The 40,911-nt window shown below is 75.1% G+C and carries 33 protein-coding genes (1 of these 33 running past the window's edge); 16 read left to right on the top strand and 17 right to left on the bottom strand.

The window, feature by feature from the left end; all coding sequences use genetic code 11:
- Positions 1-130 precede the first annotated feature (130 nt).
- The 7 genes from ACIQBJ_RS01310 to ACIQBJ_RS01280 form a co-directional block, all read right to left on the bottom strand.
- On the bottom strand, positions 131-331 hold the full coding sequence (locus ACIQBJ_RS01310; protein ID WP_400701474.1) for a CsbD family protein: 201 nt from the start codon (positions 329-331) through the stop codon (positions 131-133).
- Positions 332-452: 121 nt separating this feature from the next.
- Entirely contained in the window at positions 453-2,003 is a 1,551-nt protein-coding gene (locus ACIQBJ_RS01305) for a SpoIIE family protein phosphatase (RefSeq protein WP_400701472.1), read from the bottom strand.
- Between the two features lie 79 nt (positions 2,004-2,082).
- Positions 2,083-3,393 (bottom strand): MFS transporter, encoded by a 1,311-nt coding sequence (locus ACIQBJ_RS01300; RefSeq protein WP_400701470.1) that lies wholly within the window; start codon positions 3,391-3,393, stop codon positions 2,083-2,085.
- A 54-nt stretch (positions 3,394-3,447) separates the two neighbouring features.
- Complete coding sequence (locus ACIQBJ_RS01295; protein WP_400701467.1) at positions 3,448-4,344, bottom strand: YihY/virulence factor BrkB family protein; 897 nt, start codon at positions 4,342-4,344, stop codon at positions 3,448-3,450.
- A gap of 75 nt (positions 4,345-4,419) precedes the next feature.
- Positions 4,420-5,112 carry a pyridoxamine 5'-phosphate oxidase family protein gene (locus ACIQBJ_RS01290; RefSeq protein WP_400701464.1) on the bottom strand — a complete coding sequence of 231 codons (693 nt, stop codon included), beginning with the start codon at positions 5,110-5,112 and terminating at the stop codon, positions 4,420-4,422.
- Positions 5,113-5,155: 43 nt separating this feature from the next.
- The gene (locus tag ACIQBJ_RS01285; protein ID WP_400701461.1) at positions 5,156-5,752 is read right to left on the bottom strand and encodes a hypothetical protein; all 597 of its coding nucleotides are present in this window, start codon (positions 5,750-5,752) and stop codon (positions 5,156-5,158) included.
- A gap of 164 nt (positions 5,753-5,916) precedes the next feature.
- Positions 5,917-6,843: a cation diffusion facilitator family transporter gene (locus ACIQBJ_RS01280; protein ID WP_400701458.1), complete on the bottom strand. Its 927-nt coding sequence runs from the start codon at positions 6,841-6,843 to the stop codon at positions 5,917-5,919.
- Positions 6,844-7,066: 223 nt separating this feature from the next.
- Between ACIQBJ_RS01280 and ACIQBJ_RS01275 the strand changes: the two genes are divergently transcribed.
- Genes ACIQBJ_RS01275 through ACIQBJ_RS01260 form a run of 4 tightly spaced genes read left to right on the top strand, consistent with a single transcriptional unit; the run spans position 7,067 to position 11,822 of the window.
- Entirely contained in the window at positions 7,067-7,789 is a 723-nt protein-coding gene (locus ACIQBJ_RS01275; RefSeq protein ID WP_400701455.1) for a molybdopterin-dependent oxidoreductase, read from the top strand.
- Positions 7,773-8,414 carry a cytochrome b/b6 domain-containing protein gene (locus ACIQBJ_RS01270; protein ID WP_400701452.1) on the top strand — a complete coding sequence of 214 codons (642 nt, stop codon included), beginning with the start codon at positions 7,773-7,775 and terminating at the stop codon, positions 8,412-8,414. Before ACIQBJ_RS01275 ends, ACIQBJ_RS01270 begins: the two co-directional genes overlap by 17 nt.
- A gap of 46 nt (positions 8,415-8,460) precedes the next feature.
- Positions 8,461-10,038 (top strand): FMN-binding glutamate synthase family protein, encoded by a 1,578-nt coding sequence (locus ACIQBJ_RS01265; RefSeq protein ID WP_400703433.1) that lies wholly within the window; start codon positions 8,461-8,463, stop codon positions 10,036-10,038.
- A 56-nt stretch (positions 10,039-10,094) separates the two neighbouring features.
- Positions 10,095-11,822 carry a thiamine pyrophosphate-dependent enzyme gene (locus ACIQBJ_RS01260; RefSeq protein ID WP_400701449.1) on the top strand — a complete coding sequence of 576 codons (1,728 nt, stop codon included), beginning with the start codon at positions 10,095-10,097 and terminating at the stop codon, positions 11,820-11,822.
- Positions 11,823-11,863: 41 nt separating this feature from the next.
- On the opposite strand, the gene ACIQBJ_RS01255 is transcribed toward ACIQBJ_RS01260, so the two are convergent.
- Positions 11,864-12,388 (bottom strand): AAA family ATPase, encoded by a 525-nt coding sequence (locus tag ACIQBJ_RS01255; RefSeq protein WP_400701446.1) that lies wholly within the window; start codon positions 12,386-12,388, stop codon positions 11,864-11,866.
- Positions 12,389-12,491: 103 nt separating this feature from the next.
- Between ACIQBJ_RS01255 and ACIQBJ_RS01250 the strand changes: the two genes are divergently transcribed.
- Together ACIQBJ_RS01250 and ACIQBJ_RS01245 are read left to right on the top strand one after the other, a co-directional pair.
- Positions 12,492-13,076 carry a hemerythrin domain-containing protein gene (locus ACIQBJ_RS01250; protein WP_400701443.1) on the top strand — a complete coding sequence of 195 codons (585 nt, stop codon included), beginning with the start codon at positions 12,492-12,494 and terminating at the stop codon, positions 13,074-13,076.
- 64 nt (positions 13,077-13,140) lie between these two features.
- The gene (locus ACIQBJ_RS01245; protein ID WP_400701440.1) at positions 13,141-14,247 is read left to right on the top strand and encodes a glutamate--cysteine ligase; all 1,107 of its coding nucleotides are present in this window, start codon (positions 13,141-13,143) and stop codon (positions 14,245-14,247) included.
- A gap of 7 nt (positions 14,248-14,254) precedes the next feature.
- On the opposite strand, the gene ACIQBJ_RS01240 is transcribed toward ACIQBJ_RS01245, so the two are convergent.
- Positions 14,255-17,110 carry an AfsR/SARP family transcriptional regulator gene (locus ACIQBJ_RS01240; protein WP_400701437.1) on the bottom strand — a complete coding sequence of 952 codons (2,856 nt, stop codon included), beginning with the start codon at positions 17,108-17,110 and terminating at the stop codon, positions 14,255-14,257.
- Positions 17,111-17,258: 148 nt separating this feature from the next.
- Positions 17,259-17,843, bottom strand: coding sequence for a TetR/AcrR family transcriptional regulator (locus ACIQBJ_RS01235; RefSeq protein WP_400701434.1), 585 nt, complete (start codon positions 17,841-17,843; stop codon positions 17,259-17,261).
- Positions 17,844-17,962: 119 nt separating this feature from the next.
- Here ACIQBJ_RS01235 and ACIQBJ_RS01230 point away from each other — a divergent pair, with 119 nt between their 5' ends.
- A complete protein-coding gene (locus tag ACIQBJ_RS01230; RefSeq protein ID WP_400701431.1) occupies positions 17,963-18,613 on the top strand; it encodes a peroxiredoxin-like family protein in 651 nt (216 codons plus the stop codon).
- Positions 18,614-18,964: 351 nt separating this feature from the next.
- Here ACIQBJ_RS01230 and ACIQBJ_RS01225 read toward each other — a convergent pair whose 3' ends face one another.
- Positions 18,965-19,684: a helix-turn-helix transcriptional regulator gene (locus ACIQBJ_RS01225; protein WP_400701428.1), complete on the bottom strand. Its 720-nt coding sequence runs from the start codon at positions 19,682-19,684 to the stop codon at positions 18,965-18,967.
- 398 nt (positions 19,685-20,082) lie between these two features.
- On the opposite strand from ACIQBJ_RS01225, the gene ACIQBJ_RS01220 reads away from it, so the two are divergent.
- From ACIQBJ_RS01220 to ACIQBJ_RS01205, 4 genes are all read left to right on the top strand, one after another.
- Positions 20,083-20,880, top strand: coding sequence for a TIGR03084 family metal-binding protein (locus tag ACIQBJ_RS01220; RefSeq protein WP_400701425.1), 798 nt, complete (start codon positions 20,083-20,085; stop codon positions 20,878-20,880).
- Positions 20,881-20,953: 73 nt separating this feature from the next.
- A complete protein-coding gene (locus ACIQBJ_RS01215) occupies positions 20,954-22,243 on the top strand; it encodes an ABC1 kinase family protein (RefSeq protein WP_400701422.1) in 1,290 nt (429 codons plus the stop codon).
- Positions 22,240-23,277, top strand: coding sequence for an SDR family NAD(P)-dependent oxidoreductase (locus ACIQBJ_RS01210; protein WP_400701419.1), 1,038 nt, complete (start codon positions 22,240-22,242; stop codon positions 23,275-23,277). The genes ACIQBJ_RS01215 and ACIQBJ_RS01210 overlap by 4 nt, the downstream gene beginning before the upstream one ends.
- Before the next feature lie 89 nt (positions 23,278-23,366).
- A complete protein-coding gene (locus tag ACIQBJ_RS01205) occupies positions 23,367-24,101 on the top strand; it encodes a maleylpyruvate isomerase family mycothiol-dependent enzyme (protein ID WP_400701416.1) in 735 nt (244 codons plus the stop codon).
- 70 nt (positions 24,102-24,171) lie between these two features.
- Here the strand turns inward: ACIQBJ_RS01205 and ACIQBJ_RS01200 are convergent, their stop codons facing one another.
- The 5 genes from ACIQBJ_RS01200 to ACIQBJ_RS01180 form a co-directional block, all read right to left on the bottom strand.
- Entirely contained in the window at positions 24,172-24,921 is a 750-nt protein-coding gene (locus ACIQBJ_RS01200) for a helix-turn-helix transcriptional regulator (protein ID WP_400701413.1), read from the bottom strand.
- A gap of 262 nt (positions 24,922-25,183) precedes the next feature.
- On the bottom strand, positions 25,184-26,218 hold the full coding sequence (locus ACIQBJ_RS01195) for a carboxymuconolactone decarboxylase (RefSeq protein ID WP_400701410.1): 1,035 nt from the start codon (positions 26,216-26,218) through the stop codon (positions 25,184-25,186).
- A gap of 242 nt (positions 26,219-26,460) precedes the next feature.
- The gene (locus ACIQBJ_RS01190) at positions 26,461-27,339 is read right to left on the bottom strand and encodes an SDR family NAD(P)-dependent oxidoreductase (RefSeq protein ID WP_400701407.1); all 879 of its coding nucleotides are present in this window, start codon (positions 27,337-27,339) and stop codon (positions 26,461-26,463) included.
- Entirely contained in the window at positions 27,336-27,971 is a 636-nt protein-coding gene (locus ACIQBJ_RS01185; protein WP_400701404.1) for a carboxymuconolactone decarboxylase family protein, read from the bottom strand. Before ACIQBJ_RS01185 ends, ACIQBJ_RS01190 begins: the two co-directional genes overlap by 4 nt.
- A 286-nt stretch (positions 27,972-28,257) precedes the next feature.
- Positions 28,258-29,802: a GMC family oxidoreductase gene (locus ACIQBJ_RS01180; protein ID WP_400701401.1), complete on the bottom strand. Its 1,545-nt coding sequence runs from the start codon at positions 29,800-29,802 to the stop codon at positions 28,258-28,260.
- 286 nt (positions 29,803-30,088) lie between these two features.
- Here ACIQBJ_RS01180 and ACIQBJ_RS01175 point away from each other — a divergent pair, with 286 nt between their 5' ends.
- The 5 genes from ACIQBJ_RS01175 to ACIQBJ_RS01155 are packed head-to-tail and all read left to right on the top strand — an operon-like array spanning position 30,089 to position 40,056.
- Complete coding sequence (locus ACIQBJ_RS01175) at positions 30,089-32,095, top strand: FG-GAP-like repeat-containing protein (RefSeq protein WP_400701398.1); 2,007 nt, start codon at positions 30,089-30,091, stop codon at positions 32,093-32,095.
- Entirely contained in the window at positions 32,092-33,111 is a 1,020-nt protein-coding gene (locus tag ACIQBJ_RS01170; protein ID WP_400701395.1) for an enediyne biosynthesis protein, read from the top strand. Before ACIQBJ_RS01175 ends, ACIQBJ_RS01170 begins: the two co-directional genes overlap by 4 nt.
- Complete coding sequence (locus tag ACIQBJ_RS01165) at positions 33,108-39,008, top strand: SDR family NAD(P)-dependent oxidoreductase (protein WP_400701392.1); 5,901 nt, start codon at positions 33,108-33,110, stop codon at positions 39,006-39,008. Before ACIQBJ_RS01170 ends, ACIQBJ_RS01165 begins: the two co-directional genes overlap by 4 nt.
- The gene (locus ACIQBJ_RS01160; RefSeq protein WP_400701389.1) at positions 39,005-39,481 is read left to right on the top strand and encodes an acyl-CoA thioesterase; all 477 of its coding nucleotides are present in this window, start codon (positions 39,005-39,007) and stop codon (positions 39,479-39,481) included. The genes ACIQBJ_RS01165 and ACIQBJ_RS01160 overlap by 4 nt, the downstream gene beginning before the upstream one ends.
- Positions 39,482-39,486: 5 nt before the next feature.
- On the top strand, positions 39,487-40,056 hold the full coding sequence (locus ACIQBJ_RS01155) for a flavin reductase family protein (RefSeq protein WP_400701386.1): 570 nt from the start codon (positions 39,487-39,489) through the stop codon (positions 40,054-40,056).
- Positions 40,057-40,279: 223 nt separating this feature from the next.
- Here the strand turns inward: ACIQBJ_RS01155 and ACIQBJ_RS01150 are convergent, their stop codons facing one another.
- A protein-coding gene (locus tag ACIQBJ_RS01150) for a cytochrome P450 (protein WP_400703430.1) crosses the window boundary here: on the bottom strand, positions 40,280-40,911 show its 3' portion. 661 nt of this gene lie beyond the right edge of the window; only the last 632 of its 1,293 coding nucleotides appear in the window; the start codon falls outside the window, past its right edge — the gene reads right to left on this strand; its stop codon occupies positions 40,280-40,282.

The raw sequence follows: 40,911 nt of genomic DNA, 5'->3' as shown, positions 1-40,911 counted from the left end.
GCGGCCCGCGCGGGGGTGGGCCTCGCCCCCGCCGGGCAGGGGGCGGGGGCGGGCGACGCTTAGCTGTACCCCCCGTTTGGTGTGAGTGGCCCGGCCGTCGGAACGGCCGGGCCACTCACACGTACCGGGGTCAGTCGCGCTTGAGGGCGCCCTTCACCCGGTCGGCGACGTCCTGCGCCGCGTCCTTGACGCTGTCGGCGGCCTGCTTGAGCTTCGACTCGGCCTGGTCGCGCTGCCCCTCGCCCTTCAGCTCCTCGTTGCCGGTCACCTCGCCGGCCTTCTCCTTGGCCTGGCCCGCCAGGTCCTGCGCCTTGTTCGAGAGGTCACCCACGGTCGTTCTCCGTTCCGGTACCGACGGCCCGGTGGCCGCCGTCCTCCGGCCACCTTCCCCCGCCCCCGGCCGCCCGGGGCGGACCCGCCCGGCCGGGGGCGGGCGGATTCCCCCGGACGGGTCACCGGGGCGCCGGGGTGAACGGCAGGCTGAACCAGGTGGTCTTGCCGGACTCGGTCGGACGCACGCCCCAGCGCTGGGCGAGGATCTCGACCAGGGCGAGCCCGCGGCCCGACTCGTCGTCCGGCTCGGCGGAGCGCGGGCGGGGCAGCCGGGGACTGCGGTCGGTGATCTCGACCGCCAGCTCCGTCGCCAGCAGGCGCAGGCCCAGCCGGACCGGACCTGCGCCGTGCCGGATCGCGTTGGTGACGATCTCGGAGACCAGCAGGGCGGTGTCGTCGAGCAGCCCGGCGGCGTCCCAGTCGTGCAGCACCTTCGCCACGAACGCCCGGGCCTCGGCGGCGGACTGCGGCAGGACCGGCAGCACCAGCGAGGCGGACCGGCGCGGTCCCGCCGGGGTCCGGGCCAGCAGCAGGGTGACGTCGTCGTACCCGCCCGCGTCCGGCAGCAGCGCGGCCAGCAGGTGGTCGGCGAGCCGTTCCAGGTCCCGCCGGTCCGGCGCGCCGCCGAGCGCGCCGACCAGGTCGTCCAGGCGCTCCTCGATGTCGCAGCCCGGCGTCTCGATCAGGCCGTCGGTGTACAGGGCGAGCAGGGTGTCCGGCGGGAGCGGCACGGTGGTCTGCCGGTGCGGCACCCCGCCCACCCCCAGCGGGGCGCTGACCGGGACGGGCAGCGGACGGACGCTCCCGTCGGGGGCCACCGTCAGCACCGGCAGGTGGCCCGCCGAGCAGAGCACGACCTCCGCGGAGTCCGGGTCCATCACCAGGTAGCAGCAGGTCACCAGGTGCTCCGGCGCGCCGAGGTCCGCCACCACCGTCTCCAGCGCCTGCATCAGGGCGCGCGGCTCCAGCCCGGTGACGGCCAGCGCGTGGGCGGCCGAACGCAGCTGCCCCATCACCGCGGCCGCCTCCAGCCCCCGGCCCATCACGTCGCCGACCAGGATGCCCACCCGGCCGGCCCCGAGCGGCACCAGGTCGAACCAGTCGCCGCCGACCCCGGCGCCCTGGGTGGCCGGCAGGTAGCGGTGGGCCGCCGCCAGGCCCGGGATGGCGGGCGGGGTGCCCATCAGGCTGCGCTGGAGCGTGAGCGCGATGTGCCGCTGCTGCTCGTACAGCCGGGTCAGCTCCGCCTCCGCCGCCCGGCGGTCGCTGACGTCCCGGACGGCGGCGGAGAAGACCAGGCCGTCGGCCGTCTCCAGCGGGCTGAGGCTGATCTCGACCGGGAACTCGGTGCCGTCCCGGCGCCGCCCGTGCAGGTCGAGCCCCGCGCCCATCGGCCGGGCCTGCCGGTTCGCGGCGTAGTCGTCCCGGTGCCGGACGTGGTGCGCCCGGAACCGGGCCGGGACGAGCAACTCGACCGGGCGGCCCAGCAGTTCCCGGCGCGGATAGCCGAACAGCGCCTCGGTCTGTGCGTTGACCAGGGTGATCGTGCCCGCCGCGTCCACGATCACCATGGCGTCGGGGGCCGCCTCCAGCAGGGTGCGGAAGCGCTCCTCCGCGGCGGGGAGCCCGGCTCCCACCGGTGCGGTCGGTCCCTCGGTCGCTGTGCGCATGTCTCGTCCCCTGCCCGGTCGCTCCGTTGAACAGGGGGCCATCCCATCCCACCCCGGCGGCGCGGCGCCCCGCTTGTCGTCAACCGGCCTCTCCCGACAGGGCCGTGCCGGACTCCGACCGGAAACGACCGGCCCCGGACCCCTGTCGCCCGCGGCCGCGCCGGACGGCCAGGGCGAACCCGCCCGCGGCGGCGGTCAGCACCATCGCACCCCCGCTGCCGACCAGCAGCGCCCGCGCGCCGGTCCGGGCCAGCAGCACGGTGCCCAGGGCGGTCCCGAGCGGGGAGGCGAGGACGAGCAGCGCGCTGCGGGCCGCCAGGACGCCGGTCAGCGCCCGGGCGGGGGAGCGGTCCTGGACGATCGTCAGGGACAGCGCCGAGTACGGCCCGTAGGCGACGCCCGCCAGCGCGAAGCCGAGCAGGGACGGCACCGGGCCGGCCGTCAGCGCGAACGGCAGCATGGCGAGGCCGTGCGCGGCGACGATGCCGAGCAGCGCGGGCCACAGCGGCAGCCGCCGGGCCAGGCCGGTGCCGAGCGCGCCGAGCACCGCCCCCGCGCCGAACGCGGCCCAGTACCCGCCGAGCAGCGCCGGGCCGCCGCCGAGGCCGTGCGCGACGAAGGCCGGGAGCGCCGCCTCGACCGGCCCGTAGGCCAGGTTGAACGCCCAGGTGACGGCCAGCAGGCCGAGCAGCTCCGGGGAGCCGAACAGGACCCGCGCCGCGCCGCCCCGGTCCGCGACCGCCGCCGGACCGGCCGGGGCCGCCGGTTCGGCCGGGGCCGCCGGGAGCCGGAGGGTGCGCGCGGCCAGGGCGGCGAAGGTGAGCGCGTCCAGGCCGATGACCCAGGCCGCCGGGACGGCCCGCACCAGCAGCCCGGCCAGCGCCGGGCCGAGCACGGTGGCGCCCCAGACGCCGGTGCTGACCGCGCTGTTGGCGGCGAGCCGGAGGTCCCCGGTGAGGACGGGGGCGAACACCGCGTGCTTCCCGGCCCGGCCCCAGGCGTGCAGCAGCGAGGAGGCCCCGAGCAGCAGCAGGTAGCGGACCGGGGTGAGCAGCCCGGCGGCGTGCAGCAGCGGGACCGCGCCCAGCAGGACGGCCCGCAGCAGCGCGTCGGCGGCCAGCAGGCGGGCGGCGGGCAGGCGGCGCAGCAGCCGCCCGAGCAGCGGCGCGGCGACCGCGCCCGGCAGGGTGTACGCGACGAGCGCGGCCCCGGCCAGGGTGCCGTCGCCGCCCGGGGCGAGGTCGAGGGCGAGCCAGGCGACGGCCACCGTCGAGAGTCCGTCGCCGAGGTCGGAGAGCAGGAACAGCGGCATCAGCCGGCGGAACAGCGGCACGGTGAGCAGGGCGCGGTAGGGGCCGGCCGGTCGGCGGCCCGCGGAGGCGGAGGGCATGCGGGCCACCGTGCCGTTTCAAGTCCGCTTGAAGTCAAGCGGGCCCGGGCGGGCTCAGCCCGGACCGTCCGCCGCCGGGCGGCGGGTGCGGGCGAGTTCGGCGTCGACCTGCAGGCCGAGCAGGATCGCCAGGTTGGACAGCCAGAGCCAGACCAGGAAGACGATCACCCCGGCCAGGGTGCCGTAGACCCGGTTGTAGGAGCCGACGTGGGTGACGACGACGGCGAAGCCGACCGACAGCGCCAGCCAGAGCAGGACGGCGAGCACACTGCCGGGGGAGACCCAGCGCAGGCCGCGGCGGCGCACGTCCGGGGCGGCCCAGTAGAGCAGCGCGATCATGAACGAGACCAGCAGGAGCAGCACCGGCCACTTGGCGACCGCCCAGGCCCGGACCGCGGTCGGGCCGACGCCCAGCAGGGTGCCGGCCCGCTCGGCGACCGGGCCGGTGAAGACCACGATCACCGCGCTGGCCAGCAGCATCGCCATCATCACCAGGGTGAGGCCGAGTTGCAGCGGGGTGAGCTTCCACACCGGGCGGCCCTCGCGGACGCCGTGCACGGCGTTCGAGGCCCGGATGAACGCCCCGATGTAGCCGGACGCCGACCACAGGGCGCCGAGCAGACCGGCCGCGGCGAGCCAGCCGCCGCTGCCGCCACCGGCCCGCAGCTGCTGCACCGAGGCGCGCAGGACCTCCCGGGCCGGTCCGGGCGCCAGCAGTTGCAGGTTCTCCAGCACGGAGTCGGTGAGCCCGCTGCCGAACACGCCGAGCAGCGCGACCAGCAGCAGCAGCGCCGGGAACACCGCGAGCACCCCGTAGTACGTCAAGGTGGCGGCGCGGTCCGGCAGTTCGTCGTTCAGCACCTGGACGGCGCACCGGCGCAGCACCGCCCACCAGCGGTGCCGCCGGCGCGGCGGCGGGCCGGCGGCGGGGTGCCCGGGCGGGGTTCTCATGCCCGCCGGATGCCCGCCGGGCACGCGGTCATTCCTGCGGGTCGTTCCTGCGGGTCGTTCCCGCGGGTCCGCGGGTCATTCCTCCGGGTCGGCCGGGCGGTCCTCCGGGCGCGCCGCCAGGTGGGCGGGCAGGGGGACGCCCGGGCGCAGGGCCGGGTCCGGGACGGGGGCGCCGAGGGTGGTGCGGATCGGCAGGACGCCCGCCCAGACGGGGAGTTCGCCGTCCGGGCCGGCGCCGTCCTCGGGGAACCCGGTGGCGATCTTCACCGACGCCTCGTCCAGCGGCAGCGCCAGCAGGACCGTGGCGGCCAGCTCCTTGCGGCTGGGCGGCCGGGCGTAGTCCCACTGCCCGGGGGCGGCCTGCTCGGTCAGCACCCGCAGGCCCGCCAGTTTCTCGGCGGGGTCGGTCACCGCGCGCGGGACGCCGTAGACCATCGCGCTGCGGTAGTTGACGCCGTGCTCGAACACGGAGCGGGCCAGGACCAGGCCGTCGACGTGCGTGACGGTCACGCACACCTGCGCGCCCGGGGAGTCCCGCAGGCTGCGGCTGGCCACCGAGCCGTGGAAGTACAGGGTGTCGGCCGTCGCGCCGTACACGGTGGGCAGCACCACGGGCACCCCGTCCACCAGCACGCCGAGGTGGCAGACGAACCCGGCGCGCAGGACGGCGTCCAGTTCGGCGCGGTCGGTGCGGCCGTTCCCGCGCAGCCGGCGGTGCTCGGTGCGCGGGGTGGCGGACAGGGGCGGGAGCGGGGAGGTGCCGGTCATGCGCACCAGGCTACGGCGGCCGGCCGGCGGGCCTCCCGGCGCCTCAGGGCGTCTTGAGCAGGTACGCGGTGGCGGTGTCGCCCGGCAGGCTGCCGTAGCTGCAGTCGTGGGTGGCCGCGGTGGCGGAGTAGCTCCAGCCGGCCGGGACCTTGCAGACCCACCGGCCGACCGCGGGGGTGCGCAGCCGGTACGAGTAGCCCGTGCTGCCGGGGGCCGGGCTGCAGGCGGCGATGCTGCGGACCAGGTCGTAGGTGAAGCCGCTCGCGGCGCTGGTGCACGAGGTCAGCAGGTCGGCCGGGACGCGCAGCCGGTACGAGGGGTTGGTGCTGCCGGAGGACATGCTGCAGTTGCGCGTCATGGCCGTGCTGTCGTGGACGAAGCCGGTGGCGGTGACGCAGGAGGTCAGACCGTCGACGGGCGTGCGCAGGTGGTACCGGGGGAGCGTGCCGCACGAGGACGAGGCGGTGATCTGGTCGTAGACGTACCCGGCGGGCACCGAACAGGACCAGGTGTTGTCCAGGCCGGTGGTGCCGGTGGTGCCGGCGGAGGCGGTCGGGGCGGCGAGCAGGACGAGGGCGAGCGCGCTCGCGGCGGCGGCGGGGCGGCGGACGGTCCGGGCGAGGGGCGGTAGGGACGACACGGCGGGGCTCCTGCGGTCGGCGGCGGACGGCGCCGCCGGGCCGGGTTCCGTCCCGCCCCGTCCGACCGTCCACTCCCCGTCCAGCGCCCCCTGCGCATCCGATGGCCTGTCAACTGTGCTGTTCGGAAAGGGAGTTGGCCCGCAGAGGAGGAGGCTCCGGGGCGTCAGCCCTCGGCGGCGCGCTGCCGTTCCACGGCCTCCCGCAGGTCCCGCCGCCGCCGCGCCGCGCGGTCGCGCTCCTGCTCGTCGGCGGCGGTGATGTCCAGGAAGACCTGGTCGAACTCCGGGAGCTCGGACCTGATCCGGCGCTTGGCCGCCACGCACAGCTCCTCCACCCCGGCGCTGTCCAGGCCGTCCGCCAGGTCGACCCGGGCCGCCAGCAGGGCCGAGTCCGGGCCCAGCCGCATGGTCAGCAGGCGGGTCACGGTGTCGATCCCGGGCCGGTCGGTCAGCAGGTCCAGCGCCCGCTGCTGGAGCGCCGGGTCGACGGCCTCGCCGATCAGCCGGTCCTTGGCGTCCCGGCCCAGCCGGTGGGCGACGTACATCAGCAGCACCCCGATGGCCAGCGCCGCGGCCGCCTCCCAGGCCGGGTGCCCGGTGGCCCGGTGCAGTCCCGCGCCGGCCAGGGCCAGCAGCACGCCCAGTACCGCCGCCGCGTCCTCCGCGAACACCGTCCGCACCGTCGGGTCGCTCCCGTGCCGCAGCTGCGCCGCCAGGCCGCGCCCGGCCCGGCGGGCCTGCCCGCGGATCTCCAGCGTCGCCTTCAGCAGCGAACCGCCCTCCGCCAGCAGCGACACCACCAGCACCAGGTACACCACCAGGTAGCCGCCGGTCTCCTCGCCCTCCGGGTGCAGCAGCGTGTGCAGCCCCTGGTAGAACGAGAAGCAGCCGCCGGTGACGAAGATGCCGACCGCCGCCAGCATCGACCAGAAGAACCGCTCCTTGCCGTAGCCGAACGGGTGCCGGGCGTCCGGGCGCCGCCGGCTGCGGCGCAGCGAGGCCAGCAGGAACACCTCGTTCAGGCTGTCCGCCACCGAGTGCGCCGCCTCCGCCAGCAGCGCGGGCGAGGCCGCCACCAGGCCGCCCGCCACCTTCGCCAGCGCGATCAGGCAGGTTGGCCGCCAGGGCCACCACCACCGCGCCCCTGGTCCCGCTGTCGTCCGGGCCCCCGTCGTGCTCCGCGTCCTTCGTCACCCCGCCCGTGTGCCCCGGTCCGACCCGGCCAATCACGGCGGGCGGCCGGAGGCATGACGGAAGTCTGACGTCCGGCCCCCACCCCTGGGCAACGGCGGTCCGGCCTGGTCGAATCGTTGCGTGGACGAGGACGACGAGGGCATCGACGACGGACGGCGCGGGACGCCGGTGGGCCGACGGGTGGTGCTGGGACTGCTGGGGCTCGGCGCGGCCGGGGTGGCGGCCGGGCCGTGGCTGCAGCGGGCGCAGGAGACGGTGGCGCGCAACGACCCGACGGGGCTGAGCGGGCTGCTGCCCGGCGGGGGCTTCCGCTACTACTCGGTGACCTCCTCGGTCCCCGAGCGCGGTGAGGCCGACTACACCCTGACCGTGGACGGCCTGGTGGAGCGGCCCACCACCCTGCGGCTGGCCGACCTGCGGGCCCTGCCGCAGCGCCGGACCGTCCACGACGTCCAGTGCGTCACCGGGTGGCGCGTCCCGGCGACCCCGTTCGAGGGCGTGGCGCTGGCCGACCTGCTGGACGCCGCCGGGGTCCGGCCGGAGGGCCGGGCGGTCAGCTTCGGCTGCTTCGACGGCGCCTACACCGAGAGCCTGACGCTCGACCAGGCCCGGCGCCCCGACGTCCTGGTGGCGCTGCGGATGCAGGACAACCCGATCGGGCACGCGCACGGCGGCCCGGTGCGGCTGTACGTCGCCCCGATGTACTTCTACAAGTCCGCCAAGTGGCTGTCCTCGATCACCGTCACCGACACCGTCCGCCCCGGCTACTGGGAACGGCTCGGCTACGACGTGGACGCCTGGGTCGGCCGATCGAACGGACGCGACGATGCGCCGACCGCCTGAGCCCCGCCCGCACGGCCCCCGTCCGGACGGGCGCCGCCCCCGCTTCACCGCCGCCCAGCGCCGGACCCACCGGAGCACCGCCGCGCTGATGCTCGCCTGCCTGGCCACCGCCGCCTGCCTCTACCTGCCGCCGCTGGCCCAACTGGTCGGCCGGCGGCGGCTGGTGGCCGGGGTGCACGAGTGGTGCGGGCTGCTGCTGCCCGTCCCGTACCTGCTCTCGCTGGCCTCCCGGGCGATGCGCCGCGACAGCCGCCGGCTCGGCCGCTTCACCGCCGCCGACCGGGCCTGGCTGCGCTCCGTCCGGCGGCGCGGCGCGCACCGCCCCGCCGGGAAGTTCAACGCCGGGCAGAAGCTGTACGCCCAGTGGACCCTCGGCGCGGTGCTCGTGATGCTCGGCACCGGCCTGCTGATGTGGTGCACCGGCCTGGCCCCCGTCGGGTGGCGCACCGGCGCGACCTTCGTCCACGACTGGTTCGCGCTCGCCGTCGCCGCCGTGACGACCGGTCACCTCCGGATGGCGTACCAGGACCCCGAGGCCCGCCTCGGCATGCGCACCGGCACCGTCGACCCGGCCTGGGCCGCCCGCGAGCACCCCGACTGGACGGAGGAACCCGCGGGCCGCTGAACCGCCGGGTTCGGACCCGGCGATCCGGGTTAGACGCGGGCCCGTGCTGAGATTCCTGTGGGTGGCCCTGCTCTGGGCGGTGGCGGCGGCGGCCGTCGTGGTGGCGGCGCTGTCGCCGTGGTGGTGGTTCCTGGCCGGCCCGCTGCTGGCCCCGGCCGTGCTGGCGGCGGCCGACCTGGCGCAACGGCGGCACTCGGTGCTGCGCAACTACCCGGTCCTCGGCCACCTGCGGTTCCTGCTGGAGGCGATCCGGCCGGAGGTCCAGCAGTACTTCGTCGAACGCAACGTGGACGGCCGACCGTTCGACCGGGACACCCGAAGCATCGTCTACCAGCGGGCCAAGGGCACCGACGCCGAGGAGCCGTTCGGCACCGAGCTCGACCTGTACGAGCCCGGCCGCGAGTTCCTGGTGCCCTCGCTCGCCCCGGTCGCCGTCCCCGACACCGCCCCCCGGGTGCGGATCGGCGGGCCCGACTGCGCGCAGCCCTACGACATGGCGCTGCTGAACGTCTCCGCGATGAGCTTCGGCTCGCTCTCCGCCAACGCCGTGCTCGCCCTCAACACCGGTGCCGAGCGCGGCGGCTTCGCCCACGACACCGGCGAGGGCGGCCTCTCCGCGTACCACCTGCGGCCCGGCGGCGACCTGGTCTGGGAGATCGGCACCGGCTACTTCGGCTGCCGCACCCCCGACGGCGGCTTCGACCCCGAGCAGTTCGCCGCGAAGGCCGCGCACCCGAACGTCAAGTGCGTGTCGCTGAAGCTCGGCCAGGGCGCCAAGCCCGGCATCGGCGGCGTGCTGCCCGGCGCCAAGGTGAACGCCGAGATCGCCGAGGTGCGCGGCGTCCCGCAGGGCGAGACGGTGATCTCGCCGCCCTACCACCGGGTCTTCCGCACGCCCCGCGAACTGGTCCGCTTCCTGGCCCGGATGCGCGAACTGGCCGGCGGCAAGCCGGTCGGCGCCAAGCTCTGCGTCGGCTCCCGCCGCCAGTTCCTCGCCGTGTGCAAGGCGATGGTCGAGGAGGGCGTCACCCCCGACTTCCTGGTCGTCGACGGCGCCGAGGGCGGCACCGGCGCCGCGCCGATGGAGTTCGCCGACCACATGGGCCTGCCGCTCACCGAGGGCCTGATCACCGTGCACAACGCGCTGGTCGGCACCGGCCTGCGGGACCGGATCAAGGTCGGGGCCAGCGGCAAGGTCGCCACCGGCAGCGACCTGGTCAAACGCCTGGTCCAGGGCGCCGACTACACCAACGCGGCCCGCGCCATGATGTTCGCGCTCGGCTGCATCCAGGCCCAGCGCTGCCACACCAACACCTGCCCCGTCGGCGTCGCCACCCAGGACCCGCGCCGGGCCCGCGCCCTGCACGTCCCCGACAAGGCCGAACGCGTCCGCCGCTACCAGGAGGCCACCGTCCGCAGCGCCCTGCAGCTGATGGCCGCGATGGGCGTCGACGACCCCGCCGACCTGCACCCGCACCTGCTGAACCGCCGGATCGACCCGCAGACCGTCCGCTCCTACGCGGACCTGCACCAGTGGCTGACGCCCGGTCAACTCCTCGACCGGGCGCCCGAGGAGTGGGCCCGGGACTGGGACGAGGCCGACCCCGACCGTTTCACCGTCTGACGCCGCGCCCCCCGGGGCCGGACCAACCCTCGCAGAGACCAACGAAGGAGCCTTCCGTGGCACGCACCGTCGCCCGGGTCATCGTCGACGCCCTCCAGGAGCTGGGCGTCCGCCAGGTCTTCGGCGTCGTCGGCGACGCCCTCAACCCGCTCACCGACGCCATCCGCACCACCGACGGGGTCGACTGGATCGGCTGCCGGCACGAGGAGGCGGCGGCCTTCGCCGCCGGGGCGCAGTCCCAGCTCTCCGACCGGCTCGGCGTCTGCATGGGCACCGTCGGCCCCGGCTCGGTGCACCTGCTCAACGGCCTCTACGACGCCGCGAAGTCCCGCACCCCCGTGCTGGCGATCGCCGGACAGGTCCCCTCGGCGGAGATCGGCGGCGACTACTTCCAGGAGGTCGACAACGACCTGCTGTTCCGCGACGTCGCCGTCTACCGGGCCACCGTCACCGCCCCCGAGCAGCTGCCCCGGCTGCTGGAGGCCGCCGTCCGGGCCGCGCTCGCCGAACGCGGCGTCGCCGTGCTGACCGTCCCCGGCGACCTCGGCGACCGCGAGGTCCCCGACGACCGCCCCGCCCGCTTCCCGCGCGCCCGCGCCGTCACCCGGCCCGACGACGAGGGCCTGCGGGCCGCCGCCGAACTGCTCAACGCGGGGGAGCGGGTCACCCTGCTGGTCGGCCGCGGCGCCCGGCACGCCCGCGCCGAGGTGCTCGAACTCGCCGGACGGCTCGCCGCGCCCATGGTGCTCACCCTCAAGGCCAAGGAGGGCTTCGAGCACGACAACCCGCACCAGGTCGGCCAGACCGGCCTGATCGGCAACCCCGCCGCCGCGCACGCCCTGGACGCCTGCGACACCCTGCTGCTGCTCGGCACCGACTTCCCCTACCGCGACTGGTACCCCGAGGGCCGCCGCACCGTCCAGATCGACCTGGACGAACGCCACCTCGGCCGCCGCACCCCCGTCGACGTCGGCCTGGCCGGCGACACCGCAGCCACCCTGCGCGCCCTGCTGCCGCACCTGGACGCCGTCACCGACCGCGGCCACCTCGACCGGGCCCGCGAGCTGTTCGACGAGTGGCAGCACGGGCAGCGCCGGCTCGCCGACCCCCGGCACGACCACCGGCTGCTCGGCCGGCTCCGCAGCGCCCTCGACAACCGCGACCACGACGTCCGCCCCGAGGCACTCGCCGCCGCCGTCGACGCCTGCGCCGCCGACGACGCGGTCTTCACCTCCGACACCGGCATGGCCACCGTCTGGCTGTCCCGCTTCGTCACCATGCGCGGCACCCGCCGCCTGCTCGGCTCCTACAACCTCGGCTCGATGGCCAACGCCATGCCGCAGGCCCTCGGCGCCCAACTCCTGCACCCCGAACGGCAGGTGGTGGCGTTCTGCGGCGACGGCGGGCTCAGCATGCTGCTCGGCGACCTGATGACGATCAAGACCCACCGGCTGCCGGTCAAACTGGTGGTCTTCGACAACCGCCGCCTCGGCATGGTCAAGCTCGAACAGGAGCAGTCCGGCCTCCCCGAGTTCGGCACCGCACTCGACAACCCCGACTTCGCCGCCGTCGCCGAGGCCCTCGGCCTCACCGGCATCCGGGTCACCGAGCCCGCCGGGCTCCGGGACGCCGTCCGCCGGGCCTTCGACACCCCCGGCCCGGTCCTGCTGGACGTCCTCACCAACCCCCAGGAGATCGCCGTCCCCGCCGAGCCCACCGTCGAACAGGGCTGGGGCTTCGCCATCGCCAAGCTCAAGGAGACCCTGCACAGCCACGACGGATGACCCCGCGCCCGGCACACCCTCCGGGCCCGGCCGACGGCGGCTCAGGGACCGGTGCTCCGGCGGCGGGCGAGGAACTCCAGCGCCGTGCCGACGTTCCGGGACAGGTCGGCGGCGCTGTCCAGCCGCAGGCGCTCGTCGGTCCACGGGGCGAAGGCGGAACGGAGCCCCTGCACCGCCTCCCAGGTGGGTTCGGGGAAGCCCGAGAGGCCCCGGGAGCGCCGCTCCAGCCGTGCGCGGTGCAGGGCCGGGTCCGAGCAGAGCACCTCGACGAACACCAGGGGGACGCCGCGCCGGACGGCGAGCGCCCGCCACTGGGCGCGGGCCTCCGCCACCGCGTTGACCGCGTCGACGACCACGTCCTGACCCAGCGTCAGCACGTCGTCCGCCACCGCCTCCGCCACCGCGTACGCGGCCAGGCCGGTCGGCTGGTCCCGCCCCACCCCGGCCCGCCACATCGCGGCCTCCACCGGGTCCACCGACACCACCGGGGCGGGCAGCTCCCGCCCCAGGGCCCCGGCGACCGTGCTCTTCCCCGCACCGGGCAGCCCCGCCATCACGATCAGCACCGGCCCAGCCTGGCACACCCTCCGGGCCCGGGGCGGCGGTTTGGCCGGGCGCGGGCGGGTGAGACGGGTTCGTACAGCGACCGCCAGTGAGAGGAGCCGGACCATGAGCGACACGACCACCGGCAGGGCCACCGGGACGGGCAGCGCGCCGCGGGAGGACGTCGTCGACGTCCTGCTGGTGCAGCACGAGCGGATCCGGTGGCTGTTCGGGCAGGTGCGCACCGCGCACGGCGCGGAGCGGAAGGAGGCCTTCGACCGCCTGCGGATGCTGCTCGCCGTGCACGAGACCGGTGAGGAGCTGGTGGTGCGGCCCGCCGCGAAGAAGGCCGCCGGGGAGCCCGAGGCGGCCGCCCGCAACGCCGAGGAGGCCGAGGCGAACCGGGCCCTGCTGGAGCTGGAGCGGCTGGACGTCGACAGCCCCGAGTTCGACGCCCGGCTGGTCGCCTTCCAGCAGGCCGTCGAGGAGCACGCCCGGCACGAGGAGACCGAGGAGTTCCCCGCCCTGCGCGCCGCCTACGACACCGACCGCCGCCGCGCCATGGGCCGCCGCCTGCTCGCCGCGGAGCGCCTCGCCCCCACCCACCCGCACCCCGGCACGGCCGGCAAACCGGCCCTCCAGTGGGCGGTCGGCCCGTTCGCGTCCCTGCTCGACCGCGCCAAGGACGCCTACGCCGCGCACCGCGACTGACCGCGTCCGCCCGTCCCCGTTCCCGGCCGTGCTTGGGGCGGACCTTCCGGGGTAGTCGCCGCCCATGGTGACCGTGGGAGTGGAAGAGGAGTACCTGCTGCTGGACGCCGCCACCGGAGTTCCGGTGGCCCGGGCCGCGCAGGTGCGGCGGACGGCGCAGCAGCACCCGGCGATCGACCGGGCCGAGGTGCAGCACGAACTCCTCCAGGCCCAGCTGGAGATCGCCACCCCGGTCTGCCGGACCCTGGAGGAGGCCGCCGCCCACCTGGAACGGCTGCGGCACGCCCTCGCCGCGGCCGCCGCCGAGCACGGCTGCCGACTCGCGCCCGTCGGCGCCGCGCCGTTCACCGACCGCCTTCCGGTCCCCGTCAGCGACGAACCCCGGTACCGGGCGATCCGCGCCCGCGCCCCGCAGCTGACGGACGAGCAGCTGATCAACGGCATGCACGTGCACGTCGGCGTGCCCGACCGCGCCGCCGGCGTCGCCGTCCTCAACGGCCTGCGCCCCTGGCTGCCGCTGCTGGTCGCGCTGTCCGCCGACTCGCCGCTGTGGCACGGCGTCGACACCGGCTTCGCGAGCTGGCGCACGGTCGTCTTCGGCCGCTGGCCGGTCGGCGGCGTCCCGCCCGAGTTCGACGGCGCCGCCGACTACGACCGCCGCATCCGGGCCCTCGTCGACGGCGGGCTGATCGGCGACCTGGGCCAGCTCTACTGGCAGGCCAGGCTCTCCGAGCGCTACCCCACCGTGGAGGTCCGGGCGATGGACGTCCAGCTCCGCGCCGAGGAGGCGGTGATGCTGGCCGGCCTGGTCCGGGCGGTCGTCGCCACCCTCCTCGCCGACCCCGACCGCGCCACCGGGGCCGCCCAGCACCCCGAACAGCTGTCCGCCGCGGTCTGGTACGCCGCCCGCCACGGCGCTGCCGAACAGCTGTACGACCCGCTGACCGCCGGGATCGGCCCCGCGGCCGAGGTCCTCGACCACATCCTGGACGTCCTCGCCCCCGCGCTCCGCGGGGCCGGCGACACCCCCTGGGTCGAACCCGCCCTCGCCCGGCTGCGCACCGACGGCAACGGCGCCGTCCGGCAGCGCCGCGCCCTGCGCCGCGGCGGCCGGGCCGGGCTCGTCGACCTGGTGGCCCCGGCCCCGGAGCCGGACGGCACCGCCCCGTGAACCCCCGCTACGGGGCGAGCTGGGCCAGGCCCTGCTCGCTCCGGCGGGCGAAGTGGTCCAGGCCGTGCCGGCGGGCCAGTTCGATCGACTCCGACCAGTGCAGGCGGGCCGGCTCGTACTCGCCCCGGTCGTAGTGGACCCGGGCCAGGTTGTGCAGGGTGTCGACCAGGTTGCCGGCGCTGCCCAGGCTGCGCCGGATCGCCAGGGACTCCCGCAGCACCTCCAGGGCCTCGTCGGTCCGGCCCAGCACCCGCAGGGTGTCGCCCAGGTTGGAGAGCGCGAGGGAGAGCTGCGACCGGGAACCCAGCTCGCGCCACTGGACGGCCGCCTCGCGGTAGGCGGCCTCCGCCCCCTCGAAGTCCCCCTGGTAGTAGCGGAGGTCACCGAGCGGTGCCAGATTGGAGGCGTTCAGCTCCTGGGCGAGCTGCCGCTCCAGCTCCAGCGCCCGGTTGCCCCACTCGGCCGCCTCCTCCAGGGCACCCGCCTGGTTGTAGGCGCTGCCCAGGTTGGACATCGCGATCCGCAGCGCGGGCAGGTCCTCCACGGCGTTCAGGTACTCGTACGAGCGGTGCATGTGCGCGATGGCCTCGTGGTTCTCCTCCGCCAACCCGTACGCCACCCCCAGCCGGCCGTGCAGCCAGCCCTGGCCGCGCCGGTCGTCCGCGTCCTCGGCGATGGCCAGCGCCTCGCGCAGGCAGCGCATCCACTCGCCGTTCCACCAGTACGTCAGGCCGTAGCCGAACAGCGCCGCCGCCGTCCGCCAGGCCAGGTCGGGCCGCCCCAGCGCGCCGGCCCGGCGGACCGCCTCGCGGATCGCCGCCAGCTCCTCGCCGCACCACTCCAGCGCCGCGTCCTCGTCGGCGTGCTCGGGCAGGACGAACCGGTCCCAGCGCGGCCCCGTCCCCTCCACCGGCGGGATCGGCAGCGACAGCGGGGCGATCGCCGCGTTGGCCGTCGACACGGCCGCCGCGTACCAGGCCAGCAGCCGCAGCAGCGACTCCTCCCGCTCCTGCTCCGACTCCTCCTCCCGGACCCGCTCGGCCGCGAACTCGCCCAGCAGGTCGTGGAAGCGGTACCGGCCGGGCGACGGGACGTCCAGCAGGTGCGCGTCGACCAGCACGTCCAGCACGTCCAGCGCCTCGCCCGCCCCCGTGCCGAGCAGCGCCGCCACCGACTCCGCCGAGTGCGGGTGGGACGGCCACAGGCCGAGCAGCCGGAACGCCCGGGCCGCCGTCCGCTCCAGCGGGCGGCCGCCGGTCAGCAGCGAGGCGTAGCTGAACGAGAACGCCTCCCGGACCGCCAGGTGGTCCACCGCCAGCGCCTCCAGCCGCTCCGTCCGGCCGAGCCGCCGGGCCAGCTCGGAGAGCCGCCAGGCCGGGCGGTGCGCCAGCCGGCTGCCCGCGATCCGCAGCGCCAGCGGCAGGCCGCCGCAGGCCGCCATCACCTGCGCGGCCGCCGTCGGCTCCGCCTCGACCCGCTCCGGGCCGCAGATCGCGGCCAGCAGCTCGCGCTGCTCCCGGGCGTTCAGCGGCTCCAGCGGGATGCGGGTCGAGCAGGTCACCCCCGCGAGCCGGTGCCGGCTGGTCGCCACCACGGCGGAGCGGCCGCTGCCCGGCAGCAGCGGGGTGAGCTGGCGGCCGTCCCGGGCGTTGTCCAGCACCACCAGCACCCGCCGCTCGGCGAGCAGCGACCGGTACAGCGCGGACCGGTCGTCGATGTCGGCGGGCACGGCCTGCCCCGGCACGCCCAGGTCGGTCAGGAACCGGCCCAGCAGCTCGTGCGGCACCCGGGCCTCGGACAGGCCGAAGCCCCGCAGGTCGGCGTAGAGCAGGCCGTCCGGGAAGTCCTCCCGGACGGCGCGCGCGCCGTGCACCACCAGCGAGGTCTTGCCGACCCCGCCCATCCCGGTGACCAGCACCACCCGGGCCGGGCCGCCCGGCTCGCCGGGGCGCAGGTACAGCGCCAGCGCGTCCAGTTCGCTCTGGCGCCCCGTGAAGTCGCCCGGGGCGGCGGGCAGTTGGTCGGGCGTCCGGGGCAACGGCCAGGCCGGGGGCGGTTCGGGTGCGACGACGGGGGCGGGGGCGGGGGCCGGGGCGGGCGCGGGGGGCGCGGGTTCGGCGTGGCGCGGCTCGTCGGCCAGGATGCGCTGGTGGACCTGCTGGACGGCGGTGTCCGGCTCCAGCCCGAACTCCTCGACCAGGGCGGTGCGCAGCGCCCGGTAGACGGCGAGCGCGTCGGCCCGCCGGCCGCCGTGCCACAGCGCCAGCATCAGCTGCCGATGGAAGGACTCCCGGAGCGGGAACTCGGCCACCAGCAGGGTCAGTTCGGCGGCCAGGCCGGAGTGCCGCCCGAGCGCGAGTTCGGCGTCGAAGCGCCACTCCAGGGCCTGCAGCCGCAGTTCGGCCAGCCGGGTCGCCTCGGCCGGGTCGACCGCCGTCGAGTCGGCGGGCGGGCCGCCGCGCCACAGCGCCAGGGCGGCGCTCGTCGTCCCGCCGACGGTGGGCCAGTCCTGCTCGCCCCGCGCCGTCCTGGCCCGGGCCAGGTGCCCGGTGAAGGCGTCCAGGTCCGACTCCCCGGCCTCCACCCGCAGCAGGTACCCGGCACCGGCCGAGGCCAGCCGGTCCTCCAGCCGGGGGCCGAGGGCGCGGCGCAGCCGGGCGACGTGGTTGTGCAGCGAGGCGAGCGCGGTCCGCGGCGGCCGCTCGCCCCAGAGGGCGGCGATCAGCGCGTCCACGCCCACCGGGCGGTTCGGGTCGAGCAGCAGGCGGGTGAGGAGCAGCCGGTGGGTGGGGCTGGTGATCGGGCGCGGCTCCGTGCCGTCGTGGACGGTCAGCGGACCGAGGACTCCGAACGCGACGGGCATGGTCTCCCCAGCTCAGGACGGACTGTTGACGGCATAGTAGTTCGCCGCCCCGACCTCCCGGCAGGCCGGTCCCACCCGCGTTCCACGAGGTGGGGGGCGGGGAGGGTGGCAGGGGTGGGGCGGGGACGGGCGGCCGGGGTGCCCGGGGTCAGGTGGGGCGGGGGGCCAGGGCGGTGATCGCGGCGGTGGTGACGGCCCGGAGGTGGGCGGGGTCCGCTCCGGCGCGGGAGCGGAGGTTGATGCCGTGGGCCAGCAGGGCGAGGATCTCGGCGGCGGTGTCCGGGTCGGTGCCCGGGGCGAGCGGGTGGTGCCGCAGGGCGGTGCGCAGGGCGGTGCGCAGGCGTTCGTGCTGGCGGTCGAGGAGGGTCCGGACGGCGGGGTCGGCGGGGGCGGCGTCCGCGTGGGTGTTGGAGACCAGGCAGCCCCAGCCCGCGAACGCGCCGGTGCAGCGGGTGTCGATCAGCCGGGCGAAGAACTCCTCGACGGCGGGCAGGCCGCGGCCGTCCGCGGCCAGGCGGTCGAGCGGCGGGCGGGAGCGGTCCTCGGCGTAGCGTTCGAGGGCGGCGAGCTGGAGTTCCCGCTTGCCGCCGAAGGTCGCGTAGAGGCTGGAGCGGCTGAGCCCGGTGGCGGCCAGGACGTCCCGGATGCCGGTGTCGGCGGTGCCGCGCCGCCAGAACAGCAGCACCACGGTGTCCAGCACGGTGTCCGGATCGAAGTGCTTGGTATCGGCCATGTGCCACCTCCCTGTCCTGAAACGGCAGTTCCACGATATCCGGCGCCTCCTTGACCGGGGGAGGGGTGCTGCCACAATCTTGGAACGACCGTTCCAGGACGATCCGCGGGAGGACCCACATGAGCGTCAACGCCGAGCTGCGCGCCTTCTACGACCTGCGCCGGCCGCAGATCCCCGAGCAGGCCCGGGCGGTGATGGAGCGCGCGGCCCGGGAGCTGGCCGAGTCCGGGCAGGTCGGCCGGGCGCTGGCCGTCGGCGACCGGGCGCCCGGCTTCACGCTGCCCTCGGCCGCCGGCGGCAGCGTGGAGCTGGCCGCGCTGCTCGCGGACGGCCCGGTGGTGCTGACCTTCTACCGGGGCGCCTGGTGCCCGTACTGCAACATCGCGCTGCGCTCCCTGCAGCAGCACCACGCCGCGATCCTCGACCGGGGCGCCCGGCTGGTCGCCGTCTCGCCGCAGCTGCCGGACGGGTCGCTGACGCTGGCCGAGAAGAACGAGCTGTCCTTCCCGGTGCTGAGCGACCCGGGCTGCGCGGTCGCCGAGCAGTACGGCCTGGCCTTCGACCTGCCGGAGGACCTCGCCGCCGTCTACGCCGCCTCCGGCATCGACCTGGCGCGTTCCAACGGCGGCCGGCCGCGGACGCTGCCGCTCCCGGCGACCTACGTGGTCGACCGGGCGGGGACGGTCCGCTGGGCCTTCGTCGACACCGACCACACCGTGCGCGCCGAGCCGGCCGACGTCCTCGCCGCGCTCGACCGGCTCGACCGGTAGCCCGGGGCGGCGGACCGGCGGACCTGCCGCCGACCGGCCGCCGACCGGCGGGGTGTGCGGTCGGCGGCAGGTCCGGACGCGGGCGGGGCGGGGGCAGGGGCAGGGCATGGTCGGGGCGGGGACGGGGCGGGGACGGGGCGGAGTCGGGGGCGCACCGTCCACGATCGACGGGTTCTCCGAACCGGTCGGGGGAAATCCGTTCGACCCCCGGCCGGGCCGGTCGAACGGAGGGTGTCCGCGGCATTCCGGAGGGAGGTGGAAATGGGGGGCGGGTATTCCGCTCGGGTCCGGCGGGTGGACCGGCCGGCGGAGGTGCGGTGTGGAGGTATTCGACCCGCTCCGGGGAGATTTCTAGTGGAACGCAGTCTTTGTCGTGCGTCGGGCACCGTCGAGTTCCGGGAGGGCCAGCAGGATCGGCAGGTCGAGCGGCGTCACCTCGCGGAGTTGGACGTCGGTGCTGTAGACGCGGCCGCCGCGGGCCCGGACCGCCCAGCCCGAGCCCACGAGTCTGGGCGGGCGGATCGGAGATCTGGAGGTGGAGTCGTCCAGGTCCACCGCGGCGGCCCGGATGAACCACAGCCCGTCCGGCACGGTCAGCCGGAACGGCCGGGCCTCGTCCAGCACGTCGAAGGCCTGCGGATGGCCCTCCACGATCGGGGTGTTGAACGCGCCCACGTAGACCCGCACCGGCCCGACCTCGGACGGGAAGTAGAGCTGCCCGCAGACCGCGGACAGGTCGTGGCCGGACCGGTCGGCCGCCGGGACGAGCGGCGGCAGCTCGCGGCCGTGGGCCAGCGCGCGGTAGCGGGTCGGGGAGACGCCCACGCTCCGGGTGAAGCGGCTGGTGAAGGTGCCGAGGCTGTTGTAGCCCACCCGGTAGGTGATGTCGGTGACGCTCGCCTCGGTCTCCAGAAGGTGTCGTTTGGCCATGAACAAACGGATCGCCGCGAGGAACCGCCCCGGCGAGGTGCCGGTCAGTTCGTTGAACATCCGGGAATAGTGGAATTTGCTGTAGGAGGCTATTTCGGCCAGTTGTTCCAGGGAAAGCGGATTCGCATGGTGCTGCCACATGGTGTCGATGCTGCGCTCTATCGCCGCCGAAACTGACATCCGGTGATTCCCCACCTTTTCTCGTCGGTGTTTCCGGGTGTGGTGCTGTTCGGTGTTCTCGCTTGCATGCTCCGTGCGACGGCAGGCCGGAGGCCCGCCGGAGGGCGGGTGGCACGGCCGGTTCCGCGACCGACTTTGACGCAGACACATCGTTTTGCCAGCGCGTGACTCTCGCACCTTCTGGATTGCGGTGTGCGCCGAGCGTCGAAAGTCAGCCGCCCGCCGGCCCGACCCATACCTCCCCGAATGTCCAGTGCCGGATACGGCGGGCACGGACGGAGAAGCGGGCCCGCGATCCCGGACCGAAAAATGGCGCCGGACCGGATTGAAGGTTCCGGGAGAGGGAAAGGAATGCCCGCATGACCGCAATGCAGGACGTCTGTGTCGACCTGGCGACGGAAGGCGCGGAACTCGCCGCGCTGGTGGCCGGCCTGCCGCCCGGGCGGTGGTCCGCGCCGACGCCGTCCCCGGGCTGGACGGTCCGGCACCAGGTGGCGCACCTGTCGATGGTCGCCCGGCTGGTGGCCCTCGCGGTGCGCGACCCGGCCGCCTTCGAGCGCGCCACCGCCCCCGTCCGATCGGACTTCGAGGCCGGGATGACGGCCCTGCTGGACGAAGAACTCGCCCTGCCCGAAGGTGAGTTGACGGACCGTTGGGCCCGGAACCGGGCCGCCGCCGAGCAGGCGCTGGCGGCCGTGCCCCGGCCCGAACCGGTGCCCTGGCTGGCCGGCCCGCTCCCCGCCAGCGTGCTCGCCGCCGCCGGGCTGATGGAGCTGTTCGCGCACGGCCACGACGTCCGCGACGCCCTCGGCCTGCCGCACGAGCACACCGACCGGATCGGCCACGTCGCCTTCCTCGGCACCCGCACCAGGGACCTCGCCCACCACCTCCGCGGCCTGGAACCCCCCGCCGAGCCGTTCCGGTACGAGCTGACCGCCCCCTCCGGCGTCCGCTGGGACTTCGGTCCAGCCGACGCCGAACAGCGCGTCACCGGCCCCGCCGTCGACTTCTGCCTGCTCGTCACCCGCCGCCGCCACCGCGCCGACCTCGCCCTCACCGCCACCGGCGCCGCCGCCGACCGGTGGCTGGACATCGCCCAGACCTACATGGGCCCGCCCGGACCGGGCGGAGCGCGCACAGGGCAATCTCGCGTATAGAACGCCCGCGCCGCGGCTGGTTACCTCGCTCCAGGGGCTGCGGCCCGCTCACCGCGAGGGACCTGGAGGCGCTGTGACAGAACGACGGACGAGTCGGTGGACGCTGGCCGTGCGGGCCTGCGCCACCGCGTCGATCCTCGCCGGACACCTGATCGCGGCCCTGCCGCGGCTGGTCACCCGCGGCGGCCGGGCCCGGCTGGCCGAGCGCGTCCCGCGACTGCTCACCGCGCTCGGCCCGTTCTTCGTCAAGGCCGGACAACTCGTCAGCACCCGCCGCGACCTGCTGCCCGCGCACTGGTGCGACGCGCTCGGCGCCCTCGCCGACGACGTCCGCCCGCCGACCCGGGCCGCGGTCGCCCGCACCCTGGAGGAGGCCGGACTCACCCACGCCTACGCCGAGTTCGACTGGGAGCCGGTCGCCTGCGGCAGCATCGCCAGCGTCCACCGGGCCCGGCTCGCCGACGGCAGCGAGGTCGCCGTCAAGGTCCAGCGGCACGGCATCCGCCCCGTCCTGGAGGCCGACCTGCGGCTCGCCCTGGCCGGCGCCCGGGCCGGGCGGATCGTGCCGGGCATGCGCGACCTGCCCGCCGAGGAGATGATCGGCCAGCTCGGCGGCGCCGTCCTGCGCCAACTCGACTTCACCGCCGAACGCCAGGCGCTGCTCCTGCTGCGCGCCAACCTGGCCGGCCACACCGAGCTGCGCGTCCCCGCCCCCGTCGACGGCCTGTCCGGACCCAAGGTGCTCACCATGGAGTTCGTCCCCGGCCTGGCCCGGTTCCGGCCGCTCGGCATGACCGCGGAACGCCGCCGCGAGGTGGTCCGCGACGTGCTGCGGGCCGTCTACCGGATGCTCTTCGTCGACGGCCTGGTCCACTGCGACCTGCACCCCGGCAACCTCTGCCTGGACGCCGACGGACAGGTCGTCGTGCTGGACGCCGGGTTCGTGGTCGAGCTGCCCGACGCCGTCCGCCGCTCCTTCGCCGGCTTCTTCCTCAACATGGCCCAGGGCAACGGGCCCAAGTGCGCCGACATCGTCCTCGACAGCGCCGCCCGGCTGCCCGCCGACCTCGACCGGGAGGGCTTCCGGACCGCCGTCACCGCCCTGGTCGACGAAGCCTTCGGCGCGCTCTCCAAGGACTTCGAACTCGCCGCCTTCGCCCCCAGGCTGTTCCAGCTCCAGCGCGACTTCGGGGTGTTCGCCGCCGCCGAGTTCGCCTTCCCGCTGCTGTCGCTGCTCGTCCTGGAAGGCATGATCAAGGAGTTCGACTCCGAGGTCGACTTCCAGGCCGAGGCCGTCCCGGTGCTGATGGCCTCCTTCGCCAAGGACGTCCAGATCGACGCCGCCCGGGGAGGACGGCAGTGAACCCCCGCCCCCTGGTCGCCGTGACCGGCGGCACCGGCTTCCTCGGCGCGCACACCGTCGCCGCGCTCGCCGCCGCCGGGGCCCGGGTCCGGCTGCTGGTCCGCGACCCCGACCGGCTCGCGCCCGCGCTCGGCCCGCTCGGCCTCGACCCCGACACGGTGCGGACCGTCCCCGGCGACGTCACCGACCCCGCCGCGGCCGCCCGGCTGTGCGCGGGCGCCGACGCCGTCGTCCACCTCGGCTCGGTCTACTCCTTCGACCGGCGCCGCCGCACCGACATCGCCCGCACCAACGTGCAGGGCACCGAGACCGTGCTGCGGGCCGCCGTCCGCTCCGGCGCCGGGGCCGTCGTGCACGTCTCCACCGTCGGCGCGCTGATCCCCGCCACCGACCCCGAACTGCGCACCGACAGCCCCGTCGGCCGGCCCGCCGAACCGTACCTGGCCAGCAAGGCCGCCGGAGAACTGCTCGCCCGGCAGCTCCAGCGGGAGGGCGCCCCCGTCCGGATCGCCTACCCGCCCGCGCTGATCGGCCCGCCGCTCGGCCCGGACGACCGCCGGCTCGGCGACCAGAACGGCCGGCTGCGCGACACCCTGCGCGGCCTGATGCCGCTCTGGCCCACCGGCGGCTTCCCGCTCGGCGACGTCCGCGACGCCGCCGCCGTCCTGGCCCGCCTCGCCACCGCCGCCGACGCCCCCGCCCGGGCCTTCACCCCGAGCCGCTTCCTCGGCACCGCCGACTACCTGGCCGAGCTGCGCGCCGCCACCGGCCGCGCCCTGCCCGCCGCCCGGCTGCCCGGCCGGGCGATGCTCCCCGCCGCCCGGCTCGCCGACCTGCTGCAGCGCCACTGGCCCTGGCACGTCCCCGCCGAGTACGGCGCCGCCTACACCTGCGTGCACGCCCGGCCGGTCGCCGCCGACCCGGGCGGTCCCGAACCCCGGCCGGTCGGGCGGACGATGGCCGAAACCGTCCACTGGCTGTACGGCGCCGGACTGCTGACCTACCGTCAGGCCGGGACCGCGGCCACCCCGTGACCGCCAGGCCCACCGGTGCACGGTCCACCCGTGCACGGCCCACCAGCGCGCCGCCGCCCGGCGGCACCCCCGACCCGGAGGAGAGCACCGTGACAGCGGCCCCGACGCCGACCGCAGCACCCGCCCCGCACGACCCGGCGGCCCCGCACGACCCGGCCGCGCAGCTCGCCGTCTACCGGCGCACCCGGGAGACGATCACCGCCCTGGTGACGGCGCTGCCCGACCCGGCCGCCGCCCGGGTGCCCGCCTGCCCGGACTGGAGCGCCCGGGACCTGGTCGGGCACCTGCTGCACATCTGCGCGTCCTTCGTCGCCCTGGAGGACAGCCAGATCGACCTGCCCCCGGTCGCCGCCGCCCCGCTCACCGAACTGCTCGACCGCTGGGCGGAGTTGGACGCCGAACTGCCCGCCGCCCTGGAGCGCAGCCCGGAGCTGCGCCGGCGCATCCTGCTGCTCGACGTGTTCTCGCACGAGATCGACCTGCGGCCGGCGACACCGGGCGCGGCGGACCCCGCCGGGCACCCCGCGTTCGACGGCGCGCTGGACCTGGCCACCATGGGCTTCGGCCGGGCCCTGGCGGAGGGCGGGCTGCCCGCGCTGCGGATCGAGACCGCCGGGCGGTCCTGGACGCTCGGCACGGGCACGCCCGCGGGGGTCCTGCGCGGCCCCGCGCCGGACGTGTTCCGGTCCCTGACGGGCCGTCGGACCCGGGCCCAGATCGAGCTGCTGGACTGGTCCGGCAGCCCGGCCGGGACGTGGGGACCGGCCTTCACCTGGGGGCCGTTCGCGCCGCCGGAGGCCGAGGTGGAGCCGGTCGGCCGCTGAGCACGACGACAGGGGGTGGGGGCGCGTGCGGCGCCCCCACCCCCTGTCGTCGTCACGGGCCGACGGGCCGTCAGCTCCCGGTCAGCGCGGGCAGCCGCAGCGCGGGGGCCTCCACACCGGAGTCCAGTTCCGGCAGCGCCAGCAGGATCGGCAGGTCCAGGGCGGTCAGCGGGCGGGCGGCCAGCCGGATCGGCGGATGCTCGTGCCCGTGCCGGACCGTCAGCTCGGGGCCGGAGGCGACCAGCAGCGGCCGCCGCTCCCACGGCGGGGCCGGGAAGTCGTCGGCGGCCACCACGGCGGCCCGGAGGAACCAGGTGCCCTCGGGGACGTCCAGGGTGAACCGCCCGGCCCCGTCGAGGATCTCGCAGGCCACCGGGCGGCCCTGCACCAGCGGTTCGCGGAACGCCCCGACGTAGATCCGCACCGACCGCTCCAGCTCCTCCGGCAGCCGGAGGCTGCCGTGCACCGCGCAGCTGCGGCGGGAGCCCTCGCCGGGGGCGGCGCCGGAACCGCGCTCCCGGTCCATCAGGCCGGCCCGGGCCAGCGTCCGGTAGCGGGCGGGGGAGAGGCCGACGCTGCGGGTGAAGCGGCTGGTGAAGGTGCCGAGGCTGTTGTAGCCGACCCGGTAGGAGATCTCGGTGACGCTCAGGTCGGTCTCCTGCAGGAGGCTCTTCGCCCGCTGCAGGCGGACCGCGGAGAGGAAACGGCCGGGCGACGTTCCGGTGAGGTTGCGGAACACCCGGGAGAAGTAGAACTTGCTGAGGATCGCCGTGTTCGCGATCTCGTCGAGCGAGAGCGGTTCCTCGTATCTGTCCCACATCGTCGCTATCGCGCGTTCAACGGCGACCTGCACGGCATCTCTCCAAATCCGTCGATGAATCGAGGGGGGAATCCTCCGGGAAATGTCGGTGGGCCGTGAGGGGCCGCACCCGAGTTCGTCCGCACCGTTCTTAGAGAACCGGGAAAATGTCGCGGGGTGGCGGACCGGCGTCCTTCCGGAGCCGCTCCGACGCGTTCCAGGTGCTTCTCGGTCTTTTGTCAGTCGTTTCTCGGCTGCTTCTCGGCTGCGCTTCCGCCGCTCTTCAGTCGAGGTCCAGCAGGTGCCCGACCCGTCGCCGGGCCGCCCGCAGGCTCGCCCAGGCGGTGGTCGTCAGGAGTTCGCGGTCGCCCGCCCCCGCGGCCCGGGCCGCGGCCAGCACCCGTTCGTCGACCCGGTAGGAGGCCAGCGCGGTGAGCAGCGCCAGCTCCCCGACCGGGCGCTGCCCGGGGTCGAGACCGGCCAGCGGGGCGGTCAGCCGGGCCCGGTCGAGGCCGGGGTCGGCGCCGTCCCAGCCGTCGACGGCGGCCCCCACCACCGCCCGGACCGGCTCCGGGACGAGGTCGGCGGCGACCTGCTCGACGGCCGCCGTGCTGCGGCCCAGCGCCGCGGCGATCCGCGGGTCGGCGGCGGCCCAGCCGAGGTCGGGCGGCAGCGCGGCGGGCGGCAGCAGCGACAGGGACGTGCCCGGGGCGGCCGTCCCGGCGGAGGCGCGCATCAGGCCGACCAGCACCCGCAGCACCGGGCCCAGCGCCCGGGCCGGGGCGCCCGGCGGCAGCGGCTGCGGGCCCAGGAAGACGTTCACCATCCGGTTGAGGTAGTGCAGGCACAGCGCCGTCCCGGCCAGCTCCGGCAGCAGCTCCGGCCCGAACGGTGGCTCGCCCCCGTCGGCCACCCAGGCGGCCAGCGCGGCGGGCGCGGGGCCGGCGGGCCCCGACCGGCGGCGGCCGACCGGGCGCCGGGACAGCGAGTCGAGCAGGCCGCCGTGCACGGTGGTGCAGAACGGGCAGGTGTTGCCCGCCGAGACGGCCGCCGCCACGGCCTCCTTGGTGATCCGGTCCGCCCGGCCCCCGACCAGCATGGTCTCGCGCAGCGTCGTCCAGGACGCGGCCAGCAGTTCCGGGACGGGCGCGTGCAGCGCGACCGGCGGGGCGAGCACCCCGAAGTCCCGTTCGAGCTCCCGGTAGACCCGGGCGGTGTCGCCGGCGGCGGCGCCGAACGGCACGGTGGAGACGTGCCTGACCTGGAGCAGCGACAGCCCCCGCAGCGGGGCCCGGACGAGTCTCCGCCCGCCGTTCACCGCTCCGCCCCGGGTCCGTGCACGGTACCGGTCCGGTGCGGCCGTTCCTCGTCGCCCGCGGGCATCCGCGAGTCCTCCCCTCGGCTCGTCGTCCTCCTCCGGTACGTCACCCGATGGTGACATCCGGAGCGGACCGCTCCTTCTTCCTCGTTGCGCTCTACCCGCGTCCGCGGGCCTCAACCGGCTTGCGGTGCACCCCTGTTGGGGTACACCGCAAGCATGGCGGACAGCTCCCGGGCCTGCTAGGGGATGGGGAAGAACGCCCGGACGAAACGCTCGAACAGCGCGTCGCCGATCGTCCAGCGCATCCGCGGCAGCAGCCGCGAGGGCACCCCGATCCGGTACCTGATCCGCGGGCTGTCGCTGCTGACGGCCTTCTCGATCACCTTGGCGACCGTCTCGGCGCGCACCGCCATCCGGCCCCGGCCGGTGGGGTGCTCGGTCTCCCGGTAGGCGCCGTGCCAGTCGACGAAGTACCGCCAGAACTCGTCGTACAGGCCGGTGCGCTCCTGCCCGGTCATGCCGAGGTCGGCGACCGACATCGGCACGAAGCCGCCCAGCACCGGGGAGGGCTCGATCAGCACCACCTTGATGCCGTCCCGGGCCACCTCCAGCCGCAGCGAGTCGCTGACGGCCTCCAGGGCGTGCTTGGTGGCCTGGTAGTAGCCGCGGCCGGGGGTGGCGAACTGCCCGAAGATCGAGGACATCATCACCACCCGGCCCGCGCCCTGCGCCCGCATCCCGGGCAGCACCAGCTGGGTCAGCCGGCACAGCCCGAACAGGTTGGTCTCGAACTGGCTGCGCACCTCGTCGATCGGGGTCTCCCCGATGGTGCCGTTGAGGCTGTACGCGGCGTTGTTGATCAGGGTGCCGACGGCGCCGTGCTCGGCGGTGATCTTCGCCACCGCGGCGGCCATCGACTCCTCGTCGTTGACGTCGAGCTGGAGCACCCGGATGCCCTCGCGGGCCAGGTCGTCGAGCGCCTCGGGCTTGCGGGCGGTGGCGTAGACCGGCCAGCCGGCCCGGTGCAGCCGCAGCGCGGCGGCCCGGCCGGTGCCGGAGGACATGCCGGTGCTGGACGAGGCGCCGGTCAGCAGGACCGCCCGGGACGGCCCGCTCACCTGCCCTCCGCCAGGCGCTCCGCGGACACCGAGGCGTCCTCGTCCTGGGAGGCGATCCGGCTGCGGGTCACCGAGTTGCCCAGGCCCAGGCCGTCCACCACGCGGTTGATGAAGGCGAACAGGGCGGCGGTGAACACCGCCTCCAGCATCTCCGGGTTGGTCCAGCCGGCCGCCTCGGTGGCCGCCCAGTCCTCGTCGGTGATCCGGAAGGCGCCGGTGCCGACCTTGGTGACCAGGCGCATCAGCACCTTGGTGCGCTCGTCGATCGGCAGCTCCTCGACCGAGTGGGCGTGCTCGATCGCGTCGGTCAGCTCCTGCGGGCCGCCGAACTGGGCCAGGAACCAGTTGTGGGTACCCACGCAGTACGGGCAGCCGTTCACCTTGGAACTCCAGGCGGAGATCATCTCGCGGGTCGCGCGCGGCAGCACCCCGTCGTTGAAGACCCCGCCGTAGCCGGTGATCACCACCTCCAGCAGGTCGGGGCGGGTGGAGACCAGCCGGAACATGTCCGGGACGAACGGGATGCCCATCCGCGACTTGATCGCGTCGTACAGCTCCTTCGTGCGGCCCTCGGCCGCGTCCTCCTCGATCAGCGGGACGCGGACGGTGCTCAGCACCTGCGGATCGGTCATGGGGAAGGCCCTCCCTTTTCGACGGTGCCGGCCGCGGCGCGGAATTCCCGAACGCCGGTGGAATTCACGGCATTTCGGCCCGCGGAGCGGCGGCGGGGTTTTCCCCATGGTGGCAGGAGTGCGGGCGCGCTCTCGTCTCCCAGATTGCCCTGGCCAGGACGGGCGCGCACTGCTCCGGAACGGGAGCGGGAGCGGGAACGGGAACGCGAACGGGAACGCGAACGAACGACGGCCGCCCCGGCGCGGGGAGGCGCCGGGGCGGCCGTCGGGCCGGGGGAGGGGCGGGTCACTCGGTGCGCAGCCAGTGGGCCAGCCGCTCGCCGATCATGGTGGAGGTCAGGTTGGTGTTGCAGTTGACGATCTGCGGCATGATCGAGGCGTCGGCCACGTACAGGTTCTCGGTGCCGTGCACCCGCAGCCGCTGGTCCACCACCGCGCCGTCCGCGAAGGCGCCCATCCGGGCCGTGCCGACCGGGTGGTAGCCGCTGTCCAGGCTGGTCCTGACGTACTGTTCGACCATCGCGTCGTTCTCGATCAGGCGCTCGCTCAGCACGATGAACCCGTCGCCCTGCGAGGCGATCCCGGGGTGGTTGGCCAGCTCCCAGCAGGTGCGCACGCCCTCGACCAGTTTCTCCAGGTCGCGCGGGGTGGAGAGGAAGTCGAGCCGGATGTCGGGCCCGGCCGCCGGGTCGGTGGAGGCCAGCCGCAGCCGGCCCACCGACTCGGGCTGCTGGTCCACCACCATCACGCCGAAGATCATCGGGGCCTGGGCGAGCATCTGCAGCTCGGGGAACAGCTCCAGGTCGAAGTGGTTGACCATGTAGTACTGCATGTCGTTGAAGTCCGTCGAGCCCTTGGCGGTGGTCCGCACCATGGACTGCAGGAACGGCACGTCGGAGTCGACCAGGCCGTTCTTCGGCCGCAGGAAGACGCCGGTGCGCGGGTGGTCCTGCAGGTGGGCGCCGACGCCCGGGCTGTCCACCCGGACCCGGACGCCCAGCCGGGTCAGGTCCTCGGCCGGGCCGATGCCCGAACGCATCAGCAGGGTCGGGGAGTTGACCGCGCCGGCGGAGAGCACCACGGTGTGCGCCCGGAGCTCCTCGGGGGTGCTGCCGGGGGCCGCGGCCAGCACGCCGGTGGCCCGGTCGCCGTCGAACAGCACCTCGTGCACCAGCACCCCGCCCAGCACGTCCAGGTTGGGGCGGCTGCGCACCTCGGGGGTCAGGTACCCCATCGCGGCGGAGACCCGGTGGCGCGCGTCGCGGCGGTTGGACGGGATCGGGCCGATGCCGGTGGCCTCGGGGTGGTTGTGGTCGGCGACCTCGGGGAAGCCCGCGGCCAGGCTCGCCTCGGTGAAGGCGAGCTGCATCGGCGTCATCTCCTCCGGCCGGAACCGGCGGATCGGGATCGGGCCGTCGTCGCCGTGGTACCGGTCGGTGAAGTCGAGGTCCCGCTCCAGCCGCCGGTAGAACGGCAGCACCTGCTCGTACGACCAGTCCGGGTTGCCCGCGGCCACCCAGCGGTCGAAGTTCTCCGGGACGCCGCGCAGCGCGATGGTCGCGCCGACCGCGGAGGACCCGCCGGCCAGCTTCCCGCGCGGGAAGATGATCCGCCGGCCGTCCATGATCTCGGCCCGGAAGCGCCAGTCGTGCCGGTGCATCGACATCGCGTTGCCGCTGGCGATGTCGGGCGGCACGTCGGCCGGTTCGGGGAAGTCCGGACCGGCCTCGACCAGCAGCACGGAACGGCCCGGGTCCTCGCTCAGCCGGGCCGCGAGGGCGGCGCCGGCCGAACCCGACCCGACGACTATCACGTCATACGTGTGCACCATGGATTGAACCTCGCCAGACGGGGATTCGAAGGGGCAGATCTCAGCCGAGTTTCGCAGCGGATCGCCCCCCGGTGTTCTCCGAGACTGCCCAACGGGTATCGGCGGGAATTCACCGGCCCGGTCCTGAGATCGCCGGCCGAACCCCGGCAACGTCAGAGAAGCAGGTTTTGCGGGCCCGGGACATCCTCAAGTGTCAGGTTCGGCGGACAACTGCCAACGAATTCCCCAGACTTCGTTCGCATGCCCTCCGGACATTCTTTATCGTCACTCGCGGGAGGGAATGGGAATGTCGCAACGACGGCGATTCCGCAGGCTGGTACCCGGGTTGGTCACCGTATTGGTGGCCGCCTCGATGTTCTTCGTCATCCGCTCCTCGGTGGCGGTCGCGGGCGGTGAACAGGCGGCGGCGGCCTACCGGTTCAAGGAACTGCCGATCGCGATGCCCCCGGGTTACGAGTCGCGGCCGATGAACACGATCCGCAAGGTGAACCCGGCCTACGAGAAGATCCGGGCCTGGATCTCCTCGGTCGGCGCCAGCATCGCGATCAACGACGTCACCGGCCACGGCCTCGCCGACGGCATGTGCATCGTCGACACCCGCACCGACTCCGTCGTGGTCACCTGGACCCCGACCGCCCCCGCGGCCGACCGCTTCACCCCGTTCGTGCTCGACGGCAAGCCGCTGCCGATGGACGACACCATGGCGCCCACCGGCTGCACCCCCGGCGACTTCAACGGCGACGGCCGCACCGACTTCCTGGTCACCTACTGGGGCCGCACCCCGGTGCTGTTCATGGCGAAGTCCGACGCCGCCGCCCCGTCCGCCGCCGCCTACGCGCCGCGCGAGGTCGTCCCCGCCGAGAGCCTCGACGGCCGCTACCACGGCCCGCGCTGGAACACCGACGCCGCGTACGTCGGCGACCTGGACGGCAGCGGCCACCCGTCGATCATCATCGGCAACTACTTCCCCGACTCGGACGTCCTCGACCCGAGCGGCATCCGCAACGTCCAGATGAACGACTCGCTCTCCAGCGCCAAGAACGCCGGCGGCGACCACGTGCTGCGCTTCCACTCCGCCACCACCGGCGCCGAGCCCGACGCCCGGTTCATCGAGGAGAAGGACGCCATCGCCTTCGACGCCTCCACCGGCTGGACGCTGGCCGTGGCCGGCGCCGACCTGACCGGCGACGGCCTGCCCGAGGTCTACATCGCCAACGACTTCGGCCACGCCCACCTGCTGCACAACGTCTCCACCCCCGGGAAGATCCGGTTCGAGGAGGCCACCGGCGAGCGCACCCCGACCACCCCGAAGTCCTTCGTGCTCGGCAAGGGCTCGTTCAAGGGCATGGGCGTCGACTTCGGCGACGTCGACGGCAACGGCAGCTTCGACATGATGGTCAGCAACATCACCGTCGCCTGGGGCCTGGAGGAGAGCAACTTCCTCTGGATCAACCAGGCCAAGGACCCGGCCGAGATGAAGCAGAAGCTCGACGCCGGCATCGCCCCGTTCACCCAGGAGGCCGCCGACCACGGCGTCGCCTGGACCGGCTGGGGCTGGGACGCCAAGATGGGCGACTTCCTCAACAACGGGCAGCAGAACATCCTGCAGGCCGACGGCTTCGTCAAGGGGAACATCGACCGCTGGCCGTGGCTGCAGGAGATGGCCATGACCAACGACGACCTGCTGTCCAACCCGAAGATCTGGCCGAACGTCGGCCCCGGCGACGACCTGGCCGGCGACGAGGTGATGGCCTTCTACGCCCGCACCGACAACGGCAAGTACGCCAACATCAGCAAGCAGCTCGGCCTCGACGTGCCGATCCCCACCCGCGGCATCGCCACCGCCGACACCACCGGCACCGGCGCCCTCGACTTCGCCATCGCCCGCCAGTGGGGCCCGCCCGCCTTCTACGCCAACCAGTCCCCGGCCCTCGGCCACGACCTGACGCTGCGGATGTACCGCCCCGCCACCGGCGCCACCGCCGGCCAGGGCCTCGCCGCCACCGCCGGCCAGGGCCTCGCCGCCACCGGCGCGCCCGCCTACGGCGCCACCGTCTGCGTCATGACCCCCGACGGCAAGAAGCAGATCGCCCAGCTCGACGGCGGCGGCGGCCACGGCGGCTTCCGCAGCTTCGACGTCCGCTTCGGCCTCGGCGCCCAGAGCGGCCCCGTCACCGCCGAGATCACCTGGCGCGACGCCACCGGCGGCCTGCACACCAAGACCCAGCAGCTCACCGCCGGGAGCCACACCCTCATGCTGACCGACGACATCCAGGAGGTGGCGGCCCGATGACCGCGACCGAGATCGCCGGCGTGGCCGCCCACGCCGTTCGCCCGCAACCCGGGAAGAAGCAGCCCAACCGCGACCCGCGCTACCTCGCCCTGCGCAACTTCGCCATCTCGATGTCCGTCTTCAACATCTTCGGCTACACCCTGCTCGGCTTCGAGCAGCCCTGGCTCTGGCCGCTGATCTGCGCGCCGTTCGGCTACACCGTCGAGATCGTGCTGGAGATGATCAGCGCCTGGGCGCAGCAGCGCGCCCCGCGCTTCCGCGGCAACGGCGTCCGCGGCCTGTACGAGTTCCTGCTCCCCTCGCACATCACCGCGCTCGCCGCCAACATGCTGCTCTACGCGAACGACCGGCTGCTGCCGATCCTGCTCGCCGTGTTCATCGGCGTCGCCGCCAAGCACGTCCTGCAGGCCCCCGTGTACGGCCGGATGCGGCACTTCATGAACCCGTCGAACTTCGGCATCACCATGGCGCTGGTGCTGTTCGGCTCCTGGGTCAGCATCGCCCCGCCGTACGAGTTCACCGAGAACGCCAACACCTTCTTCCGGATCGGCATCCCGCTGATCATCACCACCGCCGGCACCGTCATCAACGCGATGCTGACCAAGCGCGTCCCGCTGATCGTCGGCTGGCTCGGCGGCTTCGTCATCCAGGCCCTGCTGCGGCACTGGATCTGGGACGTGGCGATCTTCTCCGCGCTCGGCCCGATGAGCGGCGTCGCCTTCGTCCTCTACACCAACTACATGATCACCGACCCGGGCACCACCCCGTCCAAGCCGCGCAACCAGTTCATGTTCGGCTCCTCGGTGGCCATGGTCTACGGCGTGCTGATGCTCTTCAACGTCGTCTACACCCTGTTCTTCGCCACCACCCTGGTCTGCGGCCTGCGCGGCGCCGGCTGGTGGGTCGCGCACTTCCGCGCCAAGCGCAAGCAGGCCGACGGCGGCGTCCAGGCCCTGCCCGGGCAGCCCGCCGCGACCGTCACCGGTCCGCACGGCAACGAGGCGGTGGCAGCGTGACGAACCGTCAGAACGGAGCGGGGCGGGACGCCGGACAGCCCGCCGGGCGCGGCCGGATCGCCGTGGTCGGCATCGCCTGCCGCTACCCCGACGCCGACAGCCCCGAACAGCTGTGGCAGAACGTCCTCGCGGGCCGCCGCGCCTTCCGCAAGCTCCCCGACGTGCGGATGCGCGCCGAGGACTACTACTCGCCCGACCCCGCCGCGCCCGACCGCTTCTACAGCGCCAAGGCCGCCGTCATCGAGGGCTTCGAGTTCGACCGGGTCCGGCACCGCGTCGCCGGCAGCACCTTCCGCGCCACCGACATGACGCACTGGCTCGCCCTCGACACCGCCGCCCGCGCCCTGGAGGACGCCGGCTTCCCGTTCGGCGAGGGCCTGGCGGACGCCAACACCGGCGTCATCATCGGCAACACCCTCACCGGCGAGTTCAGCCGCGCCAACCTGATGCGGCTGCGCTGGCCCTACGTCCGCCGCACCGTCGGCGCCGCCCTGCGCGAACAGGGCTGGGACGACAAGGAGCTGTCCGTCTTCCTGGACGGCCTGGAGGGCCGCTACAAGAGCGCCTTCCCGCCGATCGGCGAGGACACCCTGGCCGGCGGCCTGGCCAACACCATCGCCGGCCGGATCTGCAACCACTTCGACTTCAAGGGCGGCGGCTTCACCGTCGACGGCGCCTGCTCCTCCTCGCTGCTGTCCGTCTCCACCGCCTGCGACGCCCTGGTCGACGGCCGGATGGACGTCGCCGTGGCCGGCGGCGTCGACCTCAGCATCGACCCGTTCGAGGTCATCGGCTTCGCCAAGACCGGGGCGCTGGCCACCGGCGAGATGAAGGTCTACGACAAGGGCTCCAACGGCTTCTGGCCCGGCGAGGGCTGCGGCATGGTCGTCCTGATGCGCGACGAGGACGCCCGCGCCCAGGGCCGGTTCCGCTACGCCACCATCCCCGGCTGGGGCTACTCCTCCGACGGCAAGGGCGGCATCACCCGCCCCGAGGCCAGCGGCCACCGGCTCGCCCTGACCCGCGCCTACCGGGCCGCCGGCTTCGGCATCGAGACCGTCGGCTACTTCGAGGGCCACGGCACCGGCACCGCCGTCGGCGACGCCACCGAACTGCGCGCCTTCTCCGAGGCCCGCCGCGCCTCCGGCGCCCAGGCCCCCGCCGCGCTCAGCACCGTCAAGGGCAACTTCGGCCACACCAAGGCCGCCGCCGGCGTCGCCGGACTCCTCAAGGCGATCCTGGCCGTCCGCCACCAGGTCATCCCGCCCGCCACCGGCCACCACGACCCGCACGCCGAACTCGGCGGCCCCGCCCCGGCGATGCGCGTCCCCGACCGGGCCGAACTGTGGCCCGCCGGGGCGCCGATCCGGGCCGGCATCTCCTCGATGGGCTTCGGCGGCATCAACGCGCACGTCGTCGTCGAGCACGCCGACGGCGTCCGCCGCACCGCCGTCCCCTCCGTCACCCGCCGCCTGGTCGCCTCCCGGCAGGACACCGAACTGTTCCTGCTCGACGGCGCCGACCCCGAGGAACTGCGCACCAAGGCCGACCGGCTGGCCGGCTTCGCCGCCCAGCTCTCCTACGCCGAACTCGGCGACCTCGCCGCCTCGTTGGAACGCGACCTGGCAGACCGGCCGCTGCGCGCCGCCGTCCTCGCCGCCTCGCCCGAACAGGCCGTCGAACGGTTCACCGGACTCGCCCGGCTGATCGACTCCGGGGCGCGCTCCGCCGTCGGCACCACCCAGGGCGTCTTCCTCGGCAGCGCCGGCCGCACCCCCCGGATCGGCTTCCTCTTCCCCGGCCAGGGCGCCGGCCGCCGCGGCGACGGCGGGGCGCTGCGCCGCCGCTTCACCGACGTCGACGACCTGTACCGGCAGCTCGACCTGCCCGCCGACGGCGACCAGGTCGCCACCGACGTCGCCCAGCCCCGGATCGTCGCCGCCTCGGTGGCCGGCCTGCGGGTGCTCGACCGGCTCGGCATCGAGGCCGTCCGCGCCACCGGCCACAGCCTCGGCGAACTCACCGCCCTGCACTGGGCCGGCGCCCTGGACGAGACGGCGGTGCTGCGCGCCGCCGCCGCCCGCGGCCGGATCATGGCCACCGCCTCCGACGGCGGCGGCACCATGGCGGCCCTGGCCACCACCCCGGCGCTCGCCGAGGCGCTGACCGTCGGCGAACCCGTCGTCGTCGCCGGCCTCAACAGCCCCACCCAGACGGTGGTCTCCGGACCGGTCGAGGCCGTCGACCGGGTCTGCGCGCTCGCCGCCCGGCAGGGCATCGGCGTCAACCGGGTCAACGTCTCGCACGCCTTCCACTCCCCGGCCGTGGCCCCCGCCGCCGCCGGATTCGCCGACCACCTCGCCGGTGAGCCCTTCGGCCCCGTCGGCGACGGCCTGGTCTCCACCGTCACCGGCGCCCTGCTGCCCGCCGACACCGACGTCGCGGACCTGCTGACCCGTCAGATCGTCCAGCCCGTCCGGTTCACCGACGCGCTGCACGCCCTGGACGGACAGGTCGACCTGCTGATCGAGGTCGGCCCCGGCCAGATCCTGCGCACCCTCGCCGCCGAGGCGCTGCCCGCCGTCCCCGCGGTCGCCACCGAGGCCGACGCGCTCTCCCTCGGCGGCCTGCTCGGCGCCGTCGCCGCCGCCTGGACGATGGGCGCGCCCGTCCGGCACGAGCAGCTGTTCGCCGACCGGTTCACCCGGCCGCTGCCGCTCGACAAGGAGTTCCGGTTCTTCGCCAGCCCCTGCGAGGAGGGCGGCGAGGACTTCGTCCTGGAGCACACCGCGCAGGCCGTCGCCGTCCCGGCGCCCGCCGACGGGACCGCCGCCGCCCCCGCCACCGGGGCCGGCAGCCTGGAGGTGCTGATCCGGCTCGCCGCCGAACGCGCCGAACTGCCCGTCGAGACCGTCGACCCCTCCGCCAACCCGCTCGACGAACTGCACCTCAGCTCCATCACCGTCGGCCAGATCATGAACCAGGCCGCCCAGGAGCTCGGCATCGTCGCCCCGATGGTCACCACCGCCTTCGCCACCTCCACGCTCGGCCAACTCGCCGAGCTGCTCGACGAGTTGGCCGGACAGTCGGAGGAGGACAGCCGCCCCGGCGCGGCCCCCGGCGTCGCCCCCTGGGTCCGCCCGTTCCGGATCGACCTCACCGAGACCGCACCGCCCGCCCCCGCCGCCGGACCCGGCGGCGACTGGCAGGTCCTCGCCTCCGACCGGCACCCGCTGGCCGGACCGCTCGCCGCCGCGCTCACCGCCACCGGACCCGGCGACGGCGTGCTGCTCGCCCTGCCCCGCGACTGCGACCAGCGCCACCTCGGCCTGATGCTCGCCGCCGCCCGCGCCGCCCTCGACCCGGCCCGCCGCGCCGCCGGCACCCGCCTGGTCGCCGTCGGCGACCGCCGCGGCGCCGCCGGACTCGCCAAGACCCTCCACCTGGAGGCCCCCGACATCCCCGTCACCGTCGTCACGCTGCCCCTCGACCCCGACCTCGACCCCGCCGACGCCGACCGGATCAGTGCCCGGATCGCCGCCGACACCGCCGCCACCACCGGCTTCGCCGAAGTCCACTACGACGCCGACGGCACCCGCCGGGTCCCCGTGCTGCGCGCCGTCGACCTCGAACCCGAGGAAGGCCACCAGGCCCTCGGCCCGCAGGACGTCCTGCTGGTCACCGGCGGCGGCAAGGGCATCACCGCCGAGTGCGCCATCGATCTGGCCGGCGCCAACGGCGCCGCGATCGGCCTGCTCGGCCGCTCCGACCCGGCCCAGGACACCGAACTCGCCGACAACCTGGCCCGGATGGAGTCCGCCGGCCTGCGGGTGCACTACGCCCGCGCCGACGTCACCTCCGCCGACCAGGTCAAGGCCGCCGTCGCCGACATCACCCGCGCCCTCGGCCCCGTCACCGGCCTGCTGCACGGCGCCGGACGCAACGAACCGCAGTCCCTCGCCACCCTCGACGAGGACGCCTTCCGGCGCACCCTCGCCACCAAGATCGACGGCGTGGAGGCCGTCCTCGCCGCCGTCGACCCGGCCGCGCTCCGCCTGTTCGTCACCTTCGGCAGCATCATCGGCCGGGCCGGCCTGCGCGGCGAGGCCGACTACGCCACCGCCAACGACTGGCTCACCGAGCTCACCGTCCGCTTCCAGCAGGACAACCCGCACTGCCGCTGCCTCGCCCTGGAGTGGTCCGTGTGGTCCGGCTCCGGCATGGGCGAACGCCTCGGCGTCCTGGAGGCGCTGGTCCGCGAGGGCATCGAACCCATCCCCACCGAGGACGGCGTCGCCCTGCTCGGCCGCCTGCTCGCCACCCCCGGCACCGACCCCGCCCTGGTCGTCATGGGCCGGGCCGGCGGACTCCCCACCCTCACCCTCGAACAGCGCGAACTGCCGCTGCTGCGCTTCCTGGAGCGCCCGCAGGTCCACTACCCCGGCATCGAACTCGTGGTGGACGCCGAACTCACCGGCGGCGGCGACCTCTACCTCCCCGACCACCTGCTCGACGGCGACCTGCTGTTCCCCGCCGTCCTCGGCATGGAGGCGATGACCCAGGCCGCCACCTCGCTGACCGGCCGTCAGGACACCCCCGTCCTGGAGGACATGAAGTTCCTCCGCCCCATCGTCGTCCCCGTCACCGGCGCCACCACCCTGCGGGTCGCCGTCCTCGCCACCGGCCCCGACACCGTCGAGGCGGTGCTGCGCAGCGGCGAGACCGGCTTCCGGGCCGACCACTTCCGGGCCACCCTGCGCTTCGGCGAGCAGCGGCCCGCCGCCGACCCGGCCCCCGTCACCGCCGAGGTGCCCCGGGTCCCGCTCACCCCCGACGAGATGTACGGGCCGGTGCTGTTCCAGGGCGACCGCTTCCAGCGGCTGCTCGCCTACCGCGACCTCGCCGCCACGCACTGCCTCGCCGAGATCGACGACAGCCCGCGCGCCGACTGGTTCGCCGGCTACCACCCCGGCGACCTGCTGCTCGCCGACCCCGGCACCCGCGACGCCCTGATGCACTCCATCCAGGCGTGCGTCCCCGAGGCCACCCTGCTCCCCGTCAGCGTCGAGCGCCTGCGACTCGCCGAGGGCGGCTCCTCCCGGGCCGGGCGGCTGCTGTTCCTGGACGCCCGCGAGCGCTCCCGGGACGGCGACAGCTACCTGTACGACCTCGACGTCCGCGACGAGGACGGCACCACCGTCGAGCAGTGGGAGGGCCTGCTGCTGCAGGCCGTCCGCAAGCAGGACGGCTCCGGCCCCTGGCTGCCCGCCCTGCTCGGCCCGTTCCTGGAACGGCGGGTCGAGGCCGCGCTCGGCCACCCCGTGCGGTGCGTCGTGCTGCCCGGCGGCACGGGCAGCGGCGGCTCGGTCGCCGAACGGCGCCGGCGCACCGCCGAGGCCGCCGGCTGGGCGCTCGGCCGGACCACCGAGGTCCGCCACCGCCCCGACGGGCGGCCCGAACTCGCCGACGGGCGGCGGATCTCCTCCTCGCACGCGGCCGGCGTCACCTTCACCGTGGTCGCCGACCGGGCCGTCGCCTGCGACGTCGAGACGGTCACCGCCCGCACCGCCGAGGAGTGGGCCGGCCTGCTCGGACCCGAGGCCGCCGCGCTGGCCGAACTGCTGGCCGCCGAACGCGGCGAACCGCTCGACACCGCCGCCACCCGGGTCTGGGGCGCGGTGGAGACCCTGCGCAAGGCCGGGCACGCGGTGACCGCGCTCAGTCTGGACGGCGGTCCGGCGGGCGGTCCGGCGGGCGGTTCGGCGGACGGTCGCAGCCTGCCGCCCGGCTGGGTCGCGTTCCGCGGCGGCGCGCACCGGATCGTCGGCTTCGTCACCGCGCTGGACGGCGTCGCCGAACCCGTCGCCTTCACCGTCCTCGCCGGGGAGGCCCGGTGAGCACCCCCGACTACTACGAGTACCGGCACCTGGTGGGCTTCGAGGAGACCAACCTGGTCGGCAACGTCTACTACGTCAACTACCTGCGCTGGCAGGGCCGTTGCCGGGAGATGTTCCTGCTGGAGAAGGCCCCCGAGGTGCTCGCCGACGTCCGCGCCGACCTCAAGCTGTTCACCCTCAAGGTGGACTGCGAGTTCTTCGCCGAGATCACCGCCTTCGACGAGCTGTCCATCCGGATGCGCCTCGCCGACCTCACCCAGACCCAGGTCGCCTTCACCTTCGACTACGTCAAGATCGGCGCCGACGGCACCGAGTACCTGGTCGCCCGCGGCCAGCAGCGGGTCGCCTGCATGCGCGGCCCCAACACCGACACCCGGCCGACCCGGGTGCCCGAACCGCTCCGGCTCGCCCTGGAGCCCTACGCCGCCCACCCGGCGGCACCCTCCCTGACCGGCACCACCACCGTGGGGTGATCGCGATGACCTCCTTCCCGTCCGCGTCCGCGCCGCTGCCCGGCGCGCTCGCCCTGCCCCCGCTCCCCGCGGAGGCCCCCGAGGCCGACCTCGGCGACCACCGGGCCCTGCGCGGCGTGCTCGGCCGCTTCGCCACCGGCGTCACCGTGCTCACCGCCGGACGCGACACCCCCTGCGGGATGACCGCCAACTCCTTCACCTCCGTCTCGCTCGACCCCGCGCAGGTGCTGGTGTGCGTGGTCAAGTCGGCCGCGATCCACGCGGCCGTGCTCGCCGAGGGCGCGTTCGCCGTCTCGGTCCTCGCCCGCGACCAGGAGTGGGTGGCCCGGCACTTCGCCGACCGCGACCGGCCGCGCGGCGCCAAGGAGTTCGCCGGGATCGGCCACACCCGGGGCCGGCACACCGGCGCCCCCGTCCTCGACCACGTCCAGGCCTGGCTGGAGTGCCGTCTCGGCGCCGTCCACGAGGGAGGTGACCACACCATCTTCGTCGGCACCGTCCTCGGCGCGGGCCGCTCCGCCGGCACCGACCCGCTGCTCTACCACGGCGGCGCCTTCGCCCGCCTGGCGGGCTGACCCTCCGTCGGTTCCCTCGTCCCGAAAGCCCGGCCGGACCTCTCCGGCCGGGCTTCCGGCCTGCCCGGGGGCGCTCGGCCGGCCGTTCCCCGGAGCAGGCGGAAGCACACGGAGGCACACGGAGGCGCGCGGAGGCGCGCGGAGGCACACGGAGGCACACGGAGGCACACGGAAGGGCCCGGACCGGGGGAGCGGTCCGGGCCCTTCTCGCCCGTTCGGGCGGTCAGTCGCGGGGGGTCACCGTCATCGGCAGCCCTCCCTTCACCCGCAGGGTCAGCATCGGCTCGGCCTGCACCAGGTGCCCCGGCGGCAGGGACAGCCGCAGCCGGCGCAGCAGCACGACCAGCACCACGGTGGCCTCCAGCATGCCCAGGCTGCTGCCCACGCAGACCCGCGGCCCCGCGCCGAACGGCACGTACGCGTAGCGGTGCCGGCCCGCCGAGCGCCCCCGGGCGAAGCGCTCCGGGTCGAAGCGCTCCGGGTGCTCCCAGAACTCCGGGTGCCGGTGCAGCGTGTACGGGCACAGCACCACGTCCGCGCCGGCCGGCACCCGGTAGCCGCCGACCTCGTCCTCGGCCAGCGCCTTGCGCGGCAGCAGCCACACCGCCGGGTACAGGCGCATCACCTCCTGCAGCACCATCGAGGTGTACGTGAGCCGGTGCACGTCCTCGATCGTCGGCAGCCGGTCGCCCAGCACCTCGTCCACCTCGGCCCGGACCTTGTCCCCGACCTCCGGGTGCCGGTCCAGCAGGTACAGCGCCCAGCTGAGCGTGCTCGCCGTGGTGTCGTGCCCCGCCAGCAGCAGGGTCACCAGCTCGTCGCGCATCCTGGTCCGCCGCGCCACCGGGTCGCGCT

This window comes from Kitasatospora sp. NPDC088391 (genome assembly GCF_044753345.1).
GTDB lineage: Bacteria > Actinomycetota > Actinomycetes > Streptomycetales > Streptomycetaceae > Kitasatospora.
Note: the sequence above shows the minus strand (reverse complement) of the source record. Positions and strands in the feature narration are given on the sequence as shown.

Coding starts and splice junctions, on each gene's coding strand:
- ACIQBJ_RS01305 (WP_400701472.1), bottom strand. CDS start 2,003: ATGCGCACAGCGACCGAGGGACCGACCGCACCGGTGGGAGCCGGGCTC.
- ACIQBJ_RS01300 (WP_400701470.1), bottom strand. CDS start 3,393: ATGCCCTCCGCCTCCGCGGGCCGCCGACCGGCCGGCCCCTACCGCGCC.
- ACIQBJ_RS01295 (WP_400701467.1), bottom strand. CDS start 4,344: ATGAGAACCCCGCCCGGGCACCCCGCCGCCGGCCCGCCGCCGCGCCGG.
- ACIQBJ_RS01290 (WP_400701464.1), bottom strand. CDS start 5,112: ATGACCGGCACCTCCCCGCTCCCGCCCCTGTCCGCCACCCCGCGCACC.
- ACIQBJ_RS01270 (WP_400701452.1), top strand. CDS start 7,773: ATGCGCCGACCGCCTGAGCCCCGCCCGCACGGCCCCCGTCCGGACGGG.
- ACIQBJ_RS01250 (WP_400701443.1), top strand. CDS start 12,492: ATGAGCGACACGACCACCGGCAGGGCCACCGGGACGGGCAGCGCGCCG.
- ACIQBJ_RS01245 (WP_400701440.1), top strand. CDS start 13,141: ATGGTGACCGTGGGAGTGGAAGAGGAGTACCTGCTGCTGGACGCCGCC.
- ACIQBJ_RS01240 (WP_400701437.1), bottom strand. CDS start 17,110: ATGCCCGTCGCGTTCGGAGTCCTCGGTCCGCTGACCGTCCACGACGGC.
- ACIQBJ_RS01235 (WP_400701434.1), bottom strand. CDS start 17,843: ATGGCCGATACCAAGCACTTCGATCCGGACACCGTGCTGGACACCGTG.
- ACIQBJ_RS01230 (WP_400701431.1), top strand. CDS start 17,963: ATGAGCGTCAACGCCGAGCTGCGCGCCTTCTACGACCTGCGCCGGCCG.
- ACIQBJ_RS01225 (WP_400701428.1), bottom strand. CDS start 19,684: ATGTGGCAGCACCATGCGAATCCGCTTTCCCTGGAACAACTGGCCGAA.
- ACIQBJ_RS01220 (WP_400701425.1), top strand. CDS start 20,083: ATGACCGCAATGCAGGACGTCTGTGTCGACCTGGCGACGGAAGGCGCG.
- ACIQBJ_RS01200 (WP_400701413.1), bottom strand. CDS start 24,921: ATGTGGGACAGATACGAGGAACCGCTCTCGCTCGACGAGATCGCGAAC.
- ACIQBJ_RS01185 (WP_400701404.1), bottom strand. CDS start 27,971: ATGACCGATCCGCAGGTGCTGAGCACCGTCCGCGTCCCGCTGATCGAG.
- ACIQBJ_RS01180 (WP_400701401.1), bottom strand. CDS start 29,802: ATGGTGCACACGTATGACGTGATAGTCGTCGGGTCGGGTTCGGCCGGC.
- ACIQBJ_RS01175 (WP_400701398.1), top strand. CDS start 30,089: ATGTCGCAACGACGGCGATTCCGCAGGCTGGTACCCGGGTTGGTCACC.
- ACIQBJ_RS01170 (WP_400701395.1), top strand. CDS start 32,092: ATGACCGCGACCGAGATCGCCGGCGTGGCCGCCCACGCCGTTCGCCCG.
- ACIQBJ_RS01155 (WP_400701386.1), top strand. CDS start 39,487: ATGACCTCCTTCCCGTCCGCGTCCGCGCCGCTGCCCGGCGCGCTCGCC.